Annotated in this window: 57 protein-coding genes, 1 tRNA gene, 1 other RNA gene and 1 pseudogene (1 of these 60 running past the window's edge); 38 read left to right on the forward strand and 22 right to left on the reverse strand. The window is 67.7% G+C overall.

Features of this window, described 5'->3' with window-relative positions:
• Positions 1-151: 151 nt before the first annotated feature.
• From QM841_RS33560 to QM841_RS33570, 3 genes are all read right to left on the reverse strand, one after another.
• A complete protein-coding gene (locus tag QM841_RS33560; protein WP_283335241.1) occupies positions 152-1,786 on the reverse strand; it encodes an acyl-CoA synthetase in 1,635 nt (544 codons plus the stop codon).
• 164 nt (positions 1,787-1,950) lie between these two features.
• Positions 1,951-3,156 (reverse strand): acyl-CoA dehydrogenase family protein, encoded by a 1,206-nt coding sequence (locus tag QM841_RS33565; protein WP_283335242.1) that lies wholly within the window; start codon positions 3,154-3,156, stop codon positions 1,951-1,953.
• A gap of 29 nt (positions 3,157-3,185) precedes the next feature.
• Positions 3,186-4,598, reverse strand: a complete 1,413-nt coding sequence (locus QM841_RS33570; protein ID WP_037245266.1) for an acyl-CoA dehydrogenase family protein — start codon at positions 4,596-4,598, stop codon at positions 3,186-3,188.
• A 130-nt stretch (positions 4,599-4,728) separates the two neighbouring features.
• On the opposite strand from QM841_RS33570, the gene QM841_RS33575 reads away from it, so the two are divergent.
• Both QM841_RS33575 and QM841_RS33580 read left to right on the forward strand, forming a co-directional pair.
• Positions 4,729-5,958: a sensor histidine kinase gene (locus tag QM841_RS33575; RefSeq protein ID WP_280781774.1), complete on the forward strand. Its 1,230-nt coding sequence runs from the start codon at positions 4,729-4,731 to the stop codon at positions 5,956-5,958.
• Complete coding sequence (locus tag QM841_RS33580; RefSeq protein WP_283335243.1) at positions 5,955-6,590, forward strand: response regulator transcription factor; 636 nt, start codon at positions 5,955-5,957, stop codon at positions 6,588-6,590. The genes QM841_RS33575 and QM841_RS33580 overlap by 4 nt, the downstream gene beginning before the upstream one ends.
• On the opposite strand, the gene QM841_RS33585 is transcribed toward QM841_RS33580, so the two are convergent.
• From QM841_RS33585 to QM841_RS33595, 3 genes are all read right to left on the reverse strand, one after another.
• A complete protein-coding gene (locus QM841_RS33585) occupies positions 6,587-8,101 on the reverse strand; it encodes a multicopper oxidase family protein (RefSeq protein ID WP_283335244.1) in 1,515 nt (504 codons plus the stop codon). The genes QM841_RS33580 and QM841_RS33585 overlap by 4 nt on opposite strands.
• A gap of 166 nt (positions 8,102-8,267) precedes the next feature.
• On the reverse strand, positions 8,268-9,056 hold the full coding sequence (gene hisN / locus QM841_RS33590) for a histidinol-phosphatase (protein ID WP_283335245.1): 789 nt from the start codon (positions 9,054-9,056) through the stop codon (positions 8,268-8,270).
• 49 nt (positions 9,057-9,105) lie between these two features.
• Positions 9,106-9,600 (reverse strand): beta-class carbonic anhydrase, encoded by a 495-nt coding sequence (locus QM841_RS33595; protein WP_037245277.1) that lies wholly within the window; start codon positions 9,598-9,600, stop codon positions 9,106-9,108.
• Positions 9,601-9,765: 165 nt separating this feature from the next.
• Here QM841_RS33595 and prfB point away from each other — a divergent pair, with 165 nt between their 5' ends.
• The 16 genes from prfB to QM841_RS33675 all read left to right on the forward strand — a co-directional run bounded on the left by prfB (position 9,766) and on the right by QM841_RS33675 (position 21,443).
• Positions 9,766-10,872, forward strand: a complete 1,107-nt coding sequence (prfB, locus tag QM841_RS33600; protein WP_280781675.1) for a peptide chain release factor 2 — start codon at positions 9,766-9,768, stop codon at positions 10,870-10,872.
• Between the two features lie 5 nt (positions 10,873-10,877).
• Positions 10,878-11,774 (forward strand): mechanosensitive ion channel family protein, encoded by an 897-nt coding sequence (locus QM841_RS33605; RefSeq protein ID WP_005240218.1) that lies wholly within the window; start codon positions 10,878-10,880, stop codon positions 11,772-11,774.
• A complete protein-coding gene (locus tag QM841_RS33610) occupies positions 11,771-12,232 on the forward strand; it encodes an Rv3103c transmembrane domain-containing protein (RefSeq protein WP_105413116.1) in 462 nt (153 codons plus the stop codon). Before QM841_RS33605 ends, QM841_RS33610 begins: the two co-directional genes overlap by 4 nt.
• A 55-nt stretch (positions 12,233-12,287) precedes the next feature.
• On the forward strand, positions 12,288-12,977 hold the full coding sequence (gene ftsE, locus QM841_RS33615) for a cell division ATP-binding protein FtsE (protein ID WP_005240222.1): 690 nt from the start codon (positions 12,288-12,290) through the stop codon (positions 12,975-12,977).
• 66 nt (positions 12,978-13,043) lie between these two features.
• A complete protein-coding gene (gene ftsX / locus QM841_RS33620; RefSeq protein ID WP_009479608.1) occupies positions 13,044-13,949 on the forward strand; it encodes a permease-like cell division protein FtsX in 906 nt (301 codons plus the stop codon).
• A gap of 76 nt (positions 13,950-14,025) precedes the next feature.
• Entirely contained in the window at positions 14,026-14,499 is a 474-nt protein-coding gene (gene smpB / locus QM841_RS33625; RefSeq protein ID WP_005240226.1) for an SsrA-binding protein SmpB, read from the forward strand.
• On the forward strand, positions 14,496-15,362 hold the full coding sequence (locus tag QM841_RS33630) for an EamA family transporter (RefSeq protein WP_489686853.1): 867 nt from the start codon (positions 14,496-14,498) through the stop codon (positions 15,360-15,362). The genes smpB and QM841_RS33630 overlap by 4 nt, the downstream gene beginning before the upstream one ends.
• A gap of 95 nt (positions 15,363-15,457) precedes the next feature.
• Positions 15,458-15,829, forward strand: a transfer-messenger RNA (tmRNA) gene (ssrA, locus tag QM841_RS33635).
• Positions 15,830-15,915: 86 nt separating this feature from the next.
• Positions 15,916-16,290 (forward strand): fluoride efflux transporter FluC, encoded by a 375-nt coding sequence (locus QM841_RS33640; protein WP_037245290.1) that lies wholly within the window; start codon positions 15,916-15,918, stop codon positions 16,288-16,290.
• Positions 16,287-16,631 (forward strand): fluoride efflux transporter CrcB, encoded by a 345-nt coding sequence (gene crcB, locus QM841_RS33645; protein WP_280781676.1) that lies wholly within the window; start codon positions 16,287-16,289, stop codon positions 16,629-16,631. The genes QM841_RS33640 and crcB overlap by 4 nt, the downstream gene beginning before the upstream one ends.
• Positions 16,632-16,705: 74 nt before the next feature.
• The gene (gene pgm / locus QM841_RS33650) at positions 16,706-18,337 is read left to right on the forward strand and encodes a phosphoglucomutase (alpha-D-glucose-1,6-bisphosphate-dependent) (protein ID WP_283335246.1); all 1,632 of its coding nucleotides are present in this window, start codon (positions 16,706-16,708) and stop codon (positions 18,335-18,337) included.
• A gap of 59 nt (positions 18,338-18,396) precedes the next feature.
• Positions 18,397-19,623 carry an MFS transporter gene (locus QM841_RS33655; RefSeq protein ID WP_283335247.1) on the forward strand — a complete coding sequence of 409 codons (1,227 nt, stop codon included), beginning with the start codon at positions 18,397-18,399 and terminating at the stop codon, positions 19,621-19,623.
• 26 nt (positions 19,624-19,649) lie between these two features.
• Positions 19,650-20,138: a MauE/DoxX family redox-associated membrane protein gene (locus QM841_RS33660; RefSeq protein WP_283335248.1), complete on the forward strand. Its 489-nt coding sequence runs from the start codon at positions 19,650-19,652 to the stop codon at positions 20,136-20,138.
• Positions 20,139-20,179: 41 nt separating this feature from the next.
• Entirely contained in the window at positions 20,180-20,911 is a 732-nt protein-coding gene (locus QM841_RS33665; RefSeq protein WP_283335249.1) for a DsbA family protein, read from the forward strand.
• Between the two features lie 162 nt (positions 20,912-21,073).
• Positions 21,074-21,146 (forward strand) — tRNA-Ala (locus QM841_RS33670).
• A gap of 87 nt (positions 21,147-21,233) precedes the next feature.
• On the forward strand, positions 21,234-21,443 hold the full coding sequence (locus QM841_RS33675) for a hypothetical protein (RefSeq protein ID WP_011598322.1): 210 nt from the start codon (positions 21,234-21,236) through the stop codon (positions 21,441-21,443).
• 279 nt (positions 21,444-21,722) lie between these two features.
• Here QM841_RS33675 and QM841_RS33680 read toward each other — a convergent pair whose 3' ends face one another.
• Entirely contained in the window at positions 21,723-22,124 is a 402-nt protein-coding gene (locus tag QM841_RS33680; RefSeq protein ID WP_241961798.1) for a PAS domain S-box protein, read from the reverse strand.
• 127 nt (positions 22,125-22,251) lie between these two features.
• Here QM841_RS33680 and QM841_RS33685 point away from each other — a divergent pair, with 127 nt between their 5' ends.
• Positions 22,252-22,737 carry an acyltransferase gene (locus QM841_RS33685; RefSeq protein WP_283335250.1) on the forward strand — a complete coding sequence of 162 codons (486 nt, stop codon included), beginning with the start codon at positions 22,252-22,254 and terminating at the stop codon, positions 22,735-22,737.
• Here QM841_RS33685 and QM841_RS33690 read toward each other — a convergent pair.
• Positions 22,677-23,201 carry a MarR family winged helix-turn-helix transcriptional regulator gene (locus QM841_RS33690; protein ID WP_283335251.1) on the reverse strand — a complete coding sequence of 175 codons (525 nt, stop codon included), beginning with the start codon at positions 23,199-23,201 and terminating at the stop codon, positions 22,677-22,679. The two genes, QM841_RS33685 and QM841_RS33690, sit on opposite strands and share 61 nt — an antisense overlap.
• Positions 23,202-23,264: 63 nt before the next feature.
• Between QM841_RS33690 and QM841_RS33695 the strand changes: the two genes are divergently transcribed.
• Genes QM841_RS33695 through bluB form a run of 3 tightly spaced genes read left to right on the forward strand, consistent with a single transcriptional unit; the run spans position 23,265 to position 25,852 of the window.
• Positions 23,265-24,113, forward strand: a complete 849-nt coding sequence (locus tag QM841_RS33695; protein WP_283335252.1) for an alpha/beta fold hydrolase — start codon at positions 23,265-23,267, stop codon at positions 24,111-24,113.
• 45 nt (positions 24,114-24,158) lie between these two features.
• Positions 24,159-25,196, forward strand: coding sequence for a CobW family GTP-binding protein (locus QM841_RS33700; RefSeq protein ID WP_280781685.1), 1,038 nt, complete (start codon positions 24,159-24,161; stop codon positions 25,194-25,196).
• A complete protein-coding gene (gene bluB, locus QM841_RS33705; RefSeq protein WP_283335253.1) occupies positions 25,193-25,852 on the forward strand; it encodes a 5,6-dimethylbenzimidazole synthase in 660 nt (219 codons plus the stop codon). Before QM841_RS33700 ends, bluB begins: the two co-directional genes overlap by 4 nt.
• Here bluB and QM841_RS33710 read toward each other — a convergent pair.
• From QM841_RS33710 to QM841_RS33725, 4 genes are all read right to left on the reverse strand, one after another.
• Positions 25,849-27,273 carry a DEAD/DEAH box helicase gene (locus QM841_RS33710; protein WP_198601971.1) on the reverse strand — a complete coding sequence of 475 codons (1,425 nt, stop codon included), beginning with the start codon at positions 27,271-27,273 and terminating at the stop codon, positions 25,849-25,851. The two genes, bluB and QM841_RS33710, sit on opposite strands and share 4 nt — an antisense overlap.
• 252 nt (positions 27,274-27,525) lie before the next feature.
• On the reverse strand, positions 27,526-27,939 hold the full coding sequence (locus tag QM841_RS33715; protein WP_280781687.1) for a molybdenum cofactor biosynthesis protein MoaE: 414 nt from the start codon (positions 27,937-27,939) through the stop codon (positions 27,526-27,528).
• Positions 27,932-28,906 (reverse strand): bifunctional molybdenum cofactor biosynthesis protein MoaC/MoaB, encoded by a 975-nt coding sequence (gene moaCB / locus QM841_RS33720; RefSeq protein WP_283335255.1) that lies wholly within the window; start codon positions 28,904-28,906, stop codon positions 27,932-27,934. Before moaCB ends, QM841_RS33715 begins: the two co-directional genes overlap by 8 nt.
• Positions 28,903-30,087 (reverse strand): molybdopterin molybdotransferase MoeA, encoded by a 1,185-nt coding sequence (locus QM841_RS33725; protein ID WP_280781689.1) that lies wholly within the window; start codon positions 30,085-30,087, stop codon positions 28,903-28,905. Before QM841_RS33725 ends, moaCB begins: the two co-directional genes overlap by 4 nt.
• 122 nt (positions 30,088-30,209) lie before the next feature.
• Here QM841_RS33725 and moaA point away from each other — a divergent pair, with 122 nt between their 5' ends.
• Both moaA and QM841_RS33735 read left to right on the forward strand, forming a co-directional pair.
• Complete coding sequence (gene moaA / locus QM841_RS33730; protein ID WP_043782234.1) at positions 30,210-31,265, forward strand: GTP 3',8-cyclase MoaA; 1,056 nt, start codon at positions 30,210-30,212, stop codon at positions 31,263-31,265.
• Positions 31,258-31,515, forward strand: a complete 258-nt coding sequence (locus QM841_RS33735) for a MoaD/ThiS family protein (RefSeq protein WP_283335257.1) — start codon at positions 31,258-31,260, stop codon at positions 31,513-31,515. The genes moaA and QM841_RS33735 overlap by 8 nt, the downstream gene beginning before the upstream one ends.
• Here QM841_RS33735 and QM841_RS33740 read toward each other — a convergent pair.
• Together QM841_RS33740 and nadE are read right to left on the reverse strand one after the other, a co-directional pair.
• Positions 31,512-32,297, reverse strand: a complete 786-nt coding sequence (locus QM841_RS33740) for an SDR family oxidoreductase (protein ID WP_283335258.1) — start codon at positions 32,295-32,297, stop codon at positions 31,512-31,514. The two genes, QM841_RS33735 and QM841_RS33740, sit on opposite strands and share 4 nt — an antisense overlap.
• Positions 32,298-32,301: 4 nt before the next feature.
• Positions 32,302-33,141: an NAD(+) synthase gene (gene nadE, locus QM841_RS33745; protein ID WP_005240272.1), complete on the reverse strand. Its 840-nt coding sequence runs from the start codon at positions 33,139-33,141 to the stop codon at positions 32,302-32,304.
• A gap of 50 nt (positions 33,142-33,191) precedes the next feature.
• Here nadE and QM841_RS33750 point away from each other — a divergent pair, with 50 nt between their 5' ends.
• Positions 33,192-33,743, forward strand: a complete 552-nt coding sequence (locus tag QM841_RS33750; RefSeq protein WP_283335259.1) for a nucleosidase — start codon at positions 33,192-33,194, stop codon at positions 33,741-33,743.
• Here the strand turns inward: QM841_RS33750 and QM841_RS33755 are convergent.
• On the reverse strand, positions 33,740-34,510 hold the full coding sequence (locus QM841_RS33755; RefSeq protein WP_283335260.1) for an META domain-containing protein: 771 nt from the start codon (positions 34,508-34,510) through the stop codon (positions 33,740-33,742). The two genes, QM841_RS33750 and QM841_RS33755, sit on opposite strands and share 4 nt — an antisense overlap.
• 34 nt (positions 34,511-34,544) lie before the next feature.
• The gene (locus QM841_RS33760; RefSeq protein ID WP_280781693.1) at positions 34,545-35,144 is read right to left on the reverse strand and encodes a TetR/AcrR family transcriptional regulator; all 600 of its coding nucleotides are present in this window, start codon (positions 35,142-35,144) and stop codon (positions 34,545-34,547) included.
• A gap of 101 nt (positions 35,145-35,245) precedes the next feature.
• Here QM841_RS33760 and QM841_RS33765 point away from each other — a divergent pair, with 101 nt between their 5' ends.
• A complete protein-coding gene (locus QM841_RS33765) occupies positions 35,246-35,809 on the forward strand; it encodes an NAD(P)H-dependent oxidoreductase (RefSeq protein ID WP_280781694.1) in 564 nt (187 codons plus the stop codon).
• Between the two features lie 29 nt (positions 35,810-35,838).
• On the opposite strand, the gene QM841_RS33770 is transcribed toward QM841_RS33765, so the two are convergent.
• A complete protein-coding gene (locus QM841_RS33770) occupies positions 35,839-36,672 on the reverse strand; it encodes a siderophore-interacting protein (protein WP_283335261.1) in 834 nt (277 codons plus the stop codon).
• Positions 36,673-36,889: 217 nt separating this feature from the next.
• Positions 36,890-38,695, reverse strand: a complete 1,806-nt coding sequence (locus QM841_RS33775) for a zinc ribbon domain-containing protein (protein WP_283335262.1) — start codon at positions 38,693-38,695, stop codon at positions 36,890-36,892.
• Positions 38,696-39,736: 1,041 nt separating this feature from the next.
• On the opposite strand from QM841_RS33775, the gene QM841_RS33780 reads away from it, so the two are divergent.
• The 4 genes from QM841_RS33780 to nrdF all read left to right on the forward strand — a co-directional run bounded on the left by QM841_RS33780 (position 39,737) and on the right by nrdF (position 43,719).
• Positions 39,737-39,970, forward strand: coding sequence for a redoxin NrdH (locus QM841_RS33780; RefSeq protein ID WP_005240286.1), 234 nt, complete (start codon positions 39,737-39,739; stop codon positions 39,968-39,970).
• An 88-nt stretch (positions 39,971-40,058) separates the two neighbouring features.
• Complete coding sequence (gene nrdI / locus QM841_RS33785; RefSeq protein WP_005259574.1) at positions 40,059-40,535, forward strand: class Ib ribonucleoside-diphosphate reductase assembly flavoprotein NrdI; 477 nt, start codon at positions 40,059-40,061, stop codon at positions 40,533-40,535.
• Complete coding sequence (gene nrdE / locus QM841_RS33790; RefSeq protein ID WP_005240290.1) at positions 40,493-42,676, forward strand: class 1b ribonucleoside-diphosphate reductase subunit alpha; 2,184 nt, start codon at positions 40,493-40,495, stop codon at positions 42,674-42,676. The genes nrdI and nrdE overlap by 43 nt, the downstream gene beginning before the upstream one ends.
• 77 nt (positions 42,677-42,753) lie before the next feature.
• Positions 42,754-43,719, forward strand: coding sequence for a class 1b ribonucleoside-diphosphate reductase subunit beta (nrdF, locus tag QM841_RS33795; protein ID WP_005240291.1), 966 nt, complete (start codon positions 42,754-42,756; stop codon positions 43,717-43,719).
• A gap of 75 nt (positions 43,720-43,794) precedes the next feature.
• Here the strand turns inward: nrdF and QM841_RS33800 are convergent, their stop codons facing one another.
• Genes QM841_RS33800 through QM841_RS33810 form a run of 3 tightly spaced genes read right to left on the reverse strand, consistent with a single transcriptional unit; the run spans position 43,795 to position 46,387 of the window.
• Positions 43,795-44,268 carry an NUDIX hydrolase gene (locus QM841_RS33800; RefSeq protein WP_280781697.1) on the reverse strand — a complete coding sequence of 158 codons (474 nt, stop codon included), beginning with the start codon at positions 44,266-44,268 and terminating at the stop codon, positions 43,795-43,797.
• Between the two features lie 8 nt (positions 44,269-44,276).
• Entirely contained in the window at positions 44,277-45,344 is a 1,068-nt protein-coding gene (locus tag QM841_RS33805) for an iron-siderophore ABC transporter substrate-binding protein (protein ID WP_283335263.1), read from the reverse strand.
• A gap of 35 nt (positions 45,345-45,379) precedes the next feature.
• The gene (locus QM841_RS33810) at positions 45,380-46,387 is read right to left on the reverse strand and encodes an ABC transporter substrate-binding protein (RefSeq protein WP_283335264.1); all 1,008 of its coding nucleotides are present in this window, start codon (positions 46,385-46,387) and stop codon (positions 45,380-45,382) included.
• 304 nt (positions 46,388-46,691) lie between these two features.
• On the opposite strand from QM841_RS33810, the gene ctaD reads away from it, so the two are divergent.
• From ctaD to yczE, 4 genes are all read left to right on the forward strand, one after another.
• On the forward strand, positions 46,692-48,482 hold the full coding sequence (gene ctaD / locus QM841_RS33815; RefSeq protein WP_011598346.1) for an aa3-type cytochrome oxidase subunit I: 1,791 nt from the start codon (positions 46,692-46,694) through the stop codon (positions 48,480-48,482).
• Positions 48,483-48,586: 104 nt separating this feature from the next.
• Positions 48,587-49,807, forward strand: coding sequence for a phosphoserine phosphatase SerB (serB, locus tag QM841_RS33820; protein WP_105413087.1), 1,221 nt, complete (start codon positions 48,587-48,589; stop codon positions 49,805-49,807).
• Positions 49,804-50,583 (forward strand): aminoacyl-tRNA hydrolase, encoded by a 780-nt coding sequence (locus QM841_RS33825; protein ID WP_283335265.1) that lies wholly within the window; start codon positions 49,804-49,806, stop codon positions 50,581-50,583. The genes serB and QM841_RS33825 overlap by 4 nt, the downstream gene beginning before the upstream one ends.
• 76 nt (positions 50,584-50,659) lie before the next feature.
• Positions 50,660-51,361 carry a membrane protein YczE gene (yczE, locus tag QM841_RS43560; RefSeq protein WP_283354675.1) on the forward strand — a complete coding sequence of 234 codons (702 nt, stop codon included), beginning with the start codon at positions 50,660-50,662 and terminating at the stop codon, positions 51,359-51,361.
• Between the two features lie 14 nt (positions 51,362-51,375).
• On the opposite strand, the pseudogene glgX reads toward yczE, so the two are convergent.
• Positions 51,376-53,343, reverse strand: a pseudogene (gene glgX / locus QM841_RS33830) (glycogen debranching protein GlgX); the annotation flags it as partial.
• 83 nt (positions 53,344-53,426) lie between these two features.
• Between glgX and QM841_RS33835 the strand changes: the two are divergent.
• The 4 genes from QM841_RS33835 to QM841_RS33850 all read left to right on the forward strand — a co-directional run.
• A complete protein-coding gene (locus tag QM841_RS33835; protein WP_052033815.1) occupies positions 53,427-54,251 on the forward strand; it encodes an ABC transporter ATP-binding protein in 825 nt (274 codons plus the stop codon).
• Positions 54,252-54,316: 65 nt separating this feature from the next.
• A complete protein-coding gene (locus tag QM841_RS33840; protein ID WP_283335267.1) occupies positions 54,317-55,159 on the forward strand; it encodes an NUDIX hydrolase in 843 nt (280 codons plus the stop codon).
• Between the two features lie 57 nt (positions 55,160-55,216).
• Positions 55,217-55,996, forward strand: a complete 780-nt coding sequence (locus QM841_RS33845) for an enoyl-CoA hydratase/isomerase family protein (RefSeq protein WP_283335268.1) — start codon at positions 55,217-55,219, stop codon at positions 55,994-55,996.
• A gap of 55 nt (positions 55,997-56,051) precedes the next feature.
• Positions 56,052-57,015, forward strand: partial view of a class I SAM-dependent methyltransferase gene (locus QM841_RS33850; protein WP_105413082.1) — the 5' portion only. It continues 8 nt past the right edge of the window; 964 of the gene's 972 nt are visible here — the first part of the coding sequence; the start codon lies at positions 56,052-56,054; the stop codon falls past the right edge of the window.

Below are 57,015 nucleotides of genomic sequence, written 5' to 3' on the forward strand. Positions count from 1 at the left end.
AGTGACTGCATGAGAACACTATTCGGCAGAGCAGCCGCGAGTGCAGGGGACGGTCGACGAACTGACACCGATCGTCGGGGGTGCCGCGATCCCGGATTCGCTGACCGCGGAACAGATCTACACGAACCGGTTCCCCGATCCGCGATCGGGATCAGCTCTCCGTGACGTCCATCTCGATCAGGACGCGACGCAGCAACTTGCCAGTCGCGTTGCGGGGGAGTTCCTCGATGAAGACGATCTCGCGGGGCACCTTGTACCGCGCCAGGTTCGACTTGACGTGGGCCTTCAACTCGTCGGCGTCCTTCGCGGACCCCGGACCGGGTACCACGAAAGCCCTGAGGCGATGGCCGAATTCGGAGTCCTCGACACCGATCACAGCAGCCTCGAGCACGTCCTCGCGGTCGGCGAGCAGGTTCTCGACCTCGAGGGGGTAGACGTTCTCGCCGCCGGAGACGATCATGTCGTCGTCCCGGCCGTCCACGAAGAGGAGGCCGTTGCGGTCGAAGTGGCCGACGTCGCCGGTGGACAGCAGACCGTTGATGCGCTCCTTGTCACGACCGTCGGTGTAGCCGGAGAAGCTGAGACCGCTGGCGACGAAGATCCGTCCGACGGTCTCGGGTTCGGTGATCCGTTGACCCGACTCGTCATAGAGTTCCACGTGGCAGGTGACGGGTGCCCGTCCCGCGGTGCCCGGCGCCAGCGCAAGGTCGGCCGGAGTCGCGACGGTGGCGACGGCGACCTCGGTCGAGCCGTACAGGTTGTGGAGCACCTCGCCGAAGGCGGCGGTGGTGCGCTTGCATAGGTCGGGGGAGAGTGCGGACCCGGCCGCGAAGATGATCTTCAGGCTCGACGTGTCGTACTTCGCCAGCGTCTCGGGCCCGAGATCGATGATGCGCTGCAGCATGGTGGGAACGACGACCAGTGTGTCGCAGCGGTGCTTCTCGACCAGGCGGATCGTGTTCTCCGGATCGAACTTGCGATGCATCACCACGGTCTGGCCGAGCGCCAGCGCGAGCGCGAACTGGGAGACTCCCGTTCCGTGGAAGGCGGGGGCCGCCATCATCATCGTCTGCCCGCGTCGCAGCGGAACCCGGTCGAGGAACTGGGCCGACGCAAGCGGCGACGTGTGTCCGCGGGGAGCGCCCTTCGGTGTGCCCGTGGTGCCGCTGGTGAGGAGGACGAATCCGCCCTGCGTGGACGGCGCGGGCAGCGAACTGCGGTCTCTGCCCTCCATCACGTCGTCGAGTGTGCGGACCTGGGACGTCGAATCGTCCTCCGCCCAGGAGCGATAGGCGATGACCTCGTCGGGGAGGGCCTCGGCGACCGCGTGGAACTCGTCGTCGTACACGAACGCCTGAACCTGCTCGCGGGCGGCGACGTCGACGAGCTGCGGCCGGGCGAACCCGGTGTTCATCAGCACCAGCTTGGTGCCGTTCTTGGCGGCGGCGAGCATCGTCAGGACCAGGCCCCGATGATTGCGGCACATGCATCCCATGACCGAACCGGGAGTGATGCCGTCGGCCTGCCACGCCCGCACCAGGGCGTTGGACTGCTCCTCGATGTCGGTGTAGGTGAGCGGGCCGCGCTCGTCGATCAGGGCCACCGCATCCAGCCCGGCCTCGGCATTCGCGTGGACGGGCCCGGCGAACGGTCCGTACTTCCGCACGGCCAGGATCGATCGGACGCCCTGATCGACGCGGGGAAAGGGAACGAGGCCTGCGCGGTTCATCACCCGCACAGCTCCCACGGTGTCCGTGATCTTGGTGAGGAAGTGCTGAGCTGGCATCAAGAACCCCTCCGGCTGCAGTGACGGATTTCCCGTTCAGCGTAGATGAAGAGGCCGGTCCGGCCACGCGGTCCGGCGAAGCCGGACGTCCCGCACGAAGAAGCCCCCGCCGCAGGGGAGCGCGGCGGGGGCTACACCCCTCGATGAAAGTCCCCCTCGAGCTGCTACTTCAGCTCGGCGGACGACTTTCCGAGCAGACGGCGAGCGACGATCAGCTGCTGGACCTGCTGCGTTCCCTCGAAGATGTCGAGGATCTTGGAATCGCGCGCCCACTTCTCGAGCAGCGGGCGCTCCGAGTAGCCCAAGGTCCCGGCGAGTTCGACGGCCTTGAGGGAAATGGCGGTTCCGGTGCGACCGGCCTTCGCCTTCGACATGGATGCTTCGAGTGAGTTCGGCTTCTTGTTGTCCGCCATCCACGTTGCGCGCAGAGCGAGCAGGTAGGCGGCCTCCCAGTCGGCCTCGAGCTGCAGGAACTCGGCGGCCGCCGCGTGCTGGTTGTACGCGGGGGTGTCGTAGGAGATCTCCACGCCGGCGTCGGAGAGGATGCTGCGCAGTTCCTCGAGCGCGGCGCGGCCGAGGCCGACCGCCATGCCGGCGACGATCGGACGGGTGTTGTCGAACGTCTGCATGACGCCGGCGAAGCCCTTCTCGACGTTGACCTCCGGCGTGCCGAGCAGGTTGTCCCTGGGGATCCGGCAGTCCTGCAGCAGCAGGACCGCGGTGTCGGACGCCTTGATGCCCAGCTTGTGCTCGAGGCGGGCGACGCTCAGGCCGGGGGCGTCGCGGGGGACGACGAACGACTTGATCGCGGCGCGGCCCTTCGTCTTGTCGACGGTGGCCCACACGACGATGTGCGTGGAGCGCTCGCCGGCCGTGACGAAGATCTTCTCGCCGTTGAGCACGTACTCGTCGCCGTCGAGCACCGCGGTGGTGGTGACGGCGGCGGAGTCGGAACCGAAGCCGGGTTCGGTGATGGCCATCGAGGCCCACACCTTGCCGAAACGCTCGAGCTGTTCGTCGGTGGCGACGGCGGCGATGGCCGAGTTGCCGAGGCCCTGGTACGGGATAGCCAGTGTGAGACCGACATCGCCCCAGCAGGTTTCGATGACATTCATCAGCGACGACATGTTGCCGCCGTTGACGTTCCCGATGACCTTCGGCTCGTCTCCCCGTCCGAGGGCGGCGCCTGCCGCACCCTTACCGGAGTCGTTGAGTCCCTCGACCATGGCGGCCATGGTGTCGAGTTCCTTGGGGTAGGCGTGCTCCGCGAGATCGTACTTGCGGGAGATCGGCCGGAAGATTTCCGCGGCGACCTGGTGCGCCTGATTCGCGGAGGCTTTGAGCTTCTTGGGAAGTTCGAGGTTGATCATGACAGTTTCCTTAGTTCGAATCCGGCCGCTCAGATCAGGACGATGCCCTCGGCGACGCCGATGGCGCGCAGATCGCGGTACCAGCGCTCCACGGGATGTTCCTTGGTGTAACCGTGGCCACCGAGCAGCTGGACGCCGTCGAGGCCGATCTGCATGCCCTTCTCGGAGGCCAGCTTTCGGGCGAGGGCCGATTCGCGGGCGAAGGAGAGCCCCTGCTCGGCGCGCGAGGCGCCGCGCAACGTCACCAGACGCAGGCCGTCGAGTTCGATGCCGATGTTCGCGACCATGAACGCGACCGCCTGACGGTTGCTGATCGGTTCGCCGAACGCGACCCGCTCGTTGACGTAGGGGATCACGTAGTCGAGAACGGCCTGTCCGGTTCCGACGGCGAGCGACGCCCAGCCCAGGCGGGCGAGCCGGATGGCGTCGGCGTACTCGGCCTTTCGCACGTCGGCGTCGGCGTCGCCGAGCAGACCCGACTCGGGCACGGCGACGTCGGTGAGGTTGAGCCGGCCGAGGCCCGCGGCGCGCAGCCCCATGCTCGGGTCCGCCTCGACGACGAGTCCCTTCGTGTCGGCCTCGACGATGAAGAAGGAGGGCTTGCCGTCGAGTTCGGCTGCCACGATGAACAGCTCCGACGAAGCGGCGGCGGGAACGAGGCTCTTGACGCCGTTGAGCTTGTAGCCGCTGGGGGAGCGAACCGCCTTGGTCTGCAACGCGAACGGATCGAACAGTGCGCGTGGCTCGTTGACGACCACGGCGGCGTTCGGAACCTGCTCGCCGGTGAACGAGGGCAGGTAGGTCTTCTGCTGGGAGTCGGTGCCCCACTGGGTGAGGGCGACGGCAACGCCGCTCGGCGCGAGGATCGGCAGGGCGAGTCCCATGTCGCCGTGGGCGAGAGCCTCGGCGACGAGGGAGTTGGTGACTGCCCCGCGCTCGCTGGCGGCCCCGTCGAGTTCCTCGGGAACGTTGATGAGGGTGATGCCGAGTTCGGCGGCGCGCTTGACGAGATCCGCCGGGGCCGCGGCGGCGGCGTCGGCGTCGTGGCCCGCGGGTCGCAGGATCTCGGCCGCGAACTCACGCACGGTCTCGACGATCATCTGCTGCTCGTCGCTCGGGGTGAGGTCGAAATAGCCGGCCTTGGCGGTCGGGTTGTCGGGGAGGCGCTTCGGCGCACCGCCTCCGGACACCTTCTGGAACCCGCGGGTCGCGGCGCCGAGCGTCTTGAAGCCGGTCTTCGTGCCTTCGTAGGTCACCCGGTCGATCGTCTGGCGCAGGTTGTACTTCTCGGCCAGATCGGAACCGGTGATCTTGGTCAGCACTCGCATCGCGGCACCCATGGCGTCGCGCTTGACCGGATTCAGGCCGACGGCGGACGTGTCGCGGGGCTTCCGCTTCGCGCTGTCGTTGGGGGCAACAGTGTCTTGCTTGCTCATGATCACCAGCTGTTTCTCGGTGTTCGGGCGTGGACACGATCTATCTTACTTAGCAGTAAGGTGGGTGTCTACTATCGAGTAAGTTCGGGTGCCTGCGACCGTCCGCGGAAGCGTCCGGATCCTGCTCGGGGAGGAGGTGGCGGCGAAACCCTTCACCTACGGTGAAGCGGTGATCGAGATCCCCGCGATTCGTCGGCTCCGTCCCCTCATACGTCTCGCGCCCCTGCTGCTCGTGCCGTTGCTGCTGCTGGCGAGCACGTTCCCCGGCGAGTACCGCGTACCCCCGAGTTACTGGCTGCTCGCGATGACGGCCGCCGTCGTGTTCGCCGCCGGGGGGCGGTGGCCGCTGCCGGTCTCGATCGTCATGTCCGTGCTCGCGGTTCCGATGTTCGCGGCGCACGCCTGGGGGCTCTCCGAACTGGTTCCCTACCTCGGCGCCGTCGCATTGGTCGACGTCGCGATGCGCGCCCGGCGAACGCCGGCGATCCTCGCCGCCACGCTGTGCTGGACGGCGGCGGTGGTGGCGGGTCTCTGGGCGGACTCCTACCGCACGTTCTGGCAGGTGGCCAGCGTCGTGTCCCTCGTGGCGTACGTCGGACTGCCGTTGCTGCTCGGTCTCTATCTGCGCGCGCAGCGCGATCTCGCCGCGACGTACCGCCTGCGCGCCGCCGAAGCCGAATCACGCCGGCTGGAGGACCGGTCCCGCGCCGTGGTCGCCGAGCGCAATGCCCTGGCACGGGAACTGCACGATCTCGTTGCACACCACATGGCGTCGATCGTGCTCCGAATCGGGGTGGCGCAGCACGTGCTGACGGACGTGGACGGCCGCACGAGTTCGGTGCTCGAGGACGTGCACCGCACCGCATCCGATGCCCTCGCCGACATCCGGCGGCTGCTCGTCGCTTTGCGCGATCCCGCGATGGGCGACGTGGCGCTCGTGGAACCCGAAGCGTTGTCGATCGAGATCGCCGCTGCGGTCGACCGCACGAGGGCTGCGGGCTTCCCGGTGTCGGCGCGGATCGACCCGGGCATAGCCCGGCTCGACGCGATCGGCCGGCTGACTCTCCTGCGGGTGGTGCAGGAATCGCTGACGAATGCGATGAGGCACTCCGCTCCCGGTGGCGCCGTGTCCGTGACACTCGAACCGAACGCCGGCGGAACTGCCCTGCGGGTGACCAGCACCGGGCACCGCACCACCCCCGCGGATCGCTCGGAGGGTCACGGCATCATCGGTATGGGTGAACGGGTGGAACTCGCGGGCGGCACCCTCGGAGTGACGGATACCGTGAACGGGTGGGTGGTCGACGCCTGGCTACCCGGTCGTGTCGGCGACGACACCGGCACGAATGAGGTTGTGGGCCAGTGATACGGGTACTGATAGTCGACGACCAGCGGCTCGTCCGCGCGGGACTGCGGATGTTGTGTGACGCGACGGACGACATCGACGTGGTCGGTGAGGCGTCGAACGGGCTGGAGGCGGTGCGACTCGTGGCGGAGCGCTCACCCGATGTGATCCTGATGGACCTGCGCATGCCGGGACTCGACGGGATCGCGGCGACCCGGCAGATCGCGAGCTCACATCCCGCAGTGAAGGTTCTGGTCCTCACCACGTTCGACGACGACGACCACTTCTATCCGGCACTGGCCGCGGGGGCAGCCGGATTCCTCGTCAAGGACACCGATCCCGGCGAACTCCTGAACGCGATTCGCCGGACGGCAGCGGGCGACACGATCTTCACACCCGCGCTGCTCCGCCGCCTCGTCGACCGGGCGCTGGACATCGCACCTCCGGACGGGCAGTCCTCGACGTCGATCGCACTGACCGGGCGGGAACGGGAAGTGCTGACCCTGGTCGGAGAAGGGCTGGGCAATCAGGAGATCGCGGCCCGCCTCTACATCGGTGTCACGACGGTGAAGACGCACGTGGCGAACCTGATGGAGAAGACGGGCTGCGACAACCGGGTTCGGCTGGCCGTGTTCGCCCACACCCGGTACTAGCCACCGTGGTGGTCGTTCGACGGCATCGCCATCGTCATCGGATCCGGCCGCTGACCGGGCTCCAGGACGAGGAACTGTCCCATCATTCCGCGGTCCTCGTGGAGCAGAAGGTGACAGTGGAACATGTACGGATACGTCGCGTCGGTGTAGTCGATGAAACGCATCGCCAGCCGGATCTCGGTTCCGGGAGGCGTGTAGACGGTGTCCTTCCAGCCGGCCAGCGCCGGTGGTGGCGGGGAGCCGTCGATGTCGACGATCTGGAATTGCACGTCGTGAACATGGAAGTTGTGTGGCCAGTTGTCGACGTTGCGCACCGTCCACACCTCCGTGGTGCCGACGGCGGGGGAGAAGTCGATGCGGTTCATGTCCATTCGTGCTCCGTTGATCATGAACCACCGCAGTTCGAAACTCCGTTCCGCGGCAGCGGTGGCCGGGTCGAGTCGCGGGACGGCCACCAGCCTGGGCGGAATCGGCCGGGAGGGGAGCGGGCGGCGGTCCGGCCGCAGTTCGAGGATGTCGAACGTGTCCTCGAGGCCGTACCCGGCGGCGTCGCCGCGGTCGACGCCGCCCCGGCCGTCTATCGGATGCGAACGCAGCATCACGGTGCGCCCGTCACCCGCTGCGACGACGAGTTCGATCCGTTCGCCCGGACTGACCTGGATCCGGCGAAGGGGCACCGGTTCGCCGAGGAGACCCCCGTCCGTCGCGACCAGGCGGAACTCGCGGTCGTCGGAGAAGCCGAGGTTGTAGAGGCGGCCCGACGAGCCGTTGAGGACACGCAATCGAATCAGCCCGGTAGCGACGGGAAGGTGCGCACCGGCGATTCCGTTGGTGACGATCGTGTCGCCGAGCAGGCCGACGTCCGTCGGGTCCGATTCGTCCAGCGCACCGTCCGCGGTGAACCGCCTGTCCTGAATGATCAGCGGAATATCGTCCAGACCATACGTTTTCGGTAGATCGAGGGCGTCGGTCGCGTCGTCGTCGATGAGGAAGAGTCCGGCGAGGCCGCGGTAGACGTGCTTCTCGGTGGAGCCGTGCGGGTGGGGGTGGTACCAGAGAGTGGCGGCCGGCTGGTTCACCGTCCACGACGGCTCCCACCGTGCGCCGGGTTCGATCGACTGGTGCGGTCCGCCGTCACACCTGGCCGGGACGTGCATGCCGTGCCAGTGCACCGACGTCGACTCGGGTAGTTCGTTGTCGATCGCGAAGGCGACCGCTTCACCCCGTCGGGCGCGGAGGGTCGGGCCGAGCATCGATTCGCCGTAACCCCAGGTGGGGGTCCCGCGACCGGGCAGGATCTCGGACGTGCCCGCTCGTGCGGTGAGCGTGAAGTGCCGGACGCCCGCATCGTCCACCGTGGACGCGGCCAACGGCGGAATCGGGAGTCGCCGGGCGAATCTCCCGTCGACGGGGGCAGCGGAGTCCGATCCTCCGGAGGCGCAGGCAGCAGACAGGACGAACGGCGCGGACGCCAGTCCCATCAGAAAGGTACGTCGGGCGAGGGCAGTCACGATTCTCCTGGGTCCTGTCGCCGCAAGGATCGCGGCGGGAATTTGGCTCAGGAGAAATTCTTCGTGACGGACACCGGCGCGCCGTCCTCCTCGGGGCCGAGGATGGCGGAGCCGGACTCCTCCGTCGGAGTCTTGTCAGGAACTGCTTGCTGTGCTATCGCCGGCGTCAGTTCGAGCGCAGGCGGGACAGCGCCTCGTCGTGGAGCAGCGTGTTGGTGGCCAGTGCGCTGCCTCCGTGCGGGCCGTCGGCGCCGGCCAGGTTGGTGAAGCGGCCGCCGGCCTCGCGCACCAGAACGTCGAGGGGTGCGAGGTCCCACAGCGACACCTCGGGTTCCGCGGCAATGTCGACGGCGCCCTCGGCGAGCAGGCAGTAGGAGAAGAAGTCACCGAACCCGCGGACCCGCCACACGTCGTCGGTGAGGGAGAGGAACTGTTCGCGGATACCCAGTTCCTTCCATCCCGACAGGCTCGAGAACGTCAGGCTGGCCGATCCCAGTCGGTCGACGGCGGAGACGGCGAGACGGGCGGGCTCGGACCCGTCGAACGTCGACCAGGCGCCCGCGCCCGACGCGGCCCACCACCGGCGCGCGAGTGCCGGGGCGCTGACCACGCCGACGGTGGGAACGCCGTCCTCGAGCAACGCGATCAGCGTGGCCCAGATCGGGACGCCGCGGACGAAGTTCTTGGTCCCGTCGATCGGGTCGACCACCCACTGGCGTCCCGCGAACTGCGCGTCGCCGCCGAACTCCTCACCCAGCACCGCATCGGCGGGTCGCTCGGCGTCCAGCGTCGCGCGCACTGCCCGTTCCACGGCCAGGTCGGCGTCGGTGACCGGCGTGAGGTCGGGTTTGTCGTCGACCGACAGGTCGAGCGCCCCGAATCGGGCCCTGGTGATCGCGTCCGCCTCGTCGGCGATTCGGAGGGCGAGTTGCAGGTCGGCGTGGAGGTCGGTCACGGTCGCCCAGATTACTCGTACCGCTTACTCGTACCGCGCCCGCGCGAACTCAGTCGATCTTCACTTCCGCGAGCTTTCCGGTGGCGACGTCGAAGACGAACCCGCGGAGGGACGTGGTCGCCGTGATGAACGGGCTGGACTGGATGCGGCGCAGCGACTGCCGGACGTCCTCGTCGAGGTCGGAGAACGCCTCGGCCGACCAGGCCGGCTTGATACCGACCTCGTCCTGGATGGACTTCTTGAAGTCGTCGTCCGTGAACGTGAGCATCCCGCAGTCCGTGTGGTGGATGAGGATGATCTCGGTGGTGCCGAGCAGTCGCTGGCTGATCGCGAGCGACCGGATCTCGTCGTCCGTCACCACACCGCCGGCATTGCGGATGACGTGCGATTCCCCCTCCTGGATGCCGAGGATCCGGTAGACGTCCAGACGTGCGTCCATGCAGGCGAGGACCGCAACGTGCTTGCTCGGGGGGAGGGGGAGTGGCCCGGTGAATCCGGCGGCGTACTCCTCGTTGTTCTTCAGGTACTGGTCGGTCACGGTCATTTCGACTCCGTCCGGAATGGCGGCAAGAAGATATGCCTACCCGTGCATGCAACAAGGAGCATCCGGGGTGCGCAAGGGTTCGATTCGACGTGATCCGAAGGGGTGACTTCGGCTGGGAAGCAGGGGTGAGAGGGCCCGGGCGCGCACCCGGTAACCTTGGGAACCGTGCATCCCGACGTATCCGCAGACCTCAGCGAGCTCGACACCACCCTCCGTACCGTCGAATCGGTGCTGGACGTGGAGGAGTTGCGCCGCCGCATCGACGAGCTCGAACACCAGGCCGCCGATCCGGAGCTGTGGAACGACCAGGAGCACGCCCAGCAGGTCACCAGCCAGCTCTCGCATTCCCAGGCCGAACTGCGCCGCGTCGAGGAACTGCGGACGCGGCTCGACGACATGCCGGTGCTCTACGAACTCGCCGAGGACGAGGGCGCCGAGGCCATCGCGGACGCGGACGCCGAGCGGCACAGCCTGCGCGAGGACATCGCCGCGATGGAAGTCAAGACGATGCTCTCCGGCGAATACGACGAGCGTGACGCGCTGGTCAACATCCGCTCCGGCGCCGGTGGCGTCGACGCCGCCGACTGGGCCGAGATGTTGATGCGCATGTACGTCCGCTGGGCGGAGAAGCACGGTTACGGGGTCGAGGTCTACGACACGTCCTACGCCGAAGAAGCCGGAATCAAGAGCGCGACGTTCGCGGTCAAGGCGCCCTACAGCTACGGAACGCTGTCCGTCGAGATGGGCACGCACCGGCTGGTCCGGATCAGCCCGTTCGACAACCAGGGTCGCCGGCAGACGTCGTTCGCCGAGGTCGAGGTTCTGCCCGTGGTCGAGACCACCGACCACATCGACGTCAACGAGAACGACGTCCGCGTCGACGTGTACCGCTCCTCGGGTCCCGGTGGGCAGTCCGTCAACACCACCGACTCCGCGGTCCGGTTGACACACATCCCGACCGGCATCGTCGTGACCTGTCAGAACGAGAAGTCGCAGCTGCAGAACAAGGTGTCGGCGATGCGCGTCCTGCAGGCGAAGCTGCTCGAGGTCAAGCGCAAGGAGGAGCGCGCCGAGATGGACGCGCTCAAGGGCGACGGCGGCAGTTCCTGGGGCAATCAGATGCGGTCCTACGTGCTGCACCCGTACCAGATGGTCAAGGATCTGCGCACCGAGTACGAAGTCAACAACCCGTCGGCGGTGCTCGACGGTGACATCGACGGTTTCCTCGAATCCGGCATCCGGTGGCGGATGCGCGAGAATCAGGCGTCCTAATACCTATGGAAGCGACGGCGGCGATGTTCGCTCCCACCCAGAACCTGCTCGACTGGCTCTCGTCGACGGGGCTTGCTGTGTCGCTCACCGTCCTCGGAGCGATCCTGATGGCGCGATTCGTCAATTGGGGTGGCAGCAAGGTCACCGACCGGATCGACAGCAACTACATGCAGGGCGACGCCCTCGTCCGGTCCGAGGCGACCAAACACCGGCACTCGGTGGCGCAGGTGATCACCTGGGTGATCATCACCATCATCTACGTCATCGCGACGATGAAGGTGCTGGATCAGTTGAGCCTGCCGATCGGCAGCCTGGTGGCCCCGGCCACCGTGCTCGGTGCGGCACTCGGTTTCGGCGCGCAGCGCGTGGTGCAGGACATCCTCGCCGGCTTCTTCATCATCACCGAACGCCAGTACGGCTTCGGTGACACGGTGCAACTCGCGGTGACGGGGTCGTCGGAAGACGCCGAGGGCGTGATCGAGGACGTCACGCTCCGGGTCACCCGGATGCGGAACTCGGACGGTGAGGTCATCACCGTTCCCAACGGCCAGATCGTCAAGGCGATCAACCTGTCCAAGGACTGGGCGCGCGCCGTGATCGACGTGCCGGTCCCGGCCACGTCGGACATCAACCGGGTCAACGAGGTGCTGCACCAGGTCGGTGTCGAGGCCTTCGCGGATCGCGGACTGAAGAAACTATTGCTCGACGAACCGACGGTGATGGGAGTGGAGAGTCTGACGGTCGACGAGGTCAGCGTTCGCGTCGTGGCGCGAACCCTGCCGGGTAAGCAGTTCCAGGTGGGTCGCGCGCTGCGCGTGCGCATCGCCACCGCGATGAGACGGCAGGGGATCACCGTCGAACCGGACCTCCAGACGGTCCGGGCAGCGGAGGGCGAGGGATGACCGACGAACCCCGGCGCGGACTGGACCGGATTCTGCACTCGTCGTTCCTTCCCGCCAAGATCTTCGGCGGACGGGTACGGACGTCGACGCTGGTGCTGTGCATCCTCTGGGTCGTGCTGTACACGCTGTACACGTATCTGAACCCGGCCGAAGAGGTGGTCCAGGGCCCCGTCGCGCCGGCTGTCGTGCCCACCCGGCAGGCGCCCCTCCAGGAGACCACGCTGCCGACGTCCGAGATCGAGACGACGACCGAGTCGACGTCGGAGACGGTCACGACCACCGAGACGACACCCGAGGCGACCCCGCAGGAGACGGCGCCCACCGGGACCAGCCAGGTGACGTCCACCCCGACGTTGCCGTTCGGGATTCCCAACCCGTTCCCGCCTCCGCCGACGGGCACACCGCCGACCACGTCGTCCGTCCCGACGACGTCTGCGACGCCGCAGAGCGGACGATGACGTCCGCGCGTCGCTTCATTTGGTCACTGTTCGATAACGTCTAGACTGGCTCCTCGTGATCAGCGTCGAGAATGTGTCGAAGTCGTACAAGACCTCCACGAGGCCCGCCCTGGACAAGGTGAGCGTCGAGGTGGACAAGGGCGAGTTCGTCTTCCTCATCGGCCCGTCGGGCTCGGGAAAGTCGACTTTCATGCGCCTGCTCCTCAAGGAGGAGTCGCCGACGTCGGGTGACATTCACATCGCGGACTTCCACGTCAACAAGCTTTCCGCCCGGCGCGTGCCGAAGCTGCGGCAGAGCATGGGCGTCGTCTTCCAGGACTTCCGGCTCCTGCAGAAGAAGACCGTGTCCGAGAACGTCGCGTTTGCGCTCGAGGTGATCGGGAAGCCGCGCGCAATGATCTCCCGGACCGTCCCCGAGGTGCTCGAGATGGTCGGGCTGTCCGGGAAGGCGGACCGTCTCCCCACCGAACTGTCGGGCGGTGAGCAGCAGCGCGTCGCGATCGCGCGGGCGTTCGTGAACCGGCCGCTGGTGCTGCTGTGCGACGAGCCCACCGGAAACCTCGACCCGGAGACGAGCCAGGACATCATGCTGCTGCTCGAACGGATCAACCGCACCGGAACGACGGTGGTGATGGCCACCCACGACCACCACATCGTCGACTCGATGCGCCGTCGGGTGGTGGAGCTGGACCTCGGCAGAGTGGTGCGCGACGAGGCTCGGGGTGTGTACGGCGTGGGGCGTTAGCCGCCCTCCCTGCACTCCAGCCTCAGTACTGTCCCCAAGCCTCCTACGAAGGACTCTGATTCCCCGATGCGTGCCAGTTTCATTTTCAGTGAGGTCCTGACCGGACTCCGTCGCAACGTCACCATGACCATCGCGATGATCCTCACCACCGCGATCTCGCTCGGCCTGTTCGGCAGCGGGTTGCTCGTGGTGCAGATGGCCGGCAAGACTCAGCAGATCTTCCTGGACCGCGTCGAGGTGCAGATCTTCCTCACCGACGACATCTCCACGTCGGACCCGGGCTGCGAGGGGGAGATCTGCAAGACGCTGCGCACGGAACTGGACGAGACCCCGTCAGTGGTGTCGGTGGAGTACCTCAACCGGGACGACGCCGTGAAGGACGCGACGGAGCGGGTGTTCAAGGATCAGCCCGAGCTCGCCGCACTCGTCAGCCCCGACAGCTTCCCGGCCTCGTTCAAGGTCAAGCTCAGCGACCCCGAGCGGTTCGGCGTGATCAACGAGAAGTTCGGCACCCGCCCGGGAGTCGAGAGCGTCCTCAACCAGCGCGAGCTGGTGGAGCGGCTCTTCAGCGTCCTCAACGGTGTCCGCAACGCCGCGTTCGCGATCGCGATCGTGCAGGCCGTCGCGGCAATCCTGCTGATCGCGAACATGGTTCAGATCGCCGCGTTCACCCGGCGCACCGAGGTCGGCATCATGAGGCTGGTCGGTGCCACCCGCTGGTACACGCAGTTGCCGTTCCTGCTCGAGGCGGTGGTCGCCGCGCTGGTGGGTGCCGTCCTCGCCATCGTCGGCCTGTTCACCGCGAAGAACATGTTCATCGACGACGTGCTCGCCGACGTGTACGAGGCCAACATCGTGGCCAGGATCTCCAACAGCGACGTGCTGTTCGTCTCACCGGTGCTGGTGCTCGTGGGCGTCGGAATGGCGGCGGTCACCGCGTACGTGACCCTGCGCTTGTACGTCCGCGAATAATTCGGTTTGCCTCTTCTCCTATGCTGGAGGGTACGAACTGTTCACCTCGGACATCGCGGACTGAAAGGCCCGGAACGTGAAGGAAAAGGGCCGCAAGGTCATTGCGACCAATCGCAAGGCGCGTCACAACTACACCATCCTCGACGTCTACGAGGCCGGGATCGCCCTCGTCGGTACCGAGGTGAAGAGTCTGCGCGAGGGCAAGGCGTCCCTGGTCGACGCGTTCGCCACCGTCGACGACGGCGAGGTCTGGCTGCGCTCCCTGCACATTCCCGAATACACGCAGGGCACGTGGACCAACCACGCGCCGCGCCGTACCCGGAAGTTGCTGCTGCACAAGCGGGAGATCGAGCATCTCGTCGGCAAGACGCGGGAGGGAAATCAGACCCTGGTTCCCCTGTCGATGTACTTCTCCGACGGCAAGGTCAAGGTGGAGCTCGCGCTCGCGAAGGGTAAGCAGGACTACGACAAGCGCCAGGATCTGGCCAGGCGGACCGCCGAGCGTGAGGTGACCCGCGAACTCGGCCGCCGAGTCAAGGGCATGCGCTGACATCGATCCTGCTCGCGCTCGTGGCCGCGATCGGTTACGGCGTGAGCGATTTCATCGGGGGAGTGGCGTCCCGCCGGGTGGCGGCGCTTCGCGTCGTCATCGTGTCGTACCCGCTGTCGTTGCTGATCGTGCTCGTGATCGCCCCGTTCGCCGGGGGCACCCTCACCTCCGCCTCCCTCGTCTGGGGAGCCCTGGCGGGAGTGGCCGGTGGCGTGGCGGTCTGGTGGTTCTACCTCGCGCTGGCGTCGGGACCGATGTCGGTGGTGTCGCCGCTGACGGCCGTGCTGGTCGCGGGGATTCCGGTGCTGATCGGGCTCGCGTTCGGTGAGCGGCCCGGGCCCGTCGCGTACGTCGGGATCGCCGTGGCCCTCGTCGCCGTGGTCCTCGTCAGCCGGGAATCTCCCGACGAGACCGCGGGGGAGGTGGCCGGGGGCAGGGTGCTGCGATTCACCCGGACCGTCGCGCTGCTGACTGTCGGATCCGGCATCGCGTTCGCGCTCTCCTTCGTCTCGTTGCACCAGATCGGTGACGACGGCGGAATGTGGGCACTCGCCGTGTCCCGTGCCGCGGCGACCGCGGTGGTGTGGCTCGTCGCGTTGTCGGCCGGCCACTTCGTGCTGCCGCACGGCGAACCCCTCAAGCTCGCCGTGTACGTGAGTTTCCTCGACGTCCTGGCCAACGCGGCCATGATGTACGCGTTCCAGGGTGGGCTGCTGTCGCTGGTCAGCGTGATCGGGTCGCTGTACCCCGCCGCCACCGTGCTGCTGGCGATGGTGATGCTCGGTGAGCGGGTGAGCAGAATGCAGCAGGCGGGCATGCTCCTCGCCCTCGCGGCCGTCGGAATGATCGCCGTGGCCAGCTGAAATACGGCCACCGACACGCGGGACGAAAACCGGGATGAAACCGGACCGGGTTCGCGTTACACTAGGTGGCCCCGCGAGACTCGTGGGGCACGTACGGGGCTGAACGGTTTCGACTGCGTACGTTGAGGTAGGGGAAGCGTGTCGGTGCAGGCAAGAGACCACCGTAAGCGTCGCTGCAAACATATAAGCGCCGATTCCAATCAGCGCGACTACGCACTCGCTGCCTAAGTAGCGACTGCGTGTCTGTCAGTCCGGGTTCGCCCTCGGTCCGGGTACTGGCATCAGCTAGAGGGCTTTACCGTTCGACTCGGTCGCGGAGTCGAATGGGACAACCAACAGCGACTGGGATCGTCATCCTGGCTTGTTTGCGAGACTGGGAGATCCAAGTAGAGACATAGCAAACTGCACACGGAGAAGCCCTAGCTTTGCTGCGGAGGACCCGGGTTCAATTCCCGGCAGCTCCACCAGATCCGGGCCGGACACCACCAGGTGTCCGGCCCGGATTTTTTGTGCCCGGCGGAGTTCGAACGCCCCCACCCGCCGCCGTGACACGATGTGTGCCGTGTCCCTGACGAAACCGGTGGCCGTGGTCGCTCTGGGCGGTGCGCTCGGTGCGTCCGCGAGATTCCTGTTGGCCGAGCTGTGGCCGGGCATCTGGACCGTCCTGCTGATCAACGTGGTCGGGTCACTGCTGCTCGGCTACCTCGCCGAGACGGTCGGACCGGACCGGTTGTGGCGACTGTTCCTGGGCGTCGGCGTCCTCGGCGGTTTCACCACGTTTTCGACGTTCGCCGTCGACGCGGTGCGGGAGGACGCCGTCACCGCGACGCTCTACGTGGTGGCCACCCTGATACCGGCCCTGCTCGCGGCGCGGCTGGGGATGCTCGCCGGTCACCGGCATCGGCTGGCACGGAAGGCGGCGGCATGACCGTTCTGCTCGTGGCCCTCGGCGGCGCGCTCGGTGCGGCGACGCGATACCTCACCGGCCGGTACGTCGACTCGTACCGCAGCTTTCCGGTGGCCACCTTCCTCGTGAACGTGGCCGGGTGCCTGATCCTCGGACTGCTGTCGGGGGCATCGATGTCCGAGCAGACGTTCGCCTTGCTGGGCACGGGTTTCTGCGGCGGACTGACCACGTACTCGACGTTCGCGGTGGAATCGGTGGGGCTGCTGCGGATCCGGCGGGCGCTCCCGTCCGTCGTCTACGTGATCGCGAGTGTGGCAGCCGGGCTGGCCGCCGCCTGGCTGGGATTCCGATTGACGTCTTGAGGGCAGACTCCGGTGCGAGGGTGCAGGATGGATGGGTAGTCGAGTTCGATCCCGATGAATTTCCAGGAGGTCTCGTGGCGCACGACAGAGCGGGTCAGGTGGCACTGCCGGAGGATCTCGTAGACATCGCGCACCTGGTGACCGCGTACTACAGCGGCGTGCCCGACCCCGAGAATCCCTTGCAGCAGGTGGTGTTCGGGACATCGGGCCACCGGGGGTCGAGCCTCGACAATGCCTTCAACGAGGCACACATCCTGGCCACCACCCAGGCCATCGTCGAGTACCGGGCGTCCCAGGGCATCGACGGTCCTCTGTTCGTCGGGCGCGACACCCACGCCCTGTCGGAGCCGGCGTGGACGTCGGCTCTCGAGGTGCTGGCCGCGAACGACGTGACGGTGCTGATCGATTCGCGGAACCGGTACACCCCGACCCCCGCGGTCAGTCACGCGATTCTCCGCTACAACCGCAGCGGCCCGGAGTCGCAGGCCGACGGCATCGTCGTGACGCCGTCGCACAACCCGCCGCGCGACGGCGGCTTCAAGTACAACCCTCCGCACGGTGGTCCCGCCGGCTCCGAGGCGACGACGATCATCGCCGACCGTGCCAACGAGTTACTCCGCCGGGACCTCTCGGGTGTGCGGAGAGTGTCCGCGGACCGGGCGATCCAGCGGGCCGAGCGGTACGACTTCCTCCGCTTCTACATCGACGACCTGCCGAGCGTCCTCGATCTCGACGCCATCCGGAGCACCGGAGTGCGGATCGGCGCCGACCCGCTGGGCGGAGCGAGCGTCGACTACTGGGGTGCGATCGCCGACACCCATCGGCTCGATCTCGAGGTCGTCAATCCGCTCGTCGACGCCACGTGGCGGTTCATGACCCTCGACACCGACGGCAAGATCCGCATGGACTGCTCGTCGCCCGACGCCATGGCCTCGCTGATCGGAGCCAAGGACCGGTTCGACATCTCCACCGGAAACGACGCCGACGCGGACCGGCACGGGATCGTCACTCCCGATGGGGGACTGATGAATCCCAACCATTACCTCGCGGTGGCCATCGACTACCTGTTCTCGCACCGCACGGGGTGGGGTTCGACGGTGAAGGTGGGCAAGACGCTCGTCAGTTCGTCGATGATCGACCGGGTGGTCGGAAGCCTCGGCCGCGAACTGCTGGAAGTGCCGGTGGGATTCAAGTGGTTCGTCCCCGGTCTTCTCGAGGGCTCGCTCGGCTTCGGTGGCGAGGAGAGTGCGGGAGCGTCGTTCCTGCGTCACGACGGCGGGGTGTGGACCACCGACAAGGACGGGATCATCCTGGCCCTGCTCGCCTCGGAGATGACGGCGGTGACCGGCAAGACACCGTCGGTGCGGTACCGGGAACTCGCAGAGCAGTTCGGCAGCCCCGCCTACGCGCGCATCGATGCCCCCGCCACCCGGGAGCAGAAGGCGGTGCTGGCGAAACTGTCGCCCGAACAGGTGTCGGCCACCGAACTGGCCGGGGAGCCGATCACCGCGACGCTGACGAGTGCCCCGGGTAACGGGGCGGCCCTCGGTGGGCTGAAGGTCACCACCGAGTCGGCGTGGTTCGCGGCGCGGCCGTCGGGCACCGAGGACGTCTACAAGATCTACGCCGAATCGTTCAAAGGCCCGGACCATCTCGCGCAGGTGCAGGCGGCGGCCAAGGAACTGGTGGCGGACGTCCTGAAGTAGAACTTCGGCCGGGGTAGGTGCTGCCGCCGAAGCGGGGGCACCTACGATCGGATTCAACTATGAACACTCGCGCAGCCGGGCTGCCCGCTGGGCGCAGCCCGCGGCTCCCCTCGGAAATCTGGGTGCTGGTCTCGGCCAGCTTCGTCATCGCACTCGGATTCGGGATCGTCGCACCCGCCCTCCCGCAGTTCGCCCGCAGCTTCGACGTGAGTGTGACGGCGGCCACCGTAGTGATCTCGTCCTTCGCGTTCATGCGCCTGGTCTTCGCCCCGGTCAGCGGCCGGCTCGTGCAGAAACTGGGGGAGCGGCCGGTCTACATCACCGGACTCCTGATCGTCGCCGCCTCGACCGCCGCCTGCGCGGTCGCCGGGGACTACTGGCAGTTGCTCGTCTTCCGCGCACTCGGCGGCATCGGCTCGACGATGTTCACGGTGTCGGCGATGGGCCTGGTGATCCGCATCGCACCGGTGGACAGCCGCGGTCGCGTGTCCGGGCTGTACGCGACGAGCTTCCTGATGGGATCGATCTCCGGACCCCTCGTCGGCGGGCTGCTCGTCGGATTCGGACTCCGGGTTCCGTTCGTCATCTACGCGATCGCCCTCGTCATCGCGGCCGCGGTCGTCTTCGTGAGCCTGCGCGGTTCGCACCTGACGGCGCCTGACGCCACCGCCGCCGGTGCCACCATGACGCTGCGGGAGGCCCTCGGGCAGCCCGTCTACCGCGCCGCCCTCGGCTCGAATTTCGCGTTCGGCGGGGTGATCTTCGGAGTGCGGGTGGCGATGGTCCCGCTGTTCGTCGTCGAGGCGCTGCACCGCGACGCCGCCCTCGCCGGCATCGCCCTCACCGTCTTCGCCGTCGGCAATGCGCTCGTCCTCATCGTGTCCGGGCGATTGTCCGACGTGTACGGCCGGAAGCTGTTCGTCCTGCTCGGACTGCTGGTGTGCGGCGCCAGCACCGTCGGGATGGGCCTCAGCGAGAACCTGCTCGTGTTCCTGGTGCTGTCCGGCATCGCAGGCATCGGTTCCGGAGTCATGAGTCCCGCGCAGCAAGCCGCGGTCGCCGACGTCGTGGGCGCGAAGTCCCGCGGCGGTCCCGTGCTGGCCACCTTCCAGATGGTCGCCGATGTCGGCGGAGTCCTCGGACCGGTCGGGGCGGGTCTGCTCGCCCAGCACCTGTCGTACGCGGTCGCATTCGGCGTGACCGGCGGGGTCATGCTCCTCGCCGCAGTGGGCTGGCTGCTCGTGCCGAACAAGCCGGCGCCCAAGGTGTCGGTCGAGGCGGCCTGACCGGCGTCTTCGGTACCCTCGTTCGGGTGTGGATCAAGGTCGTCTCCCTTCTCGCCCGGCTGTCTCTCGCCGTCGTCTGGCTGGTCTCCGGCGCACTCAAAGTCGCCGACCCCGCCCAGACGATCATCGCGGTCCGCGCCTACCAACTGCTTCCCGAGGACCTCGTCCGGCCGGTCGCGAACACGCTGCCGTTCTTCGAGATCGGCCTCGGACTGCTTCTGCTGATCGGGCTCGCCGTCCGCGCCACGGCCGCGGTGTCCGCCGTGCTCCTGCTCGGGCTCATCGGCGTGATCGTCTCCGTGTGGGCCCGCGGACTGTCCATCGACTGCGGATGCTTCGGCGGCGGCGGTGCGGCCGACGTGAACGGCTGGGACTACACCAAGGAAATACTCCGGGATGTGGGCTTCCTCGCACTGGCCGTGTGGCTGATCGTGTTCCCCCGTTCCCCGTTCGCACTGGGGCTCGGCTCCCGCACCACTTTCTCAGTGACCCCTCAGCAGACGGTGGCAGAGTAAGCATTCGGTAAATCGATCCGACGTCGAAGGACTGCATCCACGTGAGCTCGAAGAACAAGTACAACCCGCAGCCGGAATCCAGCCGGTCCACCTACATTCTCGGTGGGCTCGCCGTACTGGTCATCGCCGTACTGGTCATCGGTGGTGTGATCTGGCAGAGCAACCGCAGCAAGCCGCGCAACGACGGTTACGGCGGGGTCCAGAACTCCGAGGTCCAGGTGGCGCTGCAGGACGACGGCGTCGTACTTCTCGGCCGCCCCGACGCGGCCACCACGGTCGACCTCTTCGAAGATCCCATGTGCCCGTACTGTGCCGAACTCGAGAACAAGAATGGCCAGGAACTCGCGCAGGCCATCGACGACGGCAAGGTGGCGGTCCGCTACCACGTCCTGAACTTCCTCGACCAGCTCTCGGCCAGCGGTGACTACTCCACCCGCGCCGTCGCGGCATCCGAGTGCGTCGCAGAAACCGGTGACGCCGTGGCGTATTCGGCGTTCCACGCGGCGCTGTTCTCCCCGACGAACCAGCCGAAGGAGAACGGCAGCTCCGATCACACCAACGAGGAGCTCGCGCAGATCGCCGGCGACGCCGGAGCGTCCGACGAGGCCGTCCAGTGCATCACCACCGGCGCGAAGGTCGAGCAGGCCCGTACGCACGCCGAGGCGGGCCGTCAGGCCCTCGCCGCGAGCGGCGCTACCGGCACCCCTGCCGTGGTCAAGGACGGCACCGTGATCGATGCACTCTCCAACGAGAACTGGGTGTCGCAGCTGTAGGCGGCTCCGCCGCCCGTGCGCCTTTTTGGTAGCTGGAACAACCAGAAAGGCGCACGGGCGCGAAGCGCCTCTGACCAGGCGATTTGTTGGCCCGGTCGGCAATGGTGTAACTTTCTTCGAGCACGGAGGAAGTCATTCCGAGTGTGGAGAACAACCGAATACGGGGCTATGGCGCAGCTGGTAGCGCACCACACTGGCAGTGTGGGGGTCAGGGGTTCGAGTCCCCTTAGCTCCACTTTCGAGAGAAGCCTCTCATCCGCAGACAATGCGGGTGGGAGGCTTTCCTCATTCATCCCCCTTGTCCCGGTGGGACACTGGCGTCATGACATTCACTGTGACGCATCGATCATTCGACCAATTGGCGGAGTTCGCCGTCACCGACTTCGGCGACGACGACAGCTACAGCATCCACGAGTCCGGGGCGCTCGTCATCGTCCGTGCCGCCCGGGAGCTGATCTACGCCCCCGGGAGCTGGTTCCTGGTGGAGCGGGAGGACGGGCAGGAGGACGGTTCGCCCGGCAACTACATGTGACCGCCCACCGTAGCGACGGCGGTCCGGGTCGAACTCGCACATATGTTCGACCGCGAGGTAGGTTGGGCGTGTGGCCGCCAGAACCGAAACCGCGCCGGGGCGCTGTCCGAACGGGCACACGCTGGCCGCCAACACGTGCTTGGTGGGGTGGGAGGTGTGTGGGTGCGCGACGTCGAACAACGGTGGGCACCGCACCCATTTCTGCCGGCGCTGCGGCGCGACCGTCCGGACTCCGCCGTGTAGTGGCACGGCGTCCGGCGACGGGCGGTGAGCGGGCGGTTATCGGATCGGTTGCCTCGCGGCCGTGGGGTTGCCCCAGATCGTGTCGGATTCGTCCTGGAGCACGAGGGCGACCAACCTCTCGGCGCCTGCGGTGAACGTGGACGCCGCGACGCGCACCCAGATCCAGTGGCCTTCCCGGTGGCGGATGCGCAGATGTGCTGTCGCGCTGGTGCTTTCCGTACCCAGGACCCGGGCGAGCATGGTGCCCCACAGTTCGGCGTCGTCGGGGTGGAACAGTTGCTCGTGTTCGAGGTCTGCGAATTCGTCGGTGTCGTAGCCGATCAGGGCCGCGCAGGCGGGGTTGCTGAACACGAGGTTTCGATCCCGGTCGTGAACGCTGATCGCGTGGGGGATGGACTCCATCAGTGCAGCGAATCCGTCGCTATCCAGTTGTCTCACTGTCCCCCCTCGGGAATCTTCGATGGCGCCCACATAGTACGCCGCGCCTCGGATCTTCGGGCGGTGTCGCAGTTAACGGCAAGCAACTTCCGGTATCGAACCTGCTCCGTGGCGATAGGGTGACGGGATGCGGTTCGTCACCATCGTCCAGGCCTCCGCGTTCGTCCCCGTGTGGCTTCGCGTTCTCCTGCTGATGGCGGCGGGCGCGAAAGTGTGGGGAGCCGGCATCTGTTCCGGCTGCTATTTCGGCAGCAAAGACGTCACGATGGGGCTGGGGACGTTCGTCAACCGCGGAGTGCTGTTCGACGGCACTGCGCCCATCACGCTCGGCAGGCAGGTCGCTGTCGGGCACCGCGCGCAGTTCATCACGAGTACTCACGAGATCGGTCCGAGCGACGGCCGGGGCGGGCGGGTGGTCGACCGTCCGATCGTGGTCGGCGACGGGTGCTGGATCGGCGCGGGCGCGATCATTCTTCCCGGAGTGACGGTGGGGGACGGATGTGTCATCGGGGCGGGCACGGTGGTCACCCGCGACTGCGAGCCGAACGGGCTCTACGCGGGGTCGCCCGCGCGTCGTGTCCGCGACCTCGACTCCGCGCCGTCCGTGCGCTGAGCGCCGGCCTGGCGTTCGACGGTGACCGCACGGTTCACGCCGTCGAGAAACCGTGAAATGGTGGCCCTTTCGGCGGTGTCGAAGTCGTCGAGGACGGAGGCCGTCCGGTCGATGAGCGGCCCGAAGAACGTCTGACCGAGGTCGACGGCGCGGGGTGTGACCGCGAGCAACGACCTGCGGCGGTCGTCGGCGTCCCGGTCGCGCCGGATCAGGCCTGCCTTCTCCGTGCGATCGAGCAGGGCGGTGACCGAGGCGGAGTTGATGCCGAGCTGACTTCCGAGCCATCCGGGTGTGGCGGCGAGTCCCGTGCGGTCGGCGTCGAGGATGCAGATCAGGGCACGGAGATCGGTGGTGTGCAGTCCGTGTAGTTGCGCGAATTCGGCGCCGAGCAGGTTCAGTTCGACTGCGAGTGCACGCAGCCGGTGCACGGTCTGTGCGCCTTCGTCCGGGTCCACGCTTTGCAATCTACTGCGACTTTTCCTTCGTTTGTCTAGTATCTCGATTGTCGAGATAACCGAGGAGGGTTGATGACGGCAGTCGACGACTTCTTCGCCGCGTACGACGTACTGCTGGACGAGTGGCCGGTGGACGTCACACCCGTCGACGTCCCGACACGGTTCGGGAGCACCCGGGTCAACGTGTGCGGACCCGAGTCGGGGGCGCCGCTTCTCCTGCTCCCCGGGGGCGGGGCGACGTCGACCGTGTGGATCGCGAACGTCGCGGCGCTCGCCCGCAGTCACCGGGTGTTCGCGGTGGACGTCATGGGCGACGTGGGGCGCAGTGTGAACGACGGCGCACCGCTGCGCACGCCCCTGAACCTGTTCGAGTGGCTGGACGCGGTGCTCGACCACCTCGGGGTGAACGCGTCCGCGGTGGTCGGTCATTCGTACGGCGCCATGATCGCCCTCGCCTACGCGCTGCACGGTTCCCGTCGCGTCGACAGCCTGGTGCTGCTCGACCCGACGTCCTGCTTTGCGGGCATGAGCCCGAGGTACCTGCTCCGCGCGGTGCCGGTGCTGATCAGGCCGACGGAGAAGCGGCAGCGGAGTCTGATCGGCTGGGAGACCGCGGGCGCCGGAGTCGACCCGCGGTGGCTGGGCGTGAGCGCGCTCGGGACGGCCGCTTTCGGCCGCACTGCGCTTGTGGTGCCGCCGCGCCCGAAGGCCGAGGCGCTGGGGAGGCTGACCGCCCATACTGCCGTGGTGCTTGCGGGAGGCAGTCGGGCACACGATCCGGGGAGGGTGGCGGCGAACGTCCGCCGGTTGCTCCCGTCGGCCACGGTCACGACGATTCCCGGCGCCACACATCATGCGCTGCCGATGACGCCCGCAGCCGACGTCGACGCGGCGATCCTCGCCGCGGGGGCGGGACGCTAGGATGGGCGCCCGGTAGATCGTCGAGGTCCCACGGAGGTCGCAGCGTTGGCGAAGAAGCGGATTCCCGTCGTCATCGTCGCCGGATTCCTCGGTTCGGGAAAGACGACACTGCTCAACCACGTGCTGCGCAACAACCGCGGGGTCCGGGTCGGCGTCATCGTCAACGACTTCGGCGCCGTGAACATCGATTCGATGATGGTGGCCGGTCAGGTCGATTCCATGGTGTCGCTGAGCAACGGCTGTATGTGCTGCGCCGTGGACGTCAGCGACATGGACGAGATGCTGGACCGCCTCGCCCATCCCACGTCGCAGATCGACGTGATCATCGTCGAGGCGAGCGGACTTGCCGAGCCGCGCAACATGATTCGGCTCGTTCTCGGCAGCACCAACCCGCACGTCGTGTACGGCGGCCTCGTCGTGATGGTCGACGGTGAGCAGTTCGAGGACAAGGCGGCGCAGCACCCGGACCTCGGCAAGCACGTCACGCTCGCCGACCTCGTGATCCTGAACAAGACGGACCGCATCGACGACGGCCGACGCGCCGCCGTGCAGGCGATGGTCCGCGACTACAACGACCGCGCGCCCGTCCTGACCACCGCGCACGGCAGGATCGAGCCCACCCTGCTGTTCGACCGTGAACCCGGGCGTGAACCGGCGGCGGGGGAGCAGCTGACCCTCGACCAACTCCTGCTGGACCAGCACGACCACTGCGATGACCACGATCACCTGCACTCGTCCTACGAGGCAGTCGATTTCGCCTCGGACGAGCCGATCGATCCGCGTCGGCTCGTGGAGTTCCTCGAGAAACGACCGGTCGGGATCTACCGGATCAAGGGATTCGTGCACTTCGCGGTGCCCGGACAGTCGCGGAAGTTCGAGGTGCAGACGGTCGGCCCGCACATCAGATTCACGTCGACGCGCTGGGAACCCGGCGAGGAGCGGGCGACCCAGCTGGTGCTCATCGGCGCCGACATCGAGGCCGAGCACGTGCGGACCCGGCTCGCGGACTGTGTCGTGGCGGAGGGGGACGAGGCGGACCCCGGCGCGATGCTGGGCGTGCACCGCTATACCGTGACCGCGTGACCGAGTCTGCGTGTAGTCCTGAAACGAATCCCGAGCCCGCGCTGTCCGTGTACGACGCGATCCGTCGTCGCCGCGACGTGCGGGCCGAGTTCACCGGGGAGCCGATCGCGGCCGACGTGCTCGACCGCATCCTGGGTGCGGCGCACTGCGCCCCCAGCGTGGGCAACACGCAGCCGTGGGATTTCGTCGTCGTGCGCGACACCGAGACGCTGACCACGTTCGCCGATCATGTGGCCGGCGCCCGGCGGCGTTTCGCGGACTCGCTGCCCGAGGACCGGAAGAAGACGTTCGATCCCATCAAGATCGAAGGGATCTGCGAGAGCGGTATGGGAGTCGTCGTCACCTACGACCGGAGCCGAGGCGGCGAACACATCCTCGGCAGGCACACGGTCGACGACACCGGTCTGTTCTCCGCGGTGCTGGCGATCCAGAATCTGTGGCTCGCCGCGGCCGCCGAGAACGTCGGCGTCGGCTGGGTGTCGTTCTACGACGAGCCGTATCTCACCGAACTGCTGGGCATCCCCGAGCCGGTGCGCCCCATCGCCTGGCTGTGCGTGGGGACGGTTGCCGAGTTCCAGCAGGTGCCGGACCTCGAGCGCTTCGGGTGGCGGGGGCGCCGGCCACTGGCCGACGCCGTCCACCTCGAGAAGTTCTAGCCCTGACGGCGGCGTGAGCCGGCGGCGGACGCCGTGCGGGTTCCGCCGCCGGTGGACGACGCGGCGCGCGGGCGTCCGGCACCGCCGGAGCGGGAGCGACGTGCCCCGCCGCCCTGGCCGTGTGCGCGACCGCCCTGGCCGCCGCGTCCACCCTGGGCGCCGCCCGGTCGCTGGTTGCGTCCGCCGCCGTTCGACGCGGGCGCGGCCGCCTTGGGGGCGGGGGTGACGTGCGGTGCGATGTCGCCGACCAGGTCGAGCACGTGTGCGGAATCCGCGGTGCTGCGGAGGGGGGTCACCTTGATCGCGGCCTTGCGCATCAGGACGGCGAGGTCCTTGCGCTGCTCGGGCAGCACGACCGTCACGACGTCGCCGGCGCTGCCCGCGCGTGCGGTGCGACCGGAACGGTGCAGGTATGCCTTGTGTTCGGCGGGCGGATCGACGTGGACGACCAATTGCACGTCATCGACGTGGACGCCGCGCGCTGCGACGTCGGTGGCCACCAGCACGCGTGCCTCACCGGCGGAGAACGACGCGAGGTTGCGGTCACGGGCCGCCTGCGACAGGTTGCCGTGCAGGTCGACCGAGGGGATTCCCGCCTCGGTGAGCTGACGGGCCAGCTTGCGGGCCTGGTGCTTGGTGCGCATGAACAGGATCCGGCGTCCGGTCCCGGACGCCAGCCGCTCGACCAGCTTGCGCTTGGATTCGACGCCGTCCACGTCGAACACGTGGTGCGTCATGGCGGCGACGGGCGAGTTCGCCTCGTCGACCGAGTGCAGGACCTCGTTCTTCAGGAACCGCTTCACCAGCTTGTCGACGCCGTTGTCCAGCGTGGCGGAGAACAGCAGCCGCTGCCCGTGCTGGGGGGTCGCGGTGAGGATGCGGGTGACGACGGGCAGGAAGCCGAGGTCGGCCATGTGGTCGGCCTCGTCGAGCACGGTGATCTCGACGGCGTCGAGGCTCACGAACTTCTGCTTCATCAGGTCTTCGAGCCGTCCGGGGCACGCGACGACGATGTCGACGCCGGCCTTGAGCGCGCTCACCTGACGGTTCTGGGAGACACCACCGAAGATGGTGGTGACCCGCAGGTCGTAGGCGGCGGCGAGGGGCTCGAGGGCTGCGGTGATCTGCGTGGCGAGCTCGCGGGTGGGGGCCAGGATCAGGCCCACCGGGCGACCCGGGCGACGCTTTCCGCCCGACAGTTCACCCGCGAGGCGGGACACCATCGGGATGGAGAAGGCGAGCGTCTTACCGCTGCCCGTCTTGCCCCTGCCGAGCACGTCGCGGCCCGACAGCGTGTCGGGGAGGGTGTCGACCTGGATGGGGAACGGGGAGGTGATCCCCTTGTCGGCGAGTGCTTTCACCAGTGGTTCGCGGACGCCGAGCGCAGCGAACGTCGTGTCGGGAGTATGTGTGTCAGACAAGTGGTCAGGCCTTTCGGGCACAGGGTTGTGCCCGGAGGGCCGATACGGAAGGTCTCCGTCGGAGCTCGAGCACAGGTTGGCGGCGTTGCCGGTCGGCAAGCTTCTTCGCCGTAAGAAGAGCGGATGCGGTGGTGCACATCCAACAGGATTCGGGTGACCGAACTGAATGCGTTCTACGACGCTCGATGACCGTCGTGGTCACCTAGTGATCGCCACTCTACCCGGTGGCAGCCGAACGGTCCGACCGAGGACTCACAAACCGACCCATTCCGAGGCCCCGTCGGCGAAATTCTGCCGCTTCCAGATGGGTACTTCGTGCTTGATCCGTTCGACCAGTTCGGCGCACGCGGCGAACGCCTCGGCGCGGTGTGGTGCGGCGACTGCGGCGACCACCGCGAGGTCGCCGACGGTGAGGGACCCGACCCGGTGGACGGCCGCCACGGGCAGTCCGGTGGACGCCGCGACCTCCTCGCAAACGGTACGGAGGAAGCGCTCGGCGTCCGGGTGCGACTGGTACTCGAGAGCCGAAACGGATTGTCCGCCATCGTGATTACGGACGACGCCGGTGAACACCACGACGGCGCCGTGCTCGGGCCCGGCCACGGCGGCGTCGACGACGGCGGGATCGAGGGGCTGATCCGAGATCTGGGCGAGGATGTCACTCATCGTGCGCACCTCCGCCTGCGACCTGAGCGAGGAGGTGGTCGACGATGGGATCGAGGACGGACAATCCGTCCTTGACGCCACCCGGCGAGCCGGGCAGATTCACCACCACTGTGCCGTTCGCCACACCGGCGAGTCCGCGGCTCAGCGAGGCGTGCGGGGTCACCGCCGTCCCGCGGTTCCGGATGGCGTCGGCCACACCGGGGAGTTCTCGGTCGAGCACCGCACGGGTGGCCTCCGGGGTGGCATCCGTGGGGGAGACGCCGGTACCGCCGGTGCTGATGATCAGCGCCGGATTGCCGGACAGTGCGTCGGCGAGGCCGGCGGCGATGTCGGCGTCCGCGTAGACCAGCGGACCCCGCGTGGTGAAGCCACGGTCCTCGAGCCACGCGGCGATCACCGGGCCGGTCGTGTCTTCCCGTGTGCCCTCGGCGCCGCCGGTCGAGGCGACCAGTACGGCCGCGGATCGCGGTGTCACCGTGGGGGTTCCGGGACTCTGCTGCTCACGCGTCCAGTGTCCGCGTTTGCCGCCGTCCTTGGTGAGCAATCGGACACCGTCCAGTGTCGCGGCGGGGTCGACGGCTTTCACCATGTCGTGCAACGTCAATCCGGCCACCGCCACGGCGGTGAGGGCCTCCATCTCGACGCCCGTCGGGCCCTTCGTCTTCGCGGTGGCCTCGATCGTGATGGCATCGCCCGTGAACCCGAACTCCAGCTTCACCGACGACAGCGCGAGCTGATGGCACAGCGGAATCAGCTCGGACGTTTTCTTCGCCCCCGAGATCCCGGCGATCCTGGCCGTCGCGAGAACGTCCGCCTTGGGCAGATCGTCGGCCCGCACCAGTTCGATCACCGCGGGTGTGGTGACCAACTGCCCGGCAGCGACTGCAATTCGGGTCGTGTCCGCTTTCGCGCTCACATCGACCATGCGGGCGCGGCCCTCGCTGTCGAGGTGCGTCAGGTCGCTCATAGGGGGATCACCTTCACGAGTTGTCCGGCGTCGAGCGCGGTGACGTCGGCGGGAACGTCGAGGAGGACGTCCGCCCATGCCATCGCGGCGACGAGATGGGAACCGGGGCCGGACACGAGTTCGACCCCGGCGTCGGTGCGGCGTGCGCGGAGGAATTGCCGCTTGCCGGGAATGGAGGTGACGGCCGCGGCAAGCGGCAGCTCCTCGGGTTCGGTCGGAGGGAGCCCGGCCGCGCGCCGGATCTCGGGACGCGCGAACACCTCGAACGAGACGAGGGTGCTCACCGGGTTACCGGGAAAGTTGAGGACGGGCGTACCGTCCACGACGGCGGTGCCCTGCGGGCCGCCCGGTTGCATCGCGACGTGACCGAACTGTGCGCCGAGCGGCGAGAGCGTCTCCTTGACCACCTCGAAGTCGCCCATCGACACCCCGCCGGAGGTGAGGACGAGATCGGCGGTGGTGGTCGCCTCCGCGAGCAGGGTCCGGAACTCGGCCGGGTCGTCGCCGCTGCGGGTGATCGAGACGACCTCGGCGCCGTTGGCCCTGGCGCTCGACGCGAGGGCGATTCCGTTGGAGTCGTAGATCTCTCCGGGGTGCAGTGTGGTCCCGGCGTCCACCAGTTCGGCGCCTGTGGTGATCACGGCGACGCGGGGACGCGGACGCACCGGGACGCGCTGCAGGCCGACGGCGGCGAGGACGGCGATGTGCCGGGCGGCGAGAACACTGCCGACGGGCAGCAGGAGCGTGCCCTCCTGGACGTCGCTGCCGCGCTCGCGCACGAATTCGCCCGCGGTGCGCGAGCGTTCGATGCGGACCTGTCCGTCCGTGGTCTCCGTGTCCTCCACCGGGACGACGGCGTCGGCGCCGTCGGGGATCGGCGCACCGGTCATGATCCGGTAGGCGGTCCCGGGTGTGTGGGTGGTGGCGCCGGCCGGTCCTGCGGCGATCACGCCCAGCACCGGCAGCACAGCCGGGACCGACGCGACGGATGCGGCGTCGACCGCGTATCCGTCCATCTGCGAATTCCGGAACAACGGCAGGTCGACGGGGGAGTGGACGTCGGCGGCGAGGGCGCGCCCGAGCGCCTCGCCGAGCGGAATCTCCTCGGCCGGGCGCTCCTGGAGCGTCGCGAGGAGTTCGGCGACGTGCTGGGCGTGCTGCTCCACAGAGCGTGCGGTCACGATGTTCCTCCGGCCATGGTCACCAATCCTAGGCACCCCGCCAACGGAGCGACGAGGGCACCGCGCCGGACAACGGTCACCCCCTCGCGGCATACTGGACAGATGCAGCGAAAGGCAACTCGATGACGGCCGTGGCGATGGGTATCCCGACTGTCCGGTCGTCGGTCTCGCTCGACGGGAGACCCGACGTCGACCAGCTGGTCGACCGGTTCGGCCGGGTCGCGCGGGACCTGCGGGTGTCCATCACCGAGAAGTGTTCGCTGCGCTGCACGTACTGCATGCCCGAGGAAGGCCTGCCCGCCATTCCGGCGGAGAACCTCCTCACCGCGAACGAGATCGTCCGGCTCGTCGATATCGCCGTCCACCGGCTCGGTGTGCGCGAGGTGCGGTTCACCGGGGGCGAGCCGCTGATGCGGGTGGATCTCGAGCAGATGATCGCCGGGTGCGCCGAGCGGGCACCGGGGATCCCGCTGGCGATGACCACCAACGCGGTCGGTCTCGAGCACCGCGCGGCCGGGCTCGCCCGCGCCGGACTGACGCGGGTCAACGTCTCCCTCGATTCGGTCGATCGTGAGCACTTCGCGAGACTGACGCGGCGCGACCGGCTGCCGTCGGTGATCGCCGGTATCCGCGCCGCCGCCCGGGCCGGACTGGCGCCGCTGAAGATCAATGCGGTGCTCATGCCCGAAACGCTCAGTGGAGCGGCCGATCTCCTGGAGTGGTGCCTGAGCGAGGGCGTCGCGCTGCGGTTCATCGAGGAGATGCCGCTCGACGCCGATCACGAGTGGGCACGCGAGAACATGGTCGCCGCCGACCGGTTGCTGGCCGTCCTCGGCGAGCGGTTCACCCTCACCGAACACGGGAGGGAAGATCCGTCGGCGCCCGCCGAGGAGTGGCTCGTCGACGGCGGACCGGCCACGGTCGGGATCATCGCGTCCGTCACGCGCTCGTTCTGCTCGGACTGCGACCGCACCCGTCTCACGGCCGAGGGAACGGTACGGTCGTGCCTGTTCAGCGACCAGGAGATCGACCTGCGGGCGGCCCTGCGGTCGGGTGCGGGCGACGAGGAACTGGCGCAGTTGTGGCGCGGCGCGATGTGGAACAAGTGGGCAGGCCACGGAATCAACGCGGACGGCTTCGCCCCGCCGCAACGGAGCATGGGAGCAATCGGTGGTTGACGTGACAGGCATTTCCGTTCGGTACTTCGCGGCCGCCGCCGACGCGGCGGGCTGCACCAAGGAAACTCTCGACCTCCCGGTCGGCGCCGACCTCGGCCAGGTGAAAGAACATCTCCTCGCCAAGTACGGACCCGAGATGCAGCGGGTTCTGTCGGTCTCCGCGTTCCTGGTGGACTCCGAGCTGACGCGCGACCTGACCCGCACCGCCGGTACGCAGGTGGACGTGCTGCCGCCGTTCGCCGGCGGCTAGCGGGCCGCGTTCACGGAGTCGGCCAGCCACCGGTCGAACGTGATCGTTCCGAACCGATTGTCGGGCACCAGGTTCGATCCCTCTCGAAAGAACTGGCCCATCGCGCCCGGAAGAGGCACGGTCACGACGAACCCGTGCGTCCCGGTGGCCTTCTTCCACGCCGCCGTCAGATCGCGGGCGGTGCGAACCTCCGGTCCACCGATCGTGATAGTCCCCTCCGGCGCCGGTTCGGCGGCCAGGGCGGCGTCGACCAGCGCGGTCGCGACATCCCTGGTGTCGATGGTCTGGAAGTTCGTCTTGGAGAACGCGGGGATCAACCCGGCCCGGCTCGCCGGCTTCGCGATCATGGGAATGAAGTCGTGGAACTGGGTCGCCCGCACGATCGACGTCTCCATCGCGGCGCTCTCGTAGACCCGTTCCTGCTTCCGCTTCGCCTGGTAATAGGGGAATTCGCTGCGGTCGACGTTGACGATGGAGAGCAGCACGGCGCGCCCGACTCCCGCGCCGTCCGCGGTCGCGAGGAGGTTCTCGGCGCCTTTCTCCAGCACGGCCCGGGTGCCGCGGGTCTTGCCGTCGGTGGTGTCCACCACGACGTCGACCCCGTCGAGTGCTTGGGCGAGGCCCTCACCGGTGACGAGATCACCGTGGAAATGGGCGATCTCGCTGCCCGGCGCACCGCCGTGCCGGGTCAGGACCCGGACGGAGTGACCGCGCGCGAGAAACTCCTTGACCACCTGCCGGCCCGCAGTGCCGGTACCGCCCGCGACGAGCGCCTGGACCATCGGGTCACCGCCACCACGTGTCGAGCGGGGTCACCGGGACCGTGCGCTTGTGGCGGGTGTTCAGGAACATCGTCTCCAGCTTCTGCGCGACGGCGTCCGGCACGTCCTTGCCTTCGAGGTAGTCGTCGATCTGGGCGTACGTGACTCCCAGCGCTTCCTCGTCCGGGAGGGCGGGGCGATCGTCCTCGAGGTCGGCGGTGGGGACCTTCTTCCACGTGCTCTCGGGTGCGCCGAGTTCGCGCAGGAGTGCGGCGCCCTGACGCTTGGACAACCCGGTCAACGGGGTGACGTCCACGCCGCCGTCGCCGAACTTGGTGAAGAAGCCGGTGATCGCCTCCGCGGCATGGTCGGTGCCGACGACGAGATACCCGAGCTGGCCGGCGATCGAGTACTGGATCACCATGCGTTCGCGGGCCTTGATGTTTCCGCGGACGAAGTCGCGGAGTTCGCCGCCGTCGCCGATGATGTCGCGGAGCGCCTCGGACGACTCCTTCGCGGTGGCGTCCGCGCCGGGCTTCACGTTGACGACCACCGACCGGTCGGGCTTGATGAAGTCGAGGGAGATCTGCGCGTCGGACTCGTCCGCCTGGGTGCCGTAGGGCAGCCGCACGGCGACGAACTCGGCGTCGTGGCCCTCGTCGCGCAGTTCGCTCGCCGCGAGCTGCGCGAGGCGTCCGGTGAGGGTGCTGTCCTGACCGCCGCTGATACCCAGGACGAATCCTTTGGCCGGGGTCGACAGCAGGTAGTCCTTCAGGAACTGAACACGTTTGCGGATCTCGTCGGCCGCATCGATGGTGGGCCGGGCACCGAGTTCCTCGAGGATCTGCGCACGTAGATTCGCCATGACAGAACTCTAGCGAGTGCCCCTGACGAGCGCAGGGTACGGTTCCGCGCATGAGTAGATCGGACGTTCTGGTGGTCAGCGCGACCAAGGCGGAGGCGGTGCACGTCCCGCCCGAGTTCGAGGTCCTGATCACCGGGATCGGCAAGGTGAGCGCCGCCGTGGCCGTGGCGTCCGCACTCGCCGACTACCCGCGAACGGACAAGCCGCTCGTCGTCAACATCGGCACCGCCGGTGCGTTGCACGAGCATCACAGTGGCCTGTTCACGCCGTCGACCGTCCTCAACCACGACATCAGTGGCGACGCCATCCGAGCACTCGGCCACGAGGTGGCCGATCTCCTCGCCCTGCCGGACGGCGACGGTTCGGTGCTCGCGACTGGCGATCTGTTCGTGTCCGACGCCGGCGTGCGCGACGTGCTCGCCCGCAGGGCCGACCTCGTCGACATGGAGGGTTTCGCCGTCGCCTATGCCAGCGCTCGCGGCGGCGCCCGGTGCCGGCTGGTCAAGCACGTCAGCGACACGGCCGACGACTCGGCACTGGACTGGCCCGCCCGGATCGATGCGAGCGCCCGGGAACTCGGTCGCTGGCTGGCGGCTCTCTAGCTCGCCCGCAGTGTCAGCCCGATCCCGTCGCTGTTGACCAGTCGCAGCGAGTCCGAATGGACGCTGTAGCCCGTCTCCCCGGTCAACGCGGCGAGAACGGCACGTTCGACCTCGGACACATCCGGGGGGCACGCCATCCGGGTGGTGGCCCAGGGCCCGAACGAGATCGAACTCCGCTGCACGTCCGCGGTCCCGGTCATGCGGTTGCAGCCGGTGAAGCCGGACGCCGAACCGTCGCCGGCGATGAGCAACTGGGGTGCCGTCCTTTCCAATGCCTCCGTCGTCGTGACCGCGTCCGGACTGATCAGCGCGGTGACCGTCCAGGTGGTCCCGACGACGGGCCGATCCGGCCGGACGACCTTCTCGTCGGTCAGCGTCACCGAAGCGGTGGGGGTGGTGAGGGTGAGTGTGTCGCCGCCGAGAGTCCAGTTCGGTTGCGCGTCCAGCAGCGCCGCCACCCAGGCGTCCGCGCCGGCGGCCTCGCCCGGACACGCCATCAACGTCATCGCGAGCGGTCCTGCCACGACCTTCCCGCCGGACAGGTCCACGTCGGCGCTGCCCTGATTGCATCCGGCCTCGACGGAGAGGCGTCCGGGGTCGGTGAAGCCGAGCACGAGCGGCCCACCGCCGGGAATGGGGTCGCCCTCGACGGAGGTGGAGACGTAGGTGCGGCCCGCCGGATCCGGCGGGCCGGGCTGCGCGTCCCCGGCGCAGGCGGTGAGCGAGGCGAACGTCAGGAGGCCGAGAACGGTCGCGGTGGTGCGCATTCCCCGAGGTTAGACAAATTGTCCGGATCCGGGATCAACATCGGGTGACGCGCCGGATCAGGTCCTCCCAGGCGGCGCCGAGCCGCTCCACGGACATCCCGAGGTCGCGCAATTCGTGCAGTACCAGCGTGGCTTCGAGGGGTGCGAGCAATGAGCAGGCGAGCAGTTCGTGGTCGCCCTGCACCCCGGCCGCGCGGAGCAGGGACACGACGTGGCGCACGGAGACCGCCCGGGCGGGTGCGGCGAAACGGAACTCGAGGGAATTCTCGGCCGCGCGCTGGACCTCACCCTGTACCTCGACGATCGCGATGCGGGCGTGCCCGAAGGCGATCAGTCGGTCGATCGGGTCGGCGCCCGGTCCGAGCGGCGGTGGACCGAACATGAAGGACTGCTGGAGTTCCCGTTCGGTGTGGTCGAGGAGTGCGTGCATGAGGCCCGACCGGCTGCCGAACCGGCGGAACACTGTGCCCTTGCCCACACCGGCCTTGCAGGCGACCGCGTCCATCGTGACGGCGTCGACGCCGCGCTCCGCGACCAGCAGCGCAGCCGCGTCGAGCAGACGACGCCGATTACGTGCGGCGTCTCCGCGTTCCGGGGGATCGACCCCGATCTGGGGCAGCAGGGGACTGGTCACGCCTCGCATCCTACCGTGACGGGAACATAAGTGGACCGCGGTCCGTTTAGTTGCTATACATGTTCACGAGTCGCCCTACGCACCATCGAAGGATTATTGACATGTCACAGACCAACGTTCTCGTTCTCGTCGGCAGCCTCCGCGCCGCCTCGGTCAACCGTCAGCTCGCCGAGACCGCGATCGCCGTGGCGCCCGACGGTGCCGAGGTGACCGTGTTCGACGGCCTCGGAGACGTCCCCTTCTACAACGAGGACATCGACGTCGCCGGTTCCATCCCCGCCGTCGAGGCGCTGCGTGAGGCCGCCGGCCGCGCCGACGCGCTCCTGCTCCTCACGCCCGAGTACAACGGCACCATCCCCGCCGTCCTCAAGAACGCCATCGACTGGATCTCCCGGCCGTACGGCACCGGCGCCGTCAAGGACAAGCCCGTCGCCGTCATCAGCGCCTCACCCAGCGGCAACGGTGCACAGTGGGCGCACGAGGACACCCGCAAGGCCGTCCGCATCGCAGGCGGCAAGGTCCTCGAGGACGTCACCCTCGCCATCGGCGGCACCATCGACAAGTTCGGTGACCGGCACCCGCGCGAGAACGCCGAGGTCGCGCAGCAGGTTGCCGACGTCGTCGCCAGCCTCGTCGACGCCACGAAGCAGCTCGTCGACGCCTGACGATCCGCTCGCGCGCGGCGCCGTCGTCGCTACAGCCCGGTCCGATCCAGGGCTGCGTCGACGGCGTCGCGCACCGAGTCGAAGTCTTCACCGGCCGCCAGGGCAGAGTCCCTGGCGGCTTCTATCTGTTCGCGCACCGTCTCGTACCAGGTGACCCACTCCTCCTTGTTGTCGCGCCAGTAACCGATGACGTCGTAGCGGTCCGCATGCCAGCCCAGGTCATGTCGTAACCAGCGCCGCACCACCCGCGACACCTTCGCCTCGCCCGCGAACCACACGTATCCCGGTGCATCCGGGCGCGGCCAGTCGCGGGCCGCCTCGGCGAGCAGACTGTCGCCGGCGCCGTTTCCGCTCCCGTCCAGCCACGTCATGGTCAGCGCGGCATCGGTGGCGAACTGCTGCCGGTCCTCGGGGGTCGTGACCTCCGCGATGACGTGCACCCGCGGCGAGCCGGGCAATTCCTCGAGTATCCGGCCGACGGCGGGCAGTGCCGTCATGTCGGCGAGGAGGAGTTGCCACTCGGAATCGGCGGGCGGCGCGTACCACCCCGAGGCGGTGGAGAACCCGAGCGTCTCACCGGGGCGCGCGCGAGCGGCCCAGTGCGCCGCGGTTCCGCCCGCGTGGACGGCGAAATCGATGTCCATCTCCAGGGCGTCCGGATCCCAGCGGCGGACGGTGTAGCTGCGCTTCTCCGCGCCGTCGGGTGGGAAGGCCAGGAGCAGGCGCTCGTCCGGCCGCCCGCTGGACTCGAATCGACCGAGATCTCCGCCCGCGAGGGTGATCCTCTGCATGTTCGGCGTCACCCGCGTCGTGCGCGCCACGGATGCCGACCAGGGGAGGTGGTCCAGGGAGTCGTCGGACATGCGCTCACGGTACCGGGGCCGGCAGGCAGTTACCGGTCGGCAAGCATGGGGAGCACGTCGTGTGCGACGCCCCGGTGTGCCCGGCCGCGGGCGGTCGGGGAGCGGTGTCTCCGGGTGGGGCGAGGGCTGCGCTCGGAGGGTGCCGCCATGGTCCGGCGGAGTCGTCTCCGGCCGGTGCGGGCGGTGCTCTCCCGAAGGACGTAAGCTCCCGGAGCGTCTACGTAGACCTCATACCATCCGCCACTCGTGTGGCGGGCGTCTGAGATGTACGTGTGTCACGGCTACCCGTATCACCGTGCGGTGGTGTGGGTTGAACCGTGTCCCACACCGACGCTTGTGGCGCAGGAACATGCCGTTTCGGAGTCACCCCCATCCACGGTGTCACGGTGGGCAGGCTGCGGCGGACCCGGCGATGCCGCGGCGTGCTCGGTGTCGGAGTGTTCTTGTCGCGACACTTGCGCACCGGCGCATGCTCGGCGCCCCGGACCGCGGGCAACTGCCCACGCCGACGAGTGACTTTGCCTTTACCGAGCAGTGCGCGTTTGGCCAGGTTCACCCCGGCGATGTGGTCGCGGTTGCCGCCGACCCGGCAGCCCGGGCACCACGCGTCGTGGTAGCCGCCGGGGCGGGCAAGCGGTTCGTCGCAGCCCGGACACAATGCGGACGATCCCCGGGCCGGCACCGAAACCACCGTGATCCCGGCACCCGCGGCGGTGTGCGCGAGGGCGGCGACGGCTTGGCGGCGGGCGGACTGCGCGGCCCGATTGTTGTTGACCCGTCCGTGTCCGCGGGTCTCGAGGGTGCTGAGATCCTCCACCGCGATCATCTCCGCGTCCGCCGCGGCGGCGTACTCGGTGACCTGGCGGGCGAAGTGGAAGGCGAGTTCCCGGTTGATCCTCCCTCTCTTGACACCCACCGCCTCGCGATGCTTGTTCAGGACGGCGATCTTCGCCTCCAACTCGGCGCGGACCTCCGGTGGGGCGGCGGCGGCCAATTGCGTCAACCGGGCCGCCTTGGCGTGCAGCAGCTGCCCCTCGGCCTGCAGGCGCGCCAGTTTGACGCCGAGGCCCCGGTCATCGTAGGTCCAGCCCCGGTAATCCGACACCAGCCCCTCCGGGTGGTCCGCGGTGATGGCGGCGGCACCGAGGGTGCGCGGGGACCAGTCCACCCCGACCGCGACGGCGGCCGAGGCCAGGTCGTTCGCAGGGACGAGTTCGGTCGCCGCGCACCGCCACAACAGACCCCGGTGGTCGAGGACCAGGGTCGGCAGATGCCAGTCGATGACAGTTCTGTCATGCAGGTGCGCGGGGATAGTTGCGGTGAGCCGGACCCGCCGCCACTGCGCCCGCCCCACCGGGGCGGGGCTGGTGGGCAGCTTCACCGTCAACACCAGCTCACGGACTGTCGCGGTGATCCGTGCGAGCTGCCGGTCGGCGGCGGAGAGCTGGGCCATCGCGCTCGCAAGCGGTGGTCCCTGCAGGTCGGTGATCCGCAACCGGCCGGCCGGTGCCCTGTCGGTGCGGCGGGCGTGTGCGAGGAGCTGTCGCCGCACGCCTCGCGCGTAACCCGAGGGCACATAGTCGCCCGGCTCGGTGGGTGCGGTCAGACGACCGGTGTCCGGGTCGAATCGGGCCGACAGTGCCGCGATCGCGGTATCTCGGTAGGCCAGGGTCCGCAGGGTCGCCGTTACCTGCGCGGTCACCACCCGCGTGACCCGCGACGGCACGTAGACCCCGTCCGGATAGATCGGGTTCCAGCCGAGACGCGCCGCGGTGACATGCCCCTGCGCCGGCAGCCTGCGGTCCTGGCGGTCACGACCGGCGGCGAGCACGTCGAACGTCGCCGGCTGCCACAGCCGAGACACCAACTCGCCGCCGGCCGCGGCGACCAGATCGAGGAGCCACCCCACCCGGATATCGACATCGTCGAGTCCGATCGGCTCCTCGGTCGCATCGTCGACCGCCAAGTACGCGCGGGTGGTGAACGCGAACTGCCGCGGCACAGTCGATCCCGGCCCGGTCATACCCGGCACAATTCGGGATCGGTCAGCACCTTCACGTTCCGACACGCGCGGACCATGATGCACCAGCCGTCCGCCGGCACCGCCGGTGACAAGAACCCGCGAACGCCCGAGATGCTCACCGGTTAACCCATTCCCAACCGTGCCGCGGCGTCGTGGCTGCCTGATCGTAATCGAGCGGCCAGCGGGCGCGCGTGCAACGTAGCAAGACGGTCGAGCGGGAGACCCCGTCGTTGATTCTGTTTCGACCACAGCGCCCAGAGAACCGGCCGGACAACGATGCCGGCACCGCCCTGACGTCATCCATCAACCCTCCCACCAGCGATCTGTCGCTCCTGTCTCGTAAGACCTCGACTGTAACGCCGGCCTCCGACAAGTACCGCCCGATCCAGCCCACCGGCGAACTGGGCCAATCGATCTCGCCACACCACCCGCACCGCCGTGAACCGACCCTCGGCCGCGTTGTCGAGCATCCGGCCCAACCCCGCCCGCTGCCCCCGCCGACCCGGGCCCGCACACCCCCATCCGGGCGGCCTGCACTGATAGGAGTCGAGGTCCGCGCGGTCAAAAGATTCGGTGATCCGAACCGGTGCGCCCAGAAGGCCACCGGCCCTCCCTGCCGCCTTGCGCACCCAACCACCGACATCCCAAGTCGCCTAACCAATTCACACCGGCAGACAGTGTCAGAACCTATCGATTAGATTAGATATATCGGCAACAGTTAAAAGCCTCCAGTGCAGGAGCGCGATGAGAGGGGAGTCCCGCGTCACACCGAAGATGTGATGTGCGACACGCCAGAGCGAGCACGAAATTTATGGTCCGCGGGATGACGACCTGGGAATTTCATCGATGTGACTCACAACATCTCGGGTTAAGTGTTTCTGTCGGCCACTAGGTGTAGTGTCTTGAGCACTGAGAGACCACAACGAGAACCGACTCGGTGAGCATCTCCATCGCGGGTCACCGCCATCTCGATCAGGGGAAGTCTCAGTGCGCTGAACACACAATTCGTCAGCTCCATTCGGCAGTGGAAAGAGGGACTTCATGAGCATCACCGTCTACACCAAGCCCGCTTGCGTTCAGTGCAATGCCACCTACCGGGCCCTCGACAAGGCGGGTATCGAATACTCCGTCGTCGACATCACCGAAGACCCCGAAGCCCGGGACTACGTCATGGCACTGGGATACCTGCAGGCGCCCGTGATCGTGGCCGGTGACGAGCACTGGTCGGGCTTCCGCCCCGACCGCATCAAGACCCTCTCGGCAAACGCTGCTTGAAGCGAGGCGATCGCACCGCCCGAGGCGGAGATCGAACCGATTCCCGGGCGGCAGTAAACGGTAGTACTAGTCCAGATGGTGGAAACCGATGACATCGCTGGTGTACTTCTCCAGCGCCTCGGAGAACACGCACCGATTCGTCCAGCGGCTCGGGCTGCCTGCGACGCGCATACCCATTCATGACCGCGAGGGAACCTTCGAGGTTCGCGAACCCTACGTGCTGATCGTCCCCACCTACGGCGGGGGAACGACGGCCATGGGCCGCGACACCAGTTACGTCCCGAAGCCGGTCATCCGATTTCTCAACAACACACACAACAGGTCGCTGATCCGAGCAGTGATCGCGGCAGGAAACACCAATTTCGGTGAATCCTATTGCTTTGCAGGAAACATCATTTCTCAGAAATGCCACGTTCCCTACCTCTACCGCTTCGAACTCATGGGCACAGCCGAGGACGTCGAGCGGGTCAGGGCCGGTCTGGGTGAATTCTGGGATCACTTAGACGACGAGGAGCACGAGAAGTGGCGCCGACCATCACAGACACCATCGACGCGGGGAGCGTAGAGCGCGACGCGCGCGGTGGAGACTCGACGAACGGTCTCGATTACCACGCACTCAACGCAATGCTCAACCTGTACGGCCCCAACGGTGAGATCCAGTTCGACAAGGACGTCGCCGCCGCCCGCCAGTACTTCCTGCAGCACGTCAACCAGAACACCGTCTTCTTCCACAACCTGGACGAGAAACTCGACTACCTCGTGGAGGAGAACTACTACGAGCCCGAGGTCCTCGACCAGTACTCGCGCGCGTTCGTGAAGTCGCTGATCGATCACGCCTACGCCAAGAAGTTCCGCTTCCCGACGTTCCTGGGCGCGTTCAAGTACTACACCTCGTACACGCTGAAGACGTTCGACGGCAAGCGCTACCTGGAGCGGTTCGAGGACCGTGTCTGCATGGTCGCGCTCACGCTCGCCGCCGGCGACGAAGAGCTGGCGACCAAGCTCGTCGACGAGATCATCGCCGGCCGGTTCCAGCCCGCCACCCCCACGTTCCTCAACTCCGGCAAGAAGCAGCGCGGCGAGCCCGTGTCCTGCTTCCTGCTGCGTATCGAGGACAACATGGAGTCGATCGGCCGCTCCATCAACTCCGCCCTGCAGCTGTCCAAGCGCGGCGGCGGAGTTGCGTTGCTGCTCAGCAATGTTCGCGAGCACGGTGCCCCGATCAAGAAGATCGAGAACCAGAGCTCCGGTGTGATCCCGATCATGAAACTGCTCGAGGATTCCTTCTCGTACGCCAACCAGCTCGGCGCGCGACAGGGTGCGGGCGCGGTGTACCTGCACGCGCACCACCCGGACATCTACCGCTTCCTCGACACCAAGCGGGAGAACGCCGACGAGAAGATCCGCATCAAGACGCTGTCGCTGGGTGTGGTCATCCCGGACATCACGTTCGAGCTGGCGAAGAAGAACGAGGACATGTACCTCTTCTCGCCGTACGACGTCGAGCGCATCTACGGTGTCCCGTTCGCGGACGTCAACGTCACCGAGAAGTACTACGAGATGGTCGACGACAAACGGATCCGCAAGTCGAAGATCAAGGCGCGCGAGTTCTTCCAGACCATCGCAGAGCTGCAGTTCGAGTCGGGCTACCCCTACATCATGTTCGAGGACACGGTGAACCGGGCCAACCCCATCGAGGGCAAGATCACCCACTCCAACCTGTGCTCGGAGATCCTGCAGGTCTCGACGCCGTCGCTGTTCAACGACGACCTCTCCTACAGCGAGGTCGGCAAGGACATCTCCTGCAACCTCGGTTCGCTGAACATCGCGAAGACCATGGACTCGCCCGACTTCGCACGCACCATCGAGGTGTCGATCCGCGCCCTCACCGCGGTGTCCGATCAGACGCACATCTACTCGGTGCCGTCGATCGAGCAGGGCAACAACGACTCTCACGCCATCGGCCTCGGGCAGATGAACCTGCACGGGTACCTGGCCCGTGAGCGGATCTTCTACGGCTCCGACGAGGGCATCGACTTCACGAACATCTACTTCTACACCGTCGTGTTCCACGCGGTGCGGGCGTCCAACCGGATCGCCATCGAGCGGGGCACCCACTTCAAGGGCTTCCCGCAGTCCAAGTACGCGTCCGGCGAGTACTTCGACAAGTACACCGATCAGGTGTGGGAGCCGAAGACGGAGCGGGTGCGTCAGCTGTTCGCCGAGTCCGGTGTGCACATCCCGACGCAGGACGACTGGCGCGAGCTGAAGGCGTCCGTGCAGAAGTACGGCATCTACAACCAGAACCTGCAGGCCGTCCCGCCGACGGGCTCGATCTCGTACATCAACTACTCCACCAGCTCCATCCACCCGGTGGCGTCGAAGATCGAGATCCGCAAGGAAGGCAAGATCGGCCGCGTCTACTACCCGGCGCCCTACCTGACCAACGACAACCTGGAGTACTACCAGGATGCCTACGAGATCGGGTACGAGAAGATCGTCGACACCTATGCCGCCGCGACGCAGCACGTCGACCAGGGGCTGTCGCTGACGCTGTTCTTCAAGGACACCGCCACCACCCGCGACATCAACAAGGCCCAGATCTACGCGTGGCGCAAGGGCATCAAGACGCTGTACTACATCCGGCTGCGTCAGATGGCTCTGGAGGGTACCGAGGTCGAAGGTTGCGTTTCCTGCATGCTGTAGGCGGCTCCGCCGCCCGTGAGTACTTGTCAACCGCCGGCGGTTGACAAGTACTCACAGCCGAACGAAGTGAGGAATCAATGGTCAAGCTGGTGAGTCGCGTATCCGCGATCAACTGGAACCGCGTCCAGGACGAGAAGGACGCCGAGGTGTGGGACCGTCTCGTCGGCAACTTCTGGCTGCCCGAAAAGGTGCCGGTGTCCAACGACATCCCGTCGTGGGGGACGCTCACGCCGCAGGAGAAGCAGCTCACGATGCGGGTGTTCACGGGGCTGACGCTCCTCGACACCATTCAGGGCACCGTGGGCGCCGTCAGCCTCATCCCCGACGCCATCACCCCGCACGAAGAAGCGGTGTACACCAACATCGCGTTCATGGAGTCGGTGCACGCCAAGAGCTACAGCTCGATCTTCTCGACGCTGTGCTCCACCCGCGACATCGACGACGCCTTCCGCTGGTCCGAGGAGAACCCGAACCTGCAGCGCAAGGCCGAGATCGTCATGGACTACTACCAGGGCGACGAGCCGCTCAAGCGCAAGGTGGCCTCCACCCTGCTCGAGAGCTTCCTGTTCTACTCCGGCTTCTACCTGCCGATGTACTGGTCGTCGCGGGCGAAGCTCACCAACACCGCCGACCTCATCCGCCTCATCATCCGTGACGAGGCCGTGCACGGGTACTACATCGGCTACAAATACCAGAAGGGTCTCGAGCAGCTCACCGAGGCCGAGCGCGACGACCTCAAGAACTACACGTTCGAGTTGCTCTTCGAGCTCTACGACAACGAGGTCGACTACACCCAGGACCTCTACGACGAGGTGGGCCTCACCGAAGACGTCAAGAAGTTCCTGCGGTACAACGCCAACAAGGCGCTGATGAACCTCGGCTACGAGGGTCTGTTCCCGAAGGACGAGACGGACGTCAACCCGGCGATCCTGTCGGCGCTCTCACCCAACGCGGACGAGAACCACGACTTCTTCTCCGGCTCGGGCAGCTCCTACGTCATCGGCAAGGCCGTCAACACCGAAGACGAGGACTGGGACTTCTAGAGCGACCCAGGCCTGTCGCCCGATGTCACACCGGTTCAGTTCGACTGCACCGGTGTGACATCGGGCGAACTGCGTTCAGCGGCGGAACCACGCCTCGGGCTCGTCCTGCAGCGCCTTGTCGAGCCGCAGTCGCGACGACGGGGTGAGATCCGGCGGCAGCGCGTCGGGGGAGAACCAGGCGACGTCGTGGTTCTCGTCGTCCGACACGGCAGCCTCCCCGCTCAGATACCGCGCGAGGAAACACACGTCGAGATACTGCGCGACGTCGCCGTTGGGGTAGGTGATCGGGTCGGTGACGTCGACGCTCGTGATCCGGACCAGTTCCGCGTCCACGCCGGTTTCCTCGCGTACCTCACGCAGCGCCGCGGGTCCGGGTTCCTCCCCGGGTTCGAGGATGCCGGACACGACGGCCCATTTTCCGTTGTCGACGCGCCGCGTCAGCAGCACCCGGCCGTCGGCGTCGCGCACCACGACACTCACCCCGGACAGCCACAGCGGCGCAGTGCCGACATGGCCGCGCAGGGCGGTGACGAACTCGGGGACGGGCACCGGGCCTCCTAGCCGACGTAGCCGTTCAGCGTGTTCCGCAGGTCGGTGAGCATCGCGCGTGCGGCGACGACACCGTTTCCGCCCCACACGTCACCCTCCACGGCGAAGACCCGCTTGTCGGAGGCCGCCTCGAGGTCTTCCCATGCCTCACCGGACATGATGTCCTCCGCGTGCGCGGTGCCCTCCTCGCCGTCCAGGACGGCGTAGATGAGGTCGCCCTCGGCCTGGTCGATGTCGGGTTCGGTGATCGGTTCGGTGACTGCGCCGTCGAGGTTCTGATAGGCGGGCCGCCGCACTCCGGCGTCGGTGAGGACCTGGCCGGCGAACGTGGCCGGACCCTCGACCTCCATGCTGTCGGCGTCGAAGCGGACGACGGACGCTTGTGTCTGCGCTGCGTCGATGTCGACGCCGAGTTGCCTGGCGTCCTGCTGGTACTGCTCGAGCGCGGCCGTCGCCGCATCGGCCCGGCCCAGGGCGTTGCCGGCGAGGAGGAACTGGGCTTTCCAGTACACGGGGTCGGAGCCGACGAACACGGTGGGCGCAATGGGGGAGAGCGCGCCGTACAGCTGGTCGGACGCCGGACTCGATCCGAGGATCAGGTCCGGGTCCGCCTGCGCGATCTTGTTCACGTCCGGGGCGTCGACGGATCCGACGCCCGGGATCTCGGAGATGCCCGTGCCGAGGTAGCCGGGCTGAGGTGAGTCCCCGTCGACGGTCGCCGCGCCGACCACGTTCTTCCACAGACCGAGTGCGCACACCGCGTCCAGTGCGGCGCTGTCGAGCACCACGATCCGCTGCGGATCGGTCGGAACGTCGCTCTCGCCCTTCGTGTGGACCACCCGGTGCGTCGAGCCGGCCGCGAGTGCGGCGTCGACGGGGGCCGGCTCGGCGCAGGCGGTCGTGGTGTCCCGCTCGATGCCGACCACACCGGCTCCGGCGATCTGCGTGGTGGTCCGGACGATGGACGCTGCGGGATCGTCGTCGGACGGTTGAGAGCAGCCGGCGACTGCGAGCACAGCGACGGCGGCGACGAGACCGGTGGACGCGCGGCGGGCGGAAAACCTACGAGGGGACAATTCGGCGACTTCCTGTGTGTGCGGGCGCGTTCAGGTTAGCCGCTGTGCTTGTCCACCCCGAACGTGTCCGACAGGTCGTCGAGGATGAGGTGCGCGCCCTGGATGCTGACCGGCGACATCCAGCGGGCGTCGTCGACGTCGATCTTGCGTCCCTTCAGCGTCTGCCACAGCGGGCTCTCCAGGAACGGCTTCGCCGCATCGGCGCTCTTGCCGGCCGGGTCCTGCCAGGTGCTGACGAAGATGGCGTCGCCCTCCGCCTCGCTGATCAGCTCGGGGCTGATGGCTTGCATGATGTTGTCGGGGTCGGCCGGATCGGGGCCCTGGCTCTGCGGACGAGCGAGCCCGGCGTCCGAGAGGACGATCCCGCTGAACGAGGTGGTGCGGTAGAGGCGTGCCGTCGGCTCGCCCGCGAACCGGACGACCGAGATCACCGGATTCGACGCCGTGTCATTGATCTCCGCGCCGACGGCCGCGGCCCGCTCCTCGTAGGCGCCGATCTTCTGCTCCGCGAGTTCTTCCTTACCCAGTGCCTTGCCGACGAGACGGATGTTGTCCTTCCAGGTGGGCCCGGTCGTCTCGGTGAAGATGGTCGGCGCGATCGCGGACAGTTGCTCGTAGTTCTTTCCGTCGCGCACCTCGGCGGAGATGATCAGGTCGGGTTGCAGCGCGGCGATCTGCTCGAGGCTCGCGGTGCTGACCTTGCCCACCGACTCGGCTTCGGCCGCGAACTCGTCCCGCGAGGAGCCGAGGTAGTCGGGCAGGCCGGGTTCGCGGTAGTCGACGTATCCGACGAGTGGCGCCTCGAGGAGGAGGACGGCGTCGGTGAAACTGTTGTCGAGTGCCACGATGCGCTGCGGTTCGGCCGGGATCTCGGTGCTGCCGCGGAAGTGGTCGACGGTGCGGGGGAACTGCCCGGTCGACGACGTGGTGCCGGACGCGGCGGCGGAGTCGTCGCTGCTGGAGCAGGACGTGATCGAGAAAGTGGCTGCAGCGGCCAGTGCGACCGCGCCGGCGACTACCCGGCGTCGGGAGAGAACGTTCACATGAAGCTCCTGATCGAAAGTTAGGTGAGCGAAACCTTAACACCGGGGTTTCGGCGTGTCGGAGCCTTCGTGTCGCACGCGACGACCGGTCGCGTGCGACACGCCGGACCGCGTGACAGTGAGCACTCCCCGGCGCGACAAACCGCAGGTCGCATCCGCCACAATTTGCTCTGAGTCCGGGTAAGTACGACAGTGGGTAGGACCCAGTCGGAGGCCGCTCAGGGCACGGTCTACGATTCGATGAGCGCAAGCCAGAGACCGTTCGCCTCGCAGCCCGGGGACGGACGCGCATTCAGGAGGATCAGTGACTGCCGTAGCGCCCCAGCCAGTCCCCGCGATAGCTGCAGCCAGGCCTTACCCGCCGCGGCAGGGACCCAAGGGCTCGTTCATCTTCAAAATGATTACGACCACCGACCCCAAGGTGCTCGGAATCATGTACTTGACGACCTCGATCGCGTTCTTCCTCATCGGTGGTCTCATGGCCCTGATGATGCGCGCCGAGCTCGCTGTGCCCGGTATGCAGTTCTTGTCGAACGAGCAGTTCAACCAGCTGTTCACGATGCACGGCACGATCATGCTGCTGCTGTACGCGACGCCGATCGTGTTCGGGTTCGCCAACTACATCCTGCCGCTGCAGATCGGTGCCCCCGACGTGGCGTTCCCGCGACTCAACGCGTTCAGCTACTGGCTGTACGTGTTCGGCGCGATCATCACGACCGCAGGCTTCATCACCCCCGGCGGTGCCGCGGACTTCGGCTGGACCGCCTACACGCCCCTGACGAGTGCGCTGCACTCCCCGGGCGTCGGCGCCGACCTCTGGGTCATGGGCCTCGCGGTCGCCGGCCTCGGCACCATCCTCGGTGGTGTCAACATGATCACCACCGTCATCTGCCTGCGTGCACCCGGCATGACCATGTTCCGCATGCCGATCTTCACGTGGAACATCTTCATCACCAGCATTCTGATTCTGCTGGCGTTCCCGCTGCTGACCGCTGCGTTCATGGGCCTGTTCGTGGACCGTCACCTCGGTGGCCACATCTTCGACCCGGCCACCGGCGGCGTACTGCTGTGGCAGCACCTGTTCTGGTTCTTCGGTCACCCCGAGGTGTACATCATCGCGCTGCCGTTCTTCGGCATCGTCTCGGAGATCTTCCCGGTCTTCAGCCGTAAGCCCGTGTTCGGTTACAGCGGCCTGGTCTACGCGACCCTGGCGATCGCCGCGCTCTCCATCGCGGTGTGGGCGCACCACATGTACGCCACCGGCGCCGTGCTGCTCCCGTACTTCTCGTTCATGACGTTCCTGATCGCCGTTCCTACGGGTGTGAAGATCTTCAACTGGATCGGAACCATGTGGAAGGGGCAGTTGACGTTCGAGTCGCCGATGCTGTTCTCCATCGGCTTCCTGATCACGTTCCTCTTCGGTGGTCTGTCCGGCGTCATCCTCGCGAGCCCGCCGCTCGACTTCCACGTCACGGACACCTACTTCGTGGTCGCCCACTTCCACTACGTGGTCTTCGGCACCGTCGTGTTCGCCACGTACGCCGGCATCTACTTCTGGTTCCCGAAGATGACCGGACGCATGATGGACGAGCGTCTCGGCAAGTGGCACTTCTGGACCACGTTCATCGGCTTCCACGGCACGTTCCTCGTCCAGCACTGGCTGGGTAACGAAGGTATGCCGCGTCGCTACGCCGACTACCTGCCCTCGGACGGCTTCACCTTCCTGAACACCTTCTCGACGATCTTCGCGTTCGTCCTGGGTGCCTCGACGCTGCCGTTCATCTGGAACGTCTTCAAGAGCTACCGGTACGGCGAGGTCGTGACCGTCGACGACCCGTGGGGTTACGGCAACTCCCTCGAGTGGGCCACCAGCTGCCCGCCGCCGCGGCACAACTTCACCGAACTGCCGCGCATCCGCTCCGAGCGTCCCGCGTTCGAGCTGCACTACCCGCACATGGTCGAGCGGATGAAGGCCGAGGCGCACGTCGGACCGGGCCACGGTGGCAAGCACGCCAGCACCGTGCTCGAGAAGGAACGCCACGAGCCGCTGACCGTCGGCGACGAAGGCGACCCCGGAACCGACACCGGCCGCTGACACATCAGTTTCGGAAAGGCCCCGCCCCCACACCGGGCGGGGCCTTTCAGTTGGCACAATGGGTGCCGGACAAGCCGCGCGAGCAACATGATCGGAGTACATCGGTGGGTGCAGCTGACACCACTGTCCTGGTGACCGTGACGGGCCCCGACCGACCCGGCGTCACCTCGGTGCTCTTCGGGTCGCTCTCCCGCCACGACGTGAGCCTTCTCGACGTGGAGCAGGTGGTGATTCGTGGGCGACTGACCCTCGGTGTCCTGGTGGCCTGCCCCGAGAACGGGGAAGCGCTGCAGGAGGAACTCGAAGAGGCGATGGCCACCGTCGGGATGTCGGTGGACGTCGAGATCGGTGCCGATCCCGGCAGGCAGTCGCTGTCCACCCACGCCGTGGTCGTGCTCGGTAGTCCGGTGTCGGCTCGCGCACTGCGTTCGGTGGCGCGGGAGATGGCGACCCTCGGGGTCAACATCGACTCGATCCGCGGCGTCGCCGACTACCCGGTGACGGGCCTCGAACTGCTCGTGAGTGCTCCCGGAACCGCGGAGGCGGACAAGAGTCTGCGCACCGTGCTGGCTGAAGTGGCCGTGCGCGAGAACGTCGACATCGCCGTCGAGCGCGGGGGACTGGCTCGTCGCGCCAAACGGCTCATCGTGTTCGACGTCGACTCGACCCTCGTCCAGGGCGAGGTCATCGAGATGCTCGCCGCCCGCGCGGGCGTCGAGGACGAGGTGCGCGCCGTCACCGAATCGGCGATGCGCGGCGAAATTGACTTCACCGAATCCCTGCATCAGCGGGTCGCGACCCTCGCCGGCCTCGACGCCTCCGTGATCGACGACGTCGCGGAAAACTTGGAACTGACACCGGGCGCCCGCACCACCATCCGGACGCTCCGCAGGCTCGGCTTCCACTGCGGCGTGGTGTCAGGAGGTTTCCGGCAGGTCATCGAGGGCCTGGCCCACGAACTGGAACTGGACTTCGTGCAGGCCAACACACTCGAGATCGTGGACGGCAAGCTCACCGGCCGGGTGATCGGCGACATCGTGGACCGCGCCGCGAAGGCGACCGCGCTGCGGAAGTTCGCCGGACAGGTCGGCGTCCCGATGGAACAGACGGTGGCGGTCGGCGACGGCGCCAACGACATCGACATGCTCAACGCGGCAGGGCTGGGAATCGCGTTCAACGCCAAGCCCGCTCTGCGGGAGGTCGCGGACACCGCTTTGTCGCACCCCTTCCTCGACGCCGTGTTGTTCATTCTCGGGGTCACCCGCGACGAGGTCGAGGCCGCCGACGCGGTGGACGGCGTGGTGCGACGAGTCCCGCTGTCGTGACGGAATCGTGCCGCGACGCGGTTGCCGGGGAGACCGGTGACGACGCCCTGTGGGCGGCGCGTCACGCCGTCCTCGCGGCCGGATACGGCGGCCGGCCGGATCCGGACGACCCGGCGCAGGTTCTCGCCATGCCGATCGTGCTGCACATTCCCAAGGCCGACCCCCCGCCGCGTAGCGCCCTGCTCGAAGCTGCCGCGACCGCGGCGGTGGCGTTGTGCCTCGACTCTCGCGTCGGCCCCGACGAGACCGGCGCGCCCGGACCGTGGCAGGAGGATTACCTCGCCTGGATCGGGTCCCGGATCCGCAAGGTGTCGCGGCGTGCGCGGGGAGCGGGGTGGCGTGCGGCGCAGGAGGTCGACGGAATCACCGTCGACGTCGACGGTGCCCAGGCGCGCGCACTCGTGCCCGTCGCCGTCGGCGCACTCGACCCCCGCATCCGGAAGTTGCAGATCGGCGGCACCGATCTCGACCACGACGACCCCGGGGAGATCCCGGACGGGATTCCGGTGCTGTGGATCAACTCCGCCCTGGACATGACGGTGGGGAAGGCCGCGGCGCAGGTGGGTCACGCGTCGATGCTGCTCGCCGGTGCGATGACCACCGAGCAGGCACGCGCGTGGGCGGCCACCGGCTACCGCTGCGCCGTGCGGGATGCCGACGTCGGACTGTGGGAAGAGCTGACCATCGAGGTGGTGCGGGGCAGGGCGGTCGCGGTGCGGGACGCCGGTTTCACCGAGGTGGCTCCCGGATCGATGACCGTGATCGCCTGCCCCTGAGCGTCGACGCATCGTCGGTCCAGTGCCTGTGTCGTGGCTATGGGATGCGGCAGGATTTCCCGGAACACTGACGGTCATGCTCGCTCGACGCCTGATCGCATTGCTCGCCGGACTGTGGCTGTACGGCTTCTCGATGGCCATGATGATCACCACCGGCCTCGGCCTCGACCCCTGGGATGTGTTCCATCAGGGGGTCGCGGATCGCACACCACTCAGTTTCGGTGCGGTGACCGCGCTGACCGGTGTCGTGGTGCTCGCACTGTGGATCCCGATCCGTCAGAAACCGGGATTCGGCACGATCGCCAACGTCGTGGTCATCGCCGTCTCGGTGGACACGTCGCTCGCGTTCCTCGAACCCGCCGACTCCCTTGTCGTGCGCATCGTGGTGATGCTCGGCGGCGTGGTCCTCAACGCGCTCGCCACCGTGCTGTACATCGGTGCGGGGATGGGTCCCGGACCGAGGGACGGTCTCATGACCGGTCTGGTCGCGCGGACCGGGCTGTCGGTGCGGGTGATCCGCACGTCGATCGAGGTGACCGTGCTGGCCACCGGCTGGTTGCTCGGCGGCACCGTCGGGGTGGGCACCGTCGTCTACGCGCTGGGCATTGGCCCGCTCATCCAGCTGATGATGCGCTTCGGCGGCATCTACCCGACCGCACGGAAGACGAGCAGCGTCGGACCGGACAGTGCGATCGTGGAGTCTCCCGAGATCGGGCCGCCCGGCGCGGGTGCGCCGTCGGGCGATGTCGAGTCGAATTCGGCGAGCACCGTCCCGTAGAACCATTCGGGGCAGCCCAGCGTGATCTCGGTGGGTCCGCCCGAGTGGAAGACGAGAAGCCAACTGTCGTCGGTGAGCTGGTGCCCGTCTTCGGTGTGGGAGCGGATGTCGGATCCGTCGATCCACGCCTGGAGGGTGCGCCTGGAGTCGTCGTACCACGCGGGGTCGTCCATCTCCGCGCCGTCGGCGCCGAACCACACGAGGTCGGGATGGCCGGTGGGTGTGCGCCTGCCCTCGAAGAATTCCGGCTGGCGCAGGGCGGGGGAGGCGCGTCGCAGGTCGAGGGCGCGGGTGACGAACGCGGTGAGGGTCGTGTCCCCGGAGCTCCAGTCGAGCGGCCAGGAGTCTTCACGCGGGGTGTCCTCGGGGACGCAGTACGCGTTGTTGTTGCCGCCGAGGGTGTGACCGAATTCGTCGCCGGCCGTGAACATCGGCGTGCCGGTCGACAGCGCGAGCGTGGCCAGGAGCGCACGGACGTGCCGGGACCGCGTCTCGATGATCGACGGATCGTCGGTGGGGCCTTCGACGCCGTGGTCGACGGAGTCGTTGTGATCGGCGCCGTCCCGGTTGTCCTCGCCGTTGGCCTCGTTGTGCTTGCGGACGTACGACACGAGGTCCGCGGCGGTGAACCCGTCATGCGCGGTCACGAAATTGACGGACGCCCACGGCCGCCGGTTTCCGAACACGTCCTCGGAACCGGCCACCCGGGAGGCGAGGTCGCGCACGCCGGTGCCGCCGTTCCAGAACCGTCGAACGGTATTGCGGTACTTGTCGTTCCATTCCGACCACTGGACGCCGAAGTGCCCGACCCGGTATCCGTCCGACGTGGCATCCCACGGTTCGGCGATCAGTTTGCACCGGGAGAGAACGGGATCCGCCGTGATCGCGGAGAAGATCGAAGCGCGGGAATCGAATCGGCCGCCGCCGGGACGGCCGAGAGCGGACGCGAGGTCGAACCGGAATCCGTCGACCCCCATCTCGTGCGCCCAGTAGCGCAGGCTGTCGCCGATCATCCGGACGACGATGGGCGACTGTGCATCGACGGTGTTCCCGCAACCGGTGATATCGATGTCGCGGCCGTCGGAGTCGAGGAGGTAGTAGCCGGGGGCGTCGAGGCCGCGCCAGCTGAGGCTGATGCCGTCGACGCCCTGCTCGCAGGTGTGGTTGTACACCACGTCGAGGATGACCTCGATCCCCGCGGCGTGCAGCGCGTCGACCATCGTGTGGAACTCGGTGATCTCCTCACCCGGCACCACCGCATAGCCCGGGTGGGGGGCGAAGAACGCCGCGGTGGAGTATCCCCAGTGGTTGCGCATGCCCCGCGCGCGCACGGTGCCCTCGGAGACGTACGCCTGGACGGGAAGCAGTTCGACCGCGGTCACGCCGAGGCGGACGAGATGGCCGACGACGGCGGGTTCGGCGAGACCCAGATACGTTCCGCGGTACTGCGGCGGCACGTCGGGGTGCCGTGCGGTGAACGATCCCACGTGAAGTTCGTAGACAACGGTTTCCTCCCACGGCCTTTCGATCCGCGGTCCGCTCGTGCGGGCGTGGTCGGCCGTGACCACCGACAACGGTGTGTGGCCCAGGCTGTCGACGCGCGACGGGCCGCCGAACGGGTCGCCGTCGTGGGAGACGAGTGCGTCGTGGTCGCCGAGTCTGCCCGTGATGCGGGTCGCCCACGGATCCAGAAGCAGCTTGGCGGGATTGAGGCGCACGCCGCGTCCTGGGTCCCAGCGTCCGTGCGCGCGGTAGCCGTAGCGTTGTCCCGCACCGACCCCCTCGACGATGCCGTGCCAGATGCCGTACGTTCGCTGGACCAGATCGATCCGCGTCTCGTCGCCATCCTCAGAAATCAGGCACACCTGTACCAGTTCGGCGTCGGGAGCGTGAACCGCGAACTGCGTTCCGGTGCCACGCACTTTCGCTCCCAGGGGAAACGGTGATCCGGGCAGCCGCAGACTCGGCGGGAGCGACGACATCTCGCCGGGGTGCGAATCGATGTGAGGCGACACGCAACTGATCCTGCCGTGAATGCCCGGAAGATGTGCGGGAAGATGGGTGCGTGCATGAACCTGATCCTGATCTCCTCATCGAATTCGACGACGTTCTCCTCCGCCGCGGGGGCAACACTCTGGTGGGCCCGGTCACCTGGAAGGTGGAACTCGACGAACGATGGGTCGTCCTCGGACCGAACGGGGCAGGCAAGACGTCGTTGCTCCGGATCGCGGCCGCCGAACTGCATCCCACGAGCGGAAGCGCCTACCTTCTCGGTGAAAGGCTCGGCCGCGTCGACATCAACGAACTGCGACCGCGAATCGGACTGTCCTCCTCGGCGCTCGCCAACCGGGTGCCGTCCGAGGAGGTTGTGACCGATCTCGTCGTCTCCGCCGGCTACGCGGTGCTCGGGCGCTGGCGTGAGCGCTACGACGACATGGACACCGACCGTGCCGTCGAGATGCTCGAGAGCCTCGGCGCCGAGCACCTCGCCAAGCGCACGTACGGCACCCTGTCCGAGGGTGAGCGCAAACGCGTCCTCATCGCCCGTGCGCTGATGACCGACCCGGAACTGCTGCTGCTCGACGAGCCCGCCGCCGGTCTCGACCTCGGTGGACGCGAGGAACTCGTCGCGCGCCTCACCGACCTCGCCGCCGACCCCGACGCCCCCGCGACGGTCCTCATCACCCACCACGTCGAGGAGATCCCGCCGGGATTCACTCATGCACTGCTCCTCAAGGAGGGGGAGGTGGTCTCGCAGGGGCTCCTCGATCAGGTCATCACGGCAGAGAACCTCAGCGAGGCGTTCAGCCAGTCCATCAGCCTGGACAAGGTCGACGGCCGGTTCTTCGCGCGGCGGACCCGCGTCCCCGGCGCGCACCGGCGGGGCTGAGGACCGGCCGTCACACCGGGGGACCGACTGCGACCCCCGTCACCCGGCGGCGTAGGTTCCGAGACATGGTCTCGAAGCAAGAGCAGGCGCCCCGCGACAGTACCGACGTGGCACCCAAGGACGCGTCCACGGTCATCCTCATCCGTGACGCCGCGGCAGACGCCGCGTCGCCCGGAATCGAGGTGTTCCTCCTCCGCCGGGTGAAGGGGATGGCGTTCGCCGGCGGCATGACGGTGTTCCCCGGCGGCGGCGTCGACCCGTCGGACGCCGCCGCCGAGGTCGACTGGGCGGGACCGTCCGTCGACTGGTGGGCCGAGCGGTTCTCCACCGACGCCGCGCGCGCGAAGGCACTCGTGTGCGCGGCGGTGCGCGAGACGTTCGAGGAATGCGGCGTGCTCCTCGCGGGACCGAGCGCGGACACGGTCGTCGCGGACACGTCCCGTTACGCGCAGTCCCGCACACAACTCGAGAAACGCGAACTGTCGTTCAGCGACTTCCTGAAGCGCGAGAACCTCGTCCTGCGCGCCGATCTGCTGCGGCCCTGGGCCAACTGGATCACCCCGGTCGGCGAGGGCCGCCGCTACGACACGCGGTTCTTCGTCGCCGCCGCACCGCACGGCCAGATCGCGGACGGTGCGACGTCCGAGGCCGAGGACGTGCAGTGGCAGAGTCCGGCCGCGGCGCTCGAGCACTGGCAGGGCGGCGGAAGCATCCTGCTGCCGCCGACGTGGAGTCAGCTCACGGCGCTCAGCGCGTTCGGCTCGGTCGCGGAGGTGCTGGCCGCGGAGCCGGAGATCCCGGTGATCCTGCCGACGCTGATCACGGACGAGGAGCAACTCCGCGTGGAGTTCCCGGGACAGGACGGCTACTACGAAGCCGGTCCGCATCCGTGGGCGTCCCGCGACTGATCGCGATGCGGCGGGCCGCGAAACCGGGTCGGAGGCAGACAAGTAGCCTTTTGCCCCATGGCTGAGTTTGTCACTCTCGAGGTATCCGAAGGCATCGGCACGATCCGGCTCGCGCGCCCCCCGATGAACGCCCTGAACCGTCAGGTTCAGCAGGAGTTGCGGGCAGCGGCGCGGGAGGCGACCGTCAACGCCGACGTGAAGGCCGTCATCGTCTACGGCGGCGAGAAGGTCTTCGCTGCGGGCGCGGACGTGAAGGAAATGTCCGAGATGAACTTCGGGCAGATGTCCGACGTGATCGGCGACCTGCAGTCCGACCTCGCGGCGGTCTCCGAGATCCCGAAGCCCACCGTCGCCGCCATCACGGGGTATGCGCTCGGCGGCGGCCTGGAGGTCGCGTTGTCGGCGGACCGGCGCATCGCGGGCGACAATGCCAAGCTCGGTGTACCGGAGATCCTGCTCGGCATCATTCCCGGCGGCGGCGGCACCCAGCGTCTCGCCCGGCTGATCGGACCGTCCAAGGCCAAGGATCTGCTGTTCACCGGCCGGTTCGTCGACGCCGAGGAGGCCCTGTCGATCGGGCTGGTCGACGAGGTCGTGGCGCCGGACGACGTGTACGAGGCGGCCCGCACGTGGGCGTCGCAGTTCACGAAGGGGGCGGGCCGCGCCCTCGCCGCGGCGAAGGCCGCCGTCGACCGTGGGCTGGACGTCGACCTCACGACAGGGCTCGCGGTGGAGCGTCAGCTGTTCACCTCGCTGTTCGCCACCCAGGACCGCACGATCGGGATGGAATCGTTCATCGAGAACGGCCCAGGTAAGGCTCGGTTCACGGGCGAGTAGTCTGGAGCCCGAAACTAGAACCTGTTCACTCTTACCAGCGAGTAGGATTTGCCGCATGACTGCAAGCGCCCATGACGACCCAGCTCCTCATCCGCACGCCACCGCCGAAGAGGTAGAGGCTGCGCTGAAGGACACCAAGCTCGCCCAGGTGCTCTACCACGACTGGGAAGCCGAGACGTACGACGAGAAGTGGTCGATCTCGTACGACGAGCGGTGCATCGACTACGCGCGCGGACGTTTCGACGCCGTCGCGGGCGATCAGCCGCTGCCCTACGAGCGGGCGCTCGAACTGGGCTGCGGCACCGGATTCTTCCTCCTCAACCTGATGCAGGGTGGAGTCGCGAAGACCGGTTCGGTCACCGACCTGTCGCCCGGCATGGTGAAGGTCGCCCTCCGCAACGCCGAGGGCCTGGGATTGTCCGTCGACGGCCGTGTCGCCGACGCCGAAACCATCCCGTACGAGGACGACACGTTCGACCTCGTCGTGGGACATGCGGTCCTGCATCACATCCCGGACGTGGAGCAGTCTCTGCGCGAGGTTCTGCGCGTCCTGAAGCCGGGCGGGCGTTTCGTCTTCGCCGGTGAGCCGACCACGATCGGCAACTTCTACGCCCGCTGGCTGGGCCGCGCGACGTGGGAGGTCACCACCCGGGTCACCAAGTTGCCGTTCCTCGCCGACTGGCGTCGCCCGCAGGCGGAACTGGACGAGTCCTCCCGCGCGGCTGCGCTCGAGGCCGTCGTCGACCTCCACACGTTCGATCCGGGCGACCTCGAGAAGATCGCGAAGTCGGCAGGCGCCGAGCAGGTTCACGCGGCCACCGAGGAATTCGCCGCCGCTCTGCTCGGCTGGCCCGTCCGCACGTTCGAGGCCGCCGTACCCCCGGAGAAGCTGGGCTGGGGCTGGGGGCGTTTCGCGTTCACCGGATGGAAAACGCTCAGCTGGGTCGACGAGAAGGTTCTCCGGCACGTGGTGCCGCGGGGATTCTTCTACAACGTCATGATCACCGGCGTGAAGCCCG

The organism is Rhodococcus sp. IEGM 1307 (genome assembly GCF_030056915.1).
In the GTDB taxonomy this organism is placed as follows: domain Bacteria; phylum Actinomycetota; class Actinomycetes; order Mycobacteriales; family Mycobacteriaceae; genus Rhodococcus_F; species Rhodococcus_F opacus_D.

Coding starts and splice junctions, on each gene's coding strand:
- QM841_RS33675 (WP_011598322.1), top strand. CDS start 21,234: ATGACATTCACTGTGACGCATCGATCATTCGACCAATTGGCGGAGTTC.
- QM841_RS33695 (WP_283335252.1), top strand. CDS start 23,265: ATGACGGCAGTCGACGACTTCTTCGCCGCGTACGACGTACTGCTGGAC.
- QM841_RS33765 (WP_280781694.1), top strand. CDS start 35,246: ATGTCACAGACCAACGTTCTCGTTCTCGTCGGCAGCCTCCGCGCCGCC.
- yczE (WP_283354675.1), top strand. CDS start 50,660: ATGCTCGCTCGACGCCTGATCGCATTGCTCGCCGGACTGTGGCTGTAC.
- QM841_RS33605 (WP_005240218.1), top strand. CDS start 10,878: ATGGAAGCGACGGCGGCGATGTTCGCTCCCACCCAGAACCTGCTCGAC.
- moaCB (WP_283335255.1), bottom strand. CDS start 28,906: ATGAGCGACCTGACGCACCTCGACAGCGAGGGCCGCGCCCGCATGGTC.
- QM841_RS33610 (WP_105413116.1), top strand. CDS start 11,771: ATGACCGACGAACCCCGGCGCGGACTGGACCGGATTCTGCACTCGTCG.
- QM841_RS33740 (WP_283335258.1), bottom strand. CDS start 32,297: ATGGTCCAGGCGCTCGTCGCGGGCGGTACCGGCACTGCGGGCCGGCAG.
- QM841_RS33750 (WP_283335259.1), top strand. CDS start 33,192: ATGAGTAGATCGGACGTTCTGGTGGTCAGCGCGACCAAGGCGGAGGCG.
- QM841_RS33640 (WP_037245290.1), top strand. CDS start 15,916: ATGTGTGCCGTGTCCCTGACGAAACCGGTGGCCGTGGTCGCTCTGGGC.
- crcB (WP_280781676.1), top strand. CDS start 16,287: ATGACCGTTCTGCTCGTGGCCCTCGGCGGCGCGCTCGGTGCGGCGACG.
- QM841_RS33595 (WP_037245277.1), bottom strand. CDS start 9,600: ATGACCGTGACCGACCAGTACCTGAAGAACAACGAGGAGTACGCCGCC.
- QM841_RS33715 (WP_280781687.1), bottom strand. CDS start 27,939: ATGAGTGACATCCTCGCCCAGATCTCGGATCAGCCCCTCGATCCCGCC.
- QM841_RS33845 (WP_283335268.1), top strand. CDS start 55,217: ATGGCTGAGTTTGTCACTCTCGAGGTATCCGAAGGCATCGGCACGATC.
- QM841_RS33565 (WP_283335242.1), bottom strand. CDS start 3,156: ATGATCAACCTCGAACTTCCCAAGAAGCTCAAAGCCTCCGCGAATCAG.
- QM841_RS33560 (WP_283335241.1), bottom strand. CDS start 1,786: ATGCCAGCTCAGCACTTCCTCACCAAGATCACGGACACCGTGGGAGCT.
- QM841_RS33755 (WP_283335260.1), bottom strand. CDS start 34,510: ATGCGCACCACCGCGACCGTTCTCGGCCTCCTGACGTTCGCCTCGCTC.
- QM841_RS33840 (WP_283335267.1), top strand. CDS start 54,317: ATGGTCTCGAAGCAAGAGCAGGCGCCCCGCGACAGTACCGACGTGGCA.
- QM841_RS33780 (WP_005240286.1), top strand. CDS start 39,737: ATGAGCATCACCGTCTACACCAAGCCCGCTTGCGTTCAGTGCAATGCC.
- QM841_RS33775 (WP_283335262.1), bottom strand. CDS start 38,695: ATGACCGGGCCGGGATCGACTGTGCCGCGGCAGTTCGCGTTCACCACC.
- nadE (WP_005240272.1), bottom strand. CDS start 33,141: ATGGCGAATCTACGTGCGCAGATCCTCGAGGAACTCGGTGCCCGGCCC.
- moaA (WP_043782234.1), top strand. CDS start 30,210: ATGACGGCCGTGGCGATGGGTATCCCGACTGTCCGGTCGTCGGTCTCG.
- QM841_RS33685 (WP_283335250.1), top strand. CDS start 22,252: ATGCGGTTCGTCACCATCGTCCAGGCCTCCGCGTTCGTCCCCGTGTGG.
- QM841_RS33655 (WP_283335247.1), top strand. CDS start 18,397: ATGAACACTCGCGCAGCCGGGCTGCCCGCTGGGCGCAGCCCGCGGCTC.
- QM841_RS33770 (WP_283335261.1), bottom strand. CDS start 36,672: ATGTCCGACGACTCCCTGGACCACCTCCCCTGGTCGGCATCCGTGGCG.
- nrdF (WP_005240291.1), top strand. CDS start 42,754: ATGGTCAAGCTGGTGAGTCGCGTATCCGCGATCAACTGGAACCGCGTC.
- nrdI (WP_005259574.1), top strand. CDS start 40,059: ATGACATCGCTGGTGTACTTCTCCAGCGCCTCGGAGAACACGCACCGA.
- ftsX (WP_009479608.1), top strand. CDS start 13,044: ATGCGTGCCAGTTTCATTTTCAGTGAGGTCCTGACCGGACTCCGTCGC.